This is a genomic window from Rhodoplanes tepidamans (genome assembly GCF_030813915.1).
Lineage (GTDB): Bacteria > Pseudomonadota > Alphaproteobacteria > Rhizobiales > Xanthobacteraceae > Rhodoplanes > Rhodoplanes tepidamans.
In genome coordinates this window covers 1-55,303 of sequence record NZ_JAUSUJ010000034.1, presented here as the reverse complement: position 1 = coordinate 55,303, position 55,303 = coordinate 1, and the positions used below count along the sequence as shown (strand labels likewise).

Sequence of the window (55,303 nt, the reverse complement as noted above, 5' to 3'; positions counted from 1 at the left end):
CCGGCCCGCGGACCGGCACGGCATCCCCGGCCCCGCCATTATGCACGAATCCGGGCGCCGAAAAGGCGAAACCGGCCGCTCGCGCGGCCGGTTCCTGAACAGTCCGTTGATCGGGCCGGTCGTCGGGGCGTCGCCCCGCGCGGCCCGGGGCCTCGCCCCGGGCCGGATCGGTCGCCGGTCAGTCCTTCTTCTCGTTGGCGCGCTTGAGCGCGGTGCCGAGAATGTCGCCGAGGGTGGCGCCGGAGTCGGACGAGCCGTACTGGGCGATCGCCTCCTTCTCCTCGGCCACCTCGAGCGCCTTGATCGAGACCTGCACCTTGTGCGACTTGCGGTCGAACTGGGTGACGCGGGCATCGACCTTCTGGCCGACCGCGAAGCGGTCGGGGCGCTGCTCGGAGCGGTCGCGGGCGAGCTCGGAGCGCTTGATGAAGGCGGTCAGGTCGGTGCCGACGATCTTCACGTCGATGCCGCCTTCCTTCACCTCGACCACCTCGCCCGTCACCACGGCGCCCTTGCGGACGTCGCCGGCCTCGGCGAAGGGGTCGCCCTCGAGCTGCTTGATGCCGAGCGAGATGCGCTCCTTCTCGACGTCGACGTCGAGCACCTGGGCGCGGACGTGGTCGCCCTTCTTGAACTCCTCGATCACCTGCTCGCCCGGACGCTTCCAGTCCAGGTCGGAGAGGTGGACCATGCCGTCGACGTCGCCGTCGAGGCCGAGGAACAGGCCGAACTCGGTCTTGTTCTTGACCTCGCCCTCGACCACGGCGCCGGGCGGGTACTTCTCGACGAAGACCTCCCACGGGTTCCGCATGGTCTGCTTGAGGCCGAGCGAGATGCGCCGCTTGACCGGATCGACCTCGAGCACCTGCACCTCGACCTCCTGGGAGGTGGAGACGATCTTGCCCGGATGGACGTTCTTCTTGGTCCACGACATCTCGGAGACGTGGATGAGGCCCTCGATCCCCGGCTCCAGCTCGACGAACGCGCCGTAGTCGGTGATGTTGGTGACGCGGCCGTTGAGCCGCGTGTGGACCGGATACTTGGCCTCGATGCCCTGCCACGGATCGGCCTGAAGCTGCTTCATGCCGAGCGAGATGCGGTGGGTCTCGTGGTTGATCTTGATGATCTTGACCTTGACCTGCTGGCCGATGTTCAAGACCTCGGACGGGTGGTTCACACGCCGCCAGGCGATGTCGGTCACGTGCAGCAGGCCGTCGATGCCGCCGAGGTCGACGAACGCACCGTAGTCGGTGATGTTCTTGACCACGCCGTCGATCACCTGCCCCTCTTCGAGGTTCTGGACGAGCTCCTGGCGCTGCTCGGCGCGGGTCTCTTCCAGCACGGTGCGGCGCGACACCACGATGTTGCCGCGGCGGCGATCCATCTTGAGGATCTGGAACTGCTGCGGGACGTTCATCAGCGGCGTGACGTCGCGGATCGGACGGATGTCGACCTGCGAGCGCGGCAGGAAGGCGACGGCACCGTCGAGGTCGACCGTGAAGCCGCCCTTGACCTGGTTGAAGATGACGCCCTGGACCTTCTCGTTGTTCTGGAACGCGCGCTCGAGCTTGCCCCAGCTCTCCTCGCGGCGCGCCTTGTCGCGCGACAGGACCGCCTCACCGAGCGCGTTCTCGACGCGCTCCAGGTAGACCTCGACGGTGTCGCCGACCTTGACCTCGTTCTGCCGTCCGGGACCCATGAACTCCCGGAGCGCCACCCGCCCCTCGGTCTTCAGCCCGACGTCGATGACCGCGAGGTCCTTCTCGATCGCGACGACGGTTCCCTTGATGACGGTGCCTTCGTGCAGGTTGCCCTGGGTGAAGGACTCCTCGAGCATGGCCGCGAAGTCTTCGTGAGCGGCGTGCGTGGCGTGAGCGGTCTGAGCCATGAAGTCTCCTGACGGGACAGCCGGCGGGCTGGTGTTGACGAAATGTCCGTGTTGACCGCTCGGGCCGAAGGCCCCGTAGCCTTCGGCTGCCACGCCGTCGCGCGCCTCTCCCATAAGGGACGGAGCGGGAAGGCATGGGCCGGCCCGATCTACCGAGCGGTCGGGACATGCTGGGTCCGGGTGCCGCAGCATGGAGGTGCCGCGGGAGCCGGATCGATCCCGAACCGGGACACGATCCGTTCAACGCCACCGGCCGGCCATGCCGGGAGGACGCGCGGGCGACTCCGGACAGGTCGGCAGGGGGACGTCACGCTCGGGGCGCTTCGAGGTTGTCGGCGGCCCGGACTGCCGCGTCTATATCGTATCGGGCGGGGTCGGAGCAAGGCGTCGCAATCGCGCCGGAACGCGTTAAGTTGAGGCGCCGACGTGCTGCGGCGCATGCGGCGCGGCCGCTCCGTCGCGCGCCCGGCCTGTCCGCTGCCGCAACCCTGGCGAGACTGCACGAGCCATGACCGTCCTCGAGGTGCGACATCTCACGACCTACCGGTACCGGCGGCCGGTCGGCTTCGGCGAGCACCGCATGATGTTCCGGCCGCGCGACTCCTACGACCAGCGGCTGCTCGGGGCGACGCTGCGCATCACCCCCACCCCGAGCGCGATCCGCTGGGTGCACGACCCGTTCGGCAATGCCGTGGCGACCGCCCGCTTCGACGCGGAGGCCGAAGAGCTGGTGTTCGAGAACCGCATCTCGGTCGAGCACTTCCCCGATCCGGTGGACTTCCAGAGCGAGGACTACGCCAAGACCTACCCGTTCTCCTATGCCGAGGACGAGCGGCCCGACCTCGCGCCCTACATGGCCCGCCAGTGCCCCGACCCGGGCGGCGAGCTGGAGCGCTGGGCCCGCCGCTTCCTCGGCCTCGGCCAGGAGACCCCGACCGGCCGCCTGCTGATGACGCTGACGACGGCCATCGGCGAGAGCTTCGTCTACAACCGCCGCACCGAATCCGGCACCCAGGACCCGCTCACCACGCTGCGGCTCGGCCGCGGAACCTGCCGGGACTTCGCCCTGTTCATGATGGAGGCGGTGCGGGCGCTGGGCTTCGCGGCGCGCTTCGTCTCCGGCTATCTCTACGTTCCCACCCGCGACGCGACCCGCCATCTCGGCGGCGGCTCGACCCACGCCTGGTGCCAGGTCTACCTGCCGGGCGCCGGCTGGGTGGAGTTCGACCCGACCAACGGGATCATCGGCAACCGCGACCTGATCCGGGTGGCGGTCGCTCGCCTGCCCTCCCAGGCGGTGCCGCTCACCGGCACGTTCCGCGGCAGCCCCGACGACGAGCTCGGCATGACGGTCGAGGTCCATGTGACCTCGGAGGACCCGGGAGCGGGGTGAGCCGAGCACTGCGTCGCGCCGCGGCGCTGGGCTTGGCACCTCGCTTGCATTTCGACGCTTGCATTTCGACGTCGAGACGACCGCGCCCCGCAACCGGAGACCCTGCCGCGTGAAAATCCGTGCCGGCTACGACATCGCCTTCGACTGCCCGCAGCCGACCCCGATGGTCCTTCTGCTCTCGGTGCATCCGTCCCGCCGCGGCGATCTCGTCACCCCGGAACGGATGACGTTCGATCCACCGCTCCAGCCGCGCACGTACCGCGACCAGTTCGACAATGTCTGCACCCGCCTCGTCGTCCCGGCCGGACGGGTGCGCTTCTCGGCGGACTTCGTGGTGAACGACAGCGGCGCGCCCGACGAGGTCGCGCCCGAGGCGGCGCAGATTCCCGTCCAGGACCTGCCGGACGACACGCTGATCTACCTGCTCGGCAGCCGCTACTGCGACACCGAGCACCTGGCCGAGCAGGCGTGGGCGCTGTTTTCCGGCTCGCCGCCCGGCTGGGGCCGCGTGCAGGCGATCTGCGACTACGTCCACGACCACCTCGCCTTCGGCTACTCGCACGCCCGCGCCACCCGCACGGCGGCCGAAGGCCACGCCGAGCAGCGCGGCGTGTGCCGCGACTTCGCCCATCTCGCCATCACGTTCTGCCGCTGCATGAACATCCCGGCGCGCTACTGCACCGGCTATCTGGGCGACATCGGCGTCCCCGAGGACCCGCAGCCGATGGACTTCTCGGCGTGGTTCGAGGCCTATCTGGGCGGCCGCTGGTACACGTTCGACGCCCGCCACAACGTGCCGCGCATCGGCCGGATTCTGGTCGCCCGCGGCCGCGACGCCACCGACGTGGCGATCTCCACCTCGTTCGGCCGCGCCGACCTCGCCAACTTCACGGTGATCACCGAGGAGGTGGAGTAGAGCCCCGAACCGCCGAGGTCCCCTCGCCCCGCGTGCGGGGAGAGGGAACAGGCGACGCTCGTCAGCCCCGCCGTCCCTCCACCAGCGCGATCGCCGCGGCGACGGCGGCATCCACGTCCAACGCGGTGGTGTCGAGCACATGCGCATCGGCGGCGGCGACCAGCGGCGCCACGGCGCGGCCGGAGTCGCGCTCGTCCCGGCGGCGGATGTCGGCCAGCACCTCGGCCTCGCTGGTCGGCAGGCCGCGGGCGGAGAACTCCAGCCAGCGGCGATGCGCCCGCGCCTCGGGCGAGGCGGTGACGAAGATCTTCACGTCGGCGTGCGGGCAGATCACCGTGCCGATGTCGCGGCCGTCGAGCACGGCGCCGGGCGGCGTCGCGGCGAACTCCTGCTGGAAGTTGAACAGGGCGGCGCGCACCTCCGGAAAGGCCGAGACGACCGAGGAGGCCTCGCCGACCGCCTGGCTCTTCAGCACCGCCTCGTCGAAACCGGTCGGATCGAGTGCCTGCGCGGCCGCCGCCGCCGTCTCGCGGTCGTCCGCGGCGTGGCCCGCGGCGAGCACCGCATGCGCCACGGCGCGGTACAACAGCCCGGTGTCGAGATGGCGCAGCCCGTAATGGGCGGCGAGGCGCTTGCCGAGCGTGCCCTTGCCGGAGGCCGCCGGCCCGTCGATGGCGATGATCATCGGTGTCGTTCGTTGCATGCGGACCGTGCCGGTCGGGGGCGGCCCGGCACCCCTTCGGGGCGGCAGGCTATTCCATGCCGGCCGCAGTTCTGCAATATCCCCCCGCCCGGTTGTGCCCGGGACATGCGCGGGGGACATTCATGGACGCGGCCGCACGACGCCTCGACAGCTTCAAGCAGCTCCTGGACCATGCCCGCGAGCGGCTGTCGCTCGACATCGGCTTCGTGCTGTGGGACGGCGCCCGCGTGCCGGCCGACCTTCCCGCCGACGCGCTCGCGGTGCGGATCGCCGACGAGGGCGCGGTCGCCGCGATGGTGCGGCGGCCGAACCTGGAGACCCTGGCCAACCTGTGGGCGGCCGGCCGCATCGCCCTGGTCAACGGCACGATCTTCGACCTGGTGAAGCAGCGCCCGCGGGTGCGCACCAAGGACTTCCTCAAGACGCTCGACAAGACACTGACGCTCACCACGGCGGCGCGCTTCTTCCCGGTGTCGCGCGGCGGCCCGTGGCCGCTGGAGGAGCAGCCGGGCGAGAAGCCGAGCAGCGGCGCGCCGTCCGAGAACAAGAAGAACATCGCCTATCACTACGACGTCTCGAACGCCTTCTACGCGCTCTGGCTCGATCGCGAGATGGTCTACACCTGCGGCTACTGCACCGACTGGGACAACGACGTCGACACCATCCAGCGCGACAAGCTGGAGCACATCTGCCGCAAGCTGCGCCTGAAGCCGGGCGAGCGGCTGCTCGACGTCGGCTGCGGCTGGGGGGCGCTGTCCTGCTACGCCGCCCAGCACTACGGCGTCACGGCGCACGGGGTGACGCTGTCGGAGCAGCAGGTCGCCTTCGCGCAGGAGAAGATCCGCCGGCTCGGGCTCGAGGACCGCGTCCGGATCGAGCTGCGCGACTACTCCACCGTGGACGGCCAGTACGACAAGGTCGCGGCGATCGGCATCCAGGAGCACATCGGGATCGACAACTACCCGACCTATTACGACACCGTGAACCGCGTGCTGGTGCCGGGCGGGCTGTTCCTGCACCACGCCATCACCCGGCCGGCGAAGCGCGACGACAGGACCTTCCGCAGGAAGCGTGCCGAGTTCGCGCTCCTGACCAAGTACATCTTCCCGGGCGGCGAGCTCGACCACATCGGCAACACCGTGACGATGCTGGAGCGCCACGGCTTCGAGGTGCACGACGTCGAGCAGCTGCGCGAGCACTATTGGAAGACCTGCCGGCTGTGGCACGACCGGCTGCTGGCGAACGAGGCCGCCGCCATCGCCGAGGTCGGCGAGGTCAAGACGCGGATGTGGATCGCCTATCTGGCCGCCTGCGCCATCGCGTTCGAGCGCAACACGGTCGGCCTCTACCAGACGCTCGCCTCCAAGCGCCGCCGCGGCCCCTCCGGCCTGCCGCCGACCCGGGCGGACCTCTACCGCGACGCCCCGGCCGGGCCGCCGGCGCCCGAGCCCGCGCCGTCCGCGAGCGGCGGCCGTCCGACGCCGGTGCGGTCGAGCGTCCGGCCGCGGTAGGGTCGCGCACCCCTCCACGCCGTCGTGGCCGGGCTTGTCGCGGCCATCCACGCGTTCGCGCACGACGGGCATCGGAAGACATGGATGGCCGCGACAAGCGCGGCCATGACGACCTTCCTGCCGAGACCGGGCCCTACCCGATGTCGGCGCCGAGCCCGCGCATGGTCTCGACGAAGCCGGGGAAGCTGGTGGCGATGAAGGCGGCGTCGTCGACGGCGACCGGCTTCTCGCTGGCGAGCCCCATCACCAGCGCCGACATGGCGATGCGGTGATCCATGTGGGTGGCGACGGTGCCGCCGCCCGGCGGCCGCCCCCGGCCCCCCACGCCCTCGACGATCATGTCGTCGCCCGAGATCTCCACCGGCACGCCGTTGACGCGCAGCAGATCGGCCGTGGCGGCGAGCCGGTCGGATTCCTTCACCCGCAGCTCCTTCAGGCCACGCATGACGGTGGTGCCGCGCGCGAAGGCGGCCGCGACGGCGAGCACCGGATACTCGTCGATCATGGCCGGGGCGCGCTCGGGCGGGACCTCGACGCCGACGAGATCGGAGAAGCGCACCCGCAGATCCGCCATCGCCTCGCCGCCGTCCTCGCGGCCGTCGACCGCCTCGATCGACGCGCCCATCTCGCGCAGCGTGGTGATCAGCCCGGTGCGCAACGGATTGGTCATCACGTTCTCGAGAATCACGTCCGAGCCCGGCACCAGCAGGGCCGCCACCAGCGGGAACGCCGCCGAGGACGGATCGGCCGGCACGACGACGGCCGCGCCGGCGAGCTCCGGCTGGCCCGACAGGGTGATTCGGCGCCCGTGCGGCCCGTCCGGCACGACGCTCAGGGTCGCGCCGAAATGGGCGAGCATCTTCTCCGTGTGGTCGCGGGTCGCCTCGCTCTCGATCACCACGGTCTCGCCGGGCGCCGCGAGGCCGGCGAGCAGCACGGCCGACTTCACCTGGGCCGACGGCACCGGGGTCGCGTAGACGATCGGCAGCGGGTCGCGGGCGCCGGCGAGCCACACCGGCAGGCGGTCGCCCTCGGCGGCCTGCACCACGGTGGCGCCCATCCTCACCAGCGGATCGAGGATCCGGCGCATCGGCCGGCGGCGCAGCGAGGCGTCGCCGTCGAACACGGCGGTCACCGGGCAGCCGGCGACGGCGCCCATCACCAGCCGGCAGCCGGTGCCGGAATTGCCGAAATCCAGCGTCTCGGGCGGCGGCGCGAAGCCCCCCACCCCGACGCCGTCGACGCTCCAGGCGCCCGGGCCGGTGCGCACCACGGTGGCGCCCAGCAGGCTCATCGCCTTGCCGGTCGCCAGCACGTCCTCGCCCTCGAGCAGGCCCGTCACGGTGGTGCGGCCGACCGCGAGCGCGCCGAGAATCAGCGCCCGGTGCGAGATCGACTTGTCGCCCGGCACGCGCACGCACCCGGTCAGCGGACGGGCGCCGCGGGCGGCGAGCGGCATGAGGGCGGCGGTCGAGGACATGGCGGAGGCCCCGTGAACGGCGGCGGAAACGCATCGGAAGGCGGCGATCTCTTATCCAGGATCGCCCCCGCCGCCCACTGGAATCTTGCCGCGGGGCCGGGGCCGGCCGGAACGCCGGCGCGCGGCCTTCCGCCGGCGGGGCGGCGGCCCCATATGGCGCACGGCGCGGCGTGCAGCCGGGCGGCGCGGGAGCGACGCCCGCGAATCGGCCGAAGAAACGCCGTCCGACCGTGCGCCGCCGCTATTGACACCGGACCATCGAGTCGCCAGAGGGATGGTCCGTTTTTCCGACGTCCGCTTCAAGGATTTCCGACCGTGGCAAAACCCGAGCTCGGTACGAAACGCCTCTGCGCCTCGTGCGGCGCCAAGTTCTACGATCTGTCGAAAGACCCGATCGTCTGCCCGAAATGCGGCACCGTCTACGAGGTGGCGCTGCCGGTGGCGCCGCGCGGCGGCCGCCCGGACACCGCCCGGATGGCGGCCGAGACCGAGCTGCCGGAGACCACCGAGGCCGAGTTCGTGTCGCTCGAGGAGGCCGATGCCGAGGCCTCCGGCGGCAAGAAGGTGCCGGTCGGCGAGGACATCGCCGACGTGGACGACGACGTCGACATCGACGAGAGCCTCGACGACGCCGCCTTCATCGCCGAGGACGAGGAAGAGGACACCGACGTGTCGGAAATTCTCGGCGGCGACATCGAGGACGAGGAAGAGACTTGAGGTCGGCGGCAAAGTGTGGTTCTAAGCGCGGCGCCGACGCGCCGGGCGCTCCGACGAGGGGCCTTGAACCGGACGGCGCCCGGGCCTAGAAGGCTCGGACCGAATCCCCGGCGGACGCACCGCCGATCGGCCGCAAGGCCGGCGGAGGACCGCGGGGACAGACTTTCGACACGGAGTTCCCAAGCCCGTGTCGCGCGTGGGGCCATAGCTCAGTTGGGAGAGCGCTTGAATGGCATTCAAGAGGTCAGGGGTTCGACTCCCCTTGGCTCCACCAACCTCCTGCTCCAGCAACTCTCTGCTCCAGCAACTCCCTGAAGCCTGACTTTCCGACAGCGACGGGACGCCCGGCGACGGGACGCTCGGCGCTGTGACCGATTCAGGCCCGGTGCGTCACGATTCAGGCCCGGTGCGTCGCGGGCAGCCGCCCGGCGAACCGCACCGCCGGCGCGCCGGCCGGTCGCGAATCACTCCACCAGCAGCGCCGCGAGGTCGGCCCGCGCCCGCCCGCGCTCCGGCGGCGGCGCGCGCAGCTCGTCCTGCACCACCGCGACGAATCGGCGGGCGACCGGCGAGGGAGCCGGGGCCCGCACCGCCAGCATGAGGCGGCTCTCGGCGTCGCTCGAGGCGAGCGGGCGGGCCACCACCCCGGCCATGCCGACCCGGGCGTAGCAGTCGGGCAGCACCGAGACGCCGAGCCCGGCCGCCACCAGGCCCAGCACCGTGGTGAGCTCGCGGCTCTCCTGCACGACATGCGGCAGGAAGCCGGCCGCCGCGCACAGCCGCAGGGTCTGCTCGTGCACGCCGCAGCCGATCGGCCGCGACACCATGACGAAGTCCTCGGTCCGCAGCTCGGCCATGGCGACCGGCCCGGCGGCGCCGGCGAGCGGATGCGCCTCGGGCAGGAAGGCGGCCAGCCGGTCGCGCCAGACGGGCCGCAGGACGATCCCGGCCCGCGGCTGGACGCCGTTGGCGGGGCGCAGGATTCCGGCGTCGAGCCGGTCCTCCTCGAGGGCCTCGAGCTGGTCCCTCGTCGACATGTGCAGGAGCTCGATCTCGACCCGCGGATGAGTGGCCCGGAACGACCGCATGACGCGGGCGAAGACGCTCGACAGCGGCACCGAGCTGGTGAAGCCGAGGCGCAGCACGCCGGCCTTGCCCTCGGCCGACTGGCGCACCAGGGCGGCGGCGTCGTCCATCTGGCGGACCGCCCGGCGGGCGCTGTCGAGAAACAGCCGGCCGGCCTCGGTCAGCTCCACCCGGCGGCGGGTGCGCACCAGGAGGGCGGCGCCGAGCTCCTCCTCCAGCGCCTTGATCTGCATGCTGAGCGGCGGCTGGCTGACGTTGAGCAGGCGGGCGGCGCGGCTGAAGCTGAGCTGCTCGGCCACGGCGATGAAGTAGCGCATCTGGCGGTCGTTCATCGATCCATATCCGATCCGAATAACCGGCGCCCTTAGAACATATTGGACCGTATCAGTAGCGGCCCGGTAGCGTCGCGGCAACACGGGCGATCGCGCCGCGCGCCGCCGGTCCGGGACGCGGCTCCGACCGTGCCGCGTCGCCGGCCGGCCTTCCCTGCCCGGCGCCTGCGCGCGCTCCGAATTCTCCGCGTTTCCGATTCTTCGCCTCGTCCAGCATCGGCCCACCCCGATCGCCTCCCACCGCAGGAACAGGTCGCGCCATGTCGACAGTCTTCCGGTTTCCGCTCCGCGCCCGGCGCGCGGCCCTCGCCGCCGCCCTCGTCGTCCCCGTCGCCGCCGCCCTCGCCGCCGTCTCGTCGCCCGCCGCCGCCCAGGCGGACGCGGCGAAGGACTGGCCGGCCCGCAACGTCCGGGTGATGGTGCCGTTCGCGGCCGGCGGCCCGGCCGACCTGGTGGCCCGCGAGGTCGCGGCCCGCATGGGGGAGGATCTCGGCCGCGCCTTCATCATCGAGAACCAGGGCGGCGCCGGCGGCAAGCTGGCGGTGCTCAACGTCGCCCGGGCCGAGCCGGACGGCTACACGCTGCTGTTCCCCGCCTCCGGCAACGTGGTCAGCCATCCGCTGGCCGAGCGCGACATGAGCACGGTCGAGCAGCTGGTGCCGATCGGCCTCGTCTCCACCAGCGCGCACGTGCTGGTGATCGACCCGAAGCTGCCGATCCGGACCATGGCGGACCTCGTCGCCTACGCGAAGGCCAATCCGGGCAAGCTGCATTTCGGCTCGGCCGGCACCGGCGCGGTCGCCCATCTCGGCATGGAGATGCTGAAGATGACGGCGGGAATCGACATCGTGCACGTCCCCTATCGCGGCACGTCGCAGGCGATCGTCGACGTGATGTCGGGCCAGATCCAGGCGACCTTCTCGTCGATGCCGTCGCTGCGCGGCATGATCGACCAGGGCACGCTGCGGGCGCTCGGCATGACGGCGAAGAGCCGCGGCGACGCCGGCCTGCCGCTGATCTCCGACACGGTGCCGGCCTTCGGCTACACCACCTGGTACGGCCTGTTCGCCCCCAAGGGCACGCCGCCGGCGATCATCGACAGGATCAGCGCGTCGCTGAAGAAGGCGCTGTCCGACAAGGCCCTGCAGGAGAAGCTCGCGGTGCAGGGCATGGACCTCGAATGGAGCACCCCGGCCGCGCTCGATGCGCTGATGAAGCAGGACATCGCGAAGTGGTCGAAGGTGATCGAGGCGGCCAACATCCGCCTGAAGTGATCACGTCCACGACGACCGCCCGCGAGACCGAGATGATCATCGACTGCCACGGCCACTACACCACGGCGCCCGCCGCCCACGAGGCGTGGCGGGCCGAGCAGCTCGCCGCCGCGGCGGCGGGACGCCCCGCCCCGCCCTACCCGGCCATCACGGACGACGAGATCCGCGCGAGCATCGCGGCCGGCCAGCTTGCCATCCAGCGGCAGCGCGGCATCGACCTCACGCTGTTCTCGCCCAAGGCCTCGGCGATGGGGCACCATCTCGGCGACGCCGCGACCAGCGCCGTGTGGACCCGGCACTGCAACGACCTGATCCACCGGGTGTGCCGGCTGTTTCCGGACAACTTCGTCGGCGTCGCCCAGCTGCCGCAGGCGCCCGACGCGGCGCCGGCCGACTGCGTCGCCGAGCTGGAGCGCTGCGTGACGGAGCTCGGCTTCGTCGGCTGCAACCTCAACCCCGACCCGTCCGGCGGCCACTGGCGCGGCGTGCCGATGACCGACCGCGCCTGGTATCCGCTCTACGAGGCCATGGTGGCGCTCGACGTGCCGGCGATGATCCATGTCAGCGGCTCGTGCAACTGCAACTTCCACACCACCGGCGCCCACTACATCAACGCCGACACCACGGTGGTGATGCAGCTCGTCGCCGGCGACCTGTTCAGGGACTTTCCGAAACTGAAGCTGATCGTCCCGCACGGCGGCGGCGCCGCGCCCTATCACTGGGGCCGCTATCGCGGCCTCGCCCGCCAGCTCGGCCGGCCGACGCTCGACCGGCATCTGATGAGCAACCTGTTCTTCGACACCTGCGTCTACCACCAGCCCGGCATCGACCTGCTGACCCGGGTGATCCCGGCCGACAACATCCTGTTCGCCACCGAGATGCTGGGCGCCGTCAAGGGCGCCGACCCGGAGACCGGCTTCGACTTCGACGACACCGGCCGCTACGTCACCGCCGCCCCGGCCCTGGACGCCGCGGCGCGGACGAAGATCTTCGAGACGAACGCGCTGAAGGTCTACGGCCGGCTCCCCGCGCAGATCGCGCGGCAGCGATCGTAGCCCCCGATCGCAGCCTGCGAAGCGCCGCGACGGATCGACCCCGGCCGGGTGTTCGACCTGACTCGGCCGTGCGAGCGGGTCGCCGAAGGTCGCCGCGCCGCGGCCGGTGTCACGGCGGCCGGCGTCACGGCGGGGCTTGGCGGAACGCCTCCCAGGCCGGCTTGCGGGAGCCGTCGGCGCGCAACAGGCCGAAGAAGTTCTCCTGGGTCGACGGGTCGGTGCCGGCGTCCTGGTAGGCGTAGACGATCAGCGGGCCGAGCCACGCCGCGCGCTGCTGCAGCCGGAACCCGTCGGCGATGATGGCGGCCTGCCGGGCCTCGTCGACGGCGCCGGGGCCGCCCGCCGTCGGGGCGCCGAACTCGGTCATCCAGATCGCCTTCGCGCCGTCGCCGTTCTTCACCATGATGGCGCGAAGATCGTCCATGGCGGTCCACCAGAACGCGCTGCCGTCGGTCGCCGAGGGCAGCGCCGGCGACACGTAGGGGTGATGGCCGACGTGATCGAAGAAGCCGCGCCCGCCGGCCCGGTAGACGCCGTCGAGAAAGGTCTGGGGCCGCATGTCGAGACCTTCGTCGGCGGCCGGGGCGAGCCCGGCCGTGATCACGGTGGCGCCCGGATCGGCCCGCTTGATCTCCGGATAGGCTGATTTCAGCAGGCCGGCATAGCGGGCCGGATCGGCGCCCGAGCGCCAGAACACCGAGCCGAGATTGGGCTCGTTCCAGATCTCCCAGTCGTGCACGCCGAAATGCTTGTAGCGCTGCGCCAGATAGCCGGCGAAGCGGCCGTAGTCGGCGGCGTCGACGGGCGGATGCAGCTTGGTGCCGGCGCCGCCATTCGCCCATTCGGGCGTGTAGTCGATGATGCCGAGAAGGCGCAGCCCGTGCGCCTGCACGGCGCGCGCGACGCGGTCGTGCGCCTCGACATTGTAGAAGTCGCGGCGCGGCTGCATGTGGGACCAGTCGAAATCGACCCGCACGAAGGTCACGCCGAGACGCACCATGTCGTCGAGCGTGGCGTTCAGCGCGTCGGCGCTCAGGCCGAACAGGTCGGCGGCGACGCCCTTGCGGCCGCCGGCCGGACTTGTCGCCTCCGAGCGCGGCCCGGCGGCCCGCTGCCCCGACCTGCCCTGTCCCGTCGTGGCGCTCCCCTGCCCCTGCGTGCCGGCCGCCGTCGCGACACCGGGGCGCGGCGGTTCGGACGCACCCGGCTCGTTCCAGCCGAGGCCGGCGACCAGCAGCACGGCGAGGACGAAGGCCGACAGGCGGCTGCGCTTCACGGAGGTCTCCTTGCGATGTCGCGCGCCGCCCCGCGGCGCCTCCGGCCCGGACGCCGCCCGCGCGCCCGGAGGATAGCGGGCGGACCGGACCGGTCAACCGAACGGCACGGCCGGCCGCACCGCCGCCGCGGGCGGATTTACCCTAATGCCAGGTTAAGCTGGTGGTCGCGGCGGCCCTGGCTATCGTCGGCGATACGCAGCGCATCGACCGCTGCGCCGGATCGCGGCGGCCGGTCGTGTCTCGCCACGACGGGGCCGACGACGTGAATCAGATCACCACGCACCATCGATCGTTCGAGCTCGACGCCGTCAAGGGCCTGGCGATCGTCCTCGTCGTGTTCGGCCACTGCCTGCGCGGCCTGATGGCCGCCGGGATCGTGCCCGAGACCTCGTGGCTGCACGCGCTCGACTACGTGATCTACACGTTCCATATGCCGGTGTTCTTCCTCGCCAGCGGCCTGTTCTTCCGCGCCCCTGCGCATCGGCTCGATCCCGGCTTCTGGCGCAGGAAGCTGATCACGATCGTGTATCCCTACTTCGTGTGGTCGATCCTCCAGGGCGCGGTGCTGATCCTGCTCAGCAACACCGGCGCCCTGAACAACCGGTGGGGCCCGGAGAATCTCCTGAGCATTCTCTGGATCCCGATCTCGCCGTTCTGGTTCCTCTACGCGCTGTTCGTCGGCACCGTTCTGGCCGTCGCGGTCGGCGGCACCGACCGGCGGATCGTGCTGACCCTCGCGCTGCCGGCGTTCCTGGCGTCGGCCCTGTGGGCACCGCAGCTCGTCGCCGACATCTTCTACGGCTTCTTCTGGTTCCTGGTCGGCATGATCGCGGCCGAGCGTCGCTGGCTCGACCGCATCCCCCGCTCGTTCGCCGCCGCCGCGCTCCTGTGCGCCGGCCTCGTCGCCGTCGCGCTGGCCTGCCGCGCCATGCAGGTGCCGGACCGGCTGGCCGTTCCGGCCGCGGTGCTCGGCATCGCCGCCACCGTGAGCCTGTGCGGCGCGCTCGGCCGCCACGCCGCCGCGGGGATGCCGTTCCGGGATCTGGTCCTCGCGGGACAATACTCGATGAGCGTGTTCGTGATGCACATCCTGGTGATGGGCTTCACCCGCGTCGTCCTGCTGCGCGTCCTGCATGTCGGCGACGTCGCGACGCTGCTCGGCGTCATGACGCTGGTCTCGATCGTCGTGCCGGTGCTGGTCCAGTTCGTCGCGGTCCGGCTCGGCATCGAGGCGTGGCTCGGCCTGCCGTTCTCGGCCCGCACCGACCGCCGCGCGAAGACGGCTCTCGCCCGAGGCTGACGCGGGGCGCGCCGCCTGCGCCGCCGACGCAGGTTCTTGCCGGGCGGTCCGGCGCCATGCACTATCGCCGCCTCCGACTGCCCCGGCCTCGACGCCGGCCTTCGAAAAAAGACGTCTCTGGGAGAGAAACGCATGTCACGCCGACTTCCGGCCCGCGCGCGCGGCGCGAGGCTCGCGCTCGCGACTGCCGCTGTCCTCACCATCGTTCCGGCCGGCGCGCAATCGCCGGCCCCACCCGCCCCCGCCGCGTCGCCCGCCCCGGCGGCGGGCGCGCCCGCCGCCCCCGCCGCCAGGCCGGGCGCGCTGCCCGGCGGCCGCATGGTCACCCAGGGGCAGGCCAAGGTGACGGTGGAGAACCTGTACAAGTGTCCGGTGACGGTCTCGAACCACCGGGTCAGCGCGGTCGGCACCATCACGGCGACCGACGGCACCGTGATCACCATGCCGGCCCGGGTGCAGTACGGCAAAGGCCCGATCGCCGCCGACCTCTACAACGAGTGCAATCAGGTGACGCCGGCCAAGAGTGCCGACGTCGACGCGTCCAAGGTGCCGGTGGTGGAGATCGATCCGGACGGCGAGGTGATCACGGGGTACGTCGTCGCCGACAACTACTTCGAATTCTACGTGAACGGAAAGCTGGTCGGCCTCGACCACACGCCCTATACGCCGTTCAACTCGGCCATCGTGAGGTTCAAGGCGAAGAAGCCCTACACGATGGCGTTCCTGCTGGTGGACTGGGACGAGCAGCTCGGCCTCGGCATGGAGCTGTTCATGGGCAATCCGCGCCATCCCGGCGACGGCGGCCTGATCGCCCGCTTCTCCGACGGCACCGTCACGGACTCGAGCTGGAAGGCGCAGACCTTCTACATCGCCCCGCTGAACACGCCCGACGAGGTCGTCGAGACCGGCAACGTGCACGACACCACGGCGCTCGGCCGCGTCCACCCGGTCGCCAAGAAGCCGCCCTGCGGCGACGCCTGCTATGCCGTGCATTACAGGATCCCGGACGGCTGGCAGGGCAAGGCCTTCGACGACGGCAAGTGGCCGCGCGCCTACGAGTACACCGACACGGATGTCGGCGTGCGGGCGCTGCCGGCCTACACGCGCTATCCCGAGCTGTTCGAGGGGTCGCGCTGGATCTGGTCGTCGAACCTGGTGTTCGACAACGTGGTGATCGCCCGCAAGACGGTGCGTTGACAACGGCGGCGCGGCGGGACCGGCCGCTTCGGCGGCGGTCCTGTTCAAACGAGCGACGAACCGCCTGCCCCGGTTGCCTCAAAGTATTGCATACTGTAGATTGAAATTTAGGCTCTATCAATCTAAGATGAGGCGCCCGGATGGCGAGACTCTTCATCGCAGCGGCGGCGCTCGCACTGCTTGCCTCGACGGTCCCCGTGGAGGCCCGGCGCCTGAGCGACCAGCCGAACTCCTGCTATCTGAACGGAAAGCGATATCGTGTCTGCCCGACATTGCGCGCCCCCGCGCAAGCCGGCCAACCACATGGCGGACTCCGGGCGATTCGCTCGAAGAAGCCGTGAGGACGCGGATCGCGACGTTCGGTCGCAGATTCTTGCATATGTCTGGCACGTGTTTCGCGGTGCGGCGGCCCGCGCGGCAGCCTTTTCCTTTTCCTTATTCCAGTTTGACCTAACGCAAGGCCGTGCCCCCGCCCGGAGGCGTCCACTCCCGCCGCACTAGTCCGCACCTGCAAATCATTATCGGAGTGGAGCCATGAGGACACTCTTGCTGGCCGCCACCCTGGTGGCGCTCGCCGGCATGCCGGCTTCGGCGAACGACCAGGCCCTCCTGAAGGACGCCCGGGACTACTTCAAGCCGATCCCCTCGATCGTGCCCGCCGTGAAGGACAACGCCGTCACGCGCGAGAAGGTCGAGCTCGGCAAGATGCTGTTCTTCGATCCGCGCGTCTCCGCCTCGCACCTGATCAGCTGCAACACCTGCCACAACCTGTCGATGGGCGGCGACGACAACCTCGAGACGTCGATCGGCCACGGCTGGGCCAAGGGCCCGCGCAACGCCCCGACCGTTCTCAACGCCGTGTTCAACAAGGCGCAGTTCTGGGACGGCCGCGCCGCCGACCTGAAGGCCCAGGCCAAGGGCCCGATCCAGGCCGGCGTCGAGATGAACAACACCCCCAAGGTGGTCGAGGAGACGCTGCGCAGCATCCCGGCCTACGTGACCAAGTTCAAGACCGCCTTCCCGAACCAGACGCAGCCGGTCACCTTCGACAATCTCGCGATGGCGATCGAGGCCTTCGAGGCGACCCTGATCACCCCGGCGTCGCGCTTCGACCAGTTCCTGGAGGGCAACGTCACGGCGCTCAACGCCACCGAGAAGGAGGGCCTGCGCCTGTTCATGGACAAGGGCTGCGTCGCCTGCCACCAGGGCGTCAATCTCGGCGGCGAGGAGTACTATCCGTTCGGCGTCGTCGAGAAGCCGGGCGCCACCATCCTGCCCGAGAAGGACCGCGGCCGCTTCGAGGTGACCAAGACGGCCGACGCCGACTACGTGTTCCGGGCCGGCCCGCTGCGCAACATCGCCCTGACGGCGCCCTACTTCCACTCCGGCAAGGTGTGGGACCTCAAGCAGGCGGTGGCCGTGATGGCGACCAGCCAGCTCGGCGCCAAGCTGACCGACAAGGAGATCGACGCGATCACGGCCTTCCTGGTCTCGCTCACCGGCGAGCAGCCGCGCGTCGAGCTGCCGATCCTGCCGATCAGCACCACCGAGACGCCGATGCCCAAGTGACGGTCGGAGCGGTTTCCGGTCGTGCTGAACAGGACTCGATCCCCGCTCGTCCCCGCCAAGGCGGGGACCCAGGGGCCGCAAGTCGTGGCGCCCTGGAGTCCCGCGTCCGCGGGACTGAGCGGAGCGTGGGTCGACGTCCGTGGAAACCGCTCCGGGCCGTGACGTCCCGGTCCGCGACACGACGATCGGCCGCGCCCGTGCGCGGCCGATTTCGTTTCGGCGCCGCGCTCGTGACACGCTCCCGCGGCGTTGCTACAGACGATCTTCCATCATGCCGGCCCCACGGCGTCGCCGAAGGGGCCGCGGGCGGCGCAGCGCCGCCAGGGGAGGACGTGACATGCAGACACCGCAGCGGCGGCCGGCGGCCGGCACCCGCGCGTCGTCGGGCGCGGGCGTGATCGCCATCGAGGAGCACTACTGGGACGCCGAGATGGCGGCGCTGTTCACCGGCGCCGAGGCGGCCCGCCCCGGCCCGCTCGCCGACCGGCTCGCCGATCTCGGCGCCGCCCGGATCGCCGCCATGGACGCGGCCGGCATCGACATGCAGGTGCTCTCGCACGGCGCGCCCTCCGCCCAGCGGCTCGCGGCCGAGGTCGCCGTGCCCCTGACCCGCCGGGTCAACGACCGCCTGCACGCGGCGATGGCGGCGCATCCCGGCCGCTTCGCCGGCTTCGCGGCGCTGCCGACCGCCGACCCGGCGGCGGCCGCCGACGAGCTCGAGCGCTGCGTCGAGACGCTCGGCTTCAAGGGCGCCATGCTGCACGGGATGGCGCACGGGCTGTTCCTGGACGACCGCCGGTTCCGGCCGATCTTCGAGCGCGCCGCGCAGCTTCGCGTGCCGGTCTACCTGCATCCCTCGCTGCCGCACGCGGCCGTGACGTCGGCCTATTACGACGACTACGCGGCCGACTTCCCGACCGTTGTGCGGCCCGCCTGGGGCTTTACGGTGGAGACCGCGACGACGGCGCTGCGGCTGATCCTCTCGGGCGTGTTCGACGCCCATCCGGGCCTGCAGATCGTGCTCGGCCATCTCGGCGAGACGCTGCCGTTCCTGCTGTGGCGGATCGAGAGCGCGCTCGCCCGGCCGGGCCAGAAGAGCATCGCGTTCCGCGAGATCCTGACCCACAATTTCCACGTCACCACCAGCGGCTTCTTCTCCACCCCGGCGCTGATGTGCTGCGTGATGGAGCTCGGCGTCGACCGCATCATGTTCGCGGTGGACTGGCCGTTCGTCGAGAACGCCCCGGCGGTCGACTGGATGGCCACGGTGCCGCTGTGCGAGGCCGACCGGCGCAGGATCCTCGGCGGCAACGCGAAGCGCCTGCTCGGGCTGTGAGGGAACGGACGATCGGCTCGCCGACGGTGCGGGGCGCGGGCAACGGCCCGCCCTCCGGGTCCCGGCGCGGGCCGCGGTCGGGAGTCCGGTCAGATCAGGCGCGGTGCGCGCGGCTTCACCACGCACCGACCCAGTGGCCGACGTCGTAGACGGCGGCCGCCATCACGCAGACGGCGAGGCCGCCCCAGACCAGCCCGAGGGAGAAGGTCCGGTTGGCGCGGATCAGGGTGTCTTTCTCGACCAGATGATGGGCCATGATGCTGGCCTCCGATGGTCCCCGGCGAAACGTCTCCGGCAGAAGAACCCGGCGAACGATCCTTAACGCGTGGTTTCAGTGTTCGTTCCACTCCACCGCGCGATAGCCCGCCCGGCGGCGCCCCGCAATCCGCAGTTGCACGAAGCCGCTGGCGCCGTCCGGGCACGGGCGGCGCCCGTGTCGGGCGAATTCGCCGACAGATGAGGATTCAGCGACGCGTCCGGGCGGCCGGGGCCGCGGCGGCCGGCGCCGTCTCGGTCGAGAACGGCGTGTAGGTCGGGAACACCAGCGCGGGGGCCGGCGCGACCGCCGGCGCCGGGCGGCGCGCCGCCACCCGCGGCTTCGCCGGCTTGCGCACCGCCGGCCTGGCGGCGCGCTTGGCGCGGACGACCGGCTTCGCCGCCTGCGGCGCCGCCCTGGCGGCCCGCCCGGCGGCCGCCGAGGCCGAAGCCGGCGCGACCGCTGCGACGGTGTCGGCCGGAGCCGCCTGCGGCTCGGGTGCGGCCGGTGCCGCCGCCGCTGCGGTGGCCGGCGTGTCCTGGACGTCGTCGCCGGGCAGCGGCAGGGCGATCGGCGGCGTCCGGCGGGCCGGCTCGGCGGCGAAGCCGAGCGCCGCCGGCGGCGCCTCCGCCGCGGCCGGAGCCGCAGCCGCCACCTCGGCCCCGGACAGCCCGGCGGGGCCGGCGGGGCCGGCGGGCACGGAGGGCCCGGAGGGCGCCGCGGCGACCGGCGGATCGCGCGGCGCCGGCTCGGGCGTCTCGGGAACAACGGCGCGGATCAGGTCGCCGAGCGGATCGGCGGAGGCCGGCCGCGGCGTGCGCCGGCCGCGCTCGTCGGCGGCGACCAGCGGCAGCGGCACGGCCCCGGCGGGTGCGGGCGCGACGGACTCGGTGGCGGCGGACTCGGTGGCGACGGACTCGGCTGCGGCGGATTGGGCTGCGATGGATTCGGCGGCCGCGTCGGCGACCGGCGCCGGTGCGGCGGGCGCCTCCGGCTCCGCGGCGGCGACGGCCGCGGCCGGCCCGGCCTCGGCGGCGCCCGCGGTGGCGGGCGCGGCTGCGGCCTCGGCCGCGGCGGCGATCGACGCCGGTGCGGCCGGCGCGGCGGGTGCGGCCGGCGGCGCGAGGTCGAGCGGCGGCATCGCCGCGATCATCAGCCGGCGCTGCGTCTCGTCGATCGGGATCACCGAGAGGCGCAGGAGATCGCGGCCGACCACCGGCACCTCGCCGATGCGGGTCACCGCCTCGGGATGGCCGACGAGGCCGCGCGCCGCGACCACCAGCACGAGGAAGACGGCCGCGATGGCGACCAGCATCAGCCGAAACGTCGGAAGCATGACGACCCCGCCCAGCGCCGCCGCGGCGCACCCTGTCCGCCCGAGACGGTCGCGGATCGATTCGCGGTCAGGCTAGCAGACTCGGATTCCCCCGTGAATCGTCCCCGGAGCGATCGCGCTGCGCGAAACTCCGGCCCGCCGGGCCCGGCAGCCGCAGCCGCCACTGCGCCGACGCGCCCACCGCCCGGAGCCGACTCGCCTTTTCGGCGCGCCGCTGCGGCGAACGGAGCGATGTCACAGACCGAAAGAAAAAAGACGGGTGGTGGGCCCGGCAGGACTCGAACCTGCAACCAAGCGGTTATGAGCCGCCGGCTCTGACCATTGAGCTACGGGCCCGCGTCGCCGGTGAACCGGCGCGGCCGGAGGCGGCGGGACCGTAGCAGCGCCGGCGGGAGAGAACAACGGGCGCCGAGGCTTCGGCCGGAGCGGCGCGCGGTGCCGCGCGCATCGCACTCACTCGCCCGCGGCTCCCTGACCCGCGCCCCTTTGCCTCGCCGCTCCCGTCGGTCGCCCTGCCGCGGCATCTCGGCTAGAATCGCGGGCCGCACGTCCCGGTCGGCGCCGCCGTCCGCGCCGCCGGCCCCGCCGTTGCTCCCCCCATCGCTCCCGCCCGCGAGTTTTCCGATGCTGCTGCACTGGTCGCCCCGCTCGCCCTTCGTCCGCAAGGTGATGATCGTCGCCCACGAGACCGGCCTCGCCGACCGGATCGACTGCCGGCGCACCGTGGTCGCCGCGACGCAGCCGAACGCCGCGCTGATGCGCGAGAATCCGCTCAACAAGCTGCCGACCCTGATCCGCGACGACGGCACCGCGCTCTACGACTCGGCCGTCATCTGCGAGTATCTCGACGGCCTGCACGCCGGGCCGCGCCTGATCCCGGCCGAGCGCGAGGCGTACTTCACCGCCCTGCGCCGCGCCGCGCTCGGCGACGGGCTGCTCGACCTGCTGATCCTGTGGCGCTACGAGCGGGCGCGCACGCATCCCGATCCGGCCCATCTCGCCGCCTGCGCGGTGAAGGCCGACGCCTGCCTCGCCGTGCTGGAGGACGAGGCGGAGGCGCTCGCCGCGACGCCGTTCGGCATCGGCCACGTCGCGCTCGGCTGCGCCCTCTCCTATGTCGACTTCCGCTTCCCCGAGCTGGCGTGGCGGACCGGACGGCCGCGGCTCGCCGCCTGGTACGCCGGCTTCGCCCAGCGCCCCTCCGCCCGCGCGACCGAGCTGCGCGACGGCTGATCCCGAGGGCCGCTGGCGGCAACGGCGTGGATGGCCGGGCGAGCCCGGCCATGACGGACGGAGGGGTCGCACACTGCCGCCACCGGCCTGACGGCGCGCGCTTGCGCCGCCTCCCGCTTCGTGCTCATTTGGCGGCGTCTTCGGTGCCTCGCGAGAGGTGAAACGGGAACGCGGTGCGGGACCTCTGCCGGCGGGACTCGTCCTGTCGGAATGTCCTCCATGCCGCGGCTGCCCCCGCAACTGTGGACGGATCGTCGCCGATCGAAAGCCACTGGGCGAAGCCCCGGGAAGGCGACCGGCGACAACGATCCGTGAGCCAGGAGACCGGCCGGAGACGCTGGTCCATTCCGTTCGACGGCGGGTCGAAAGGGGAGCGCTCATGATCATCAGATTCTGATTCCGAAGACGCTGAATCCGACCACTCGGAGTCCGACGGACCCCGGGTCCGGTCGTCCGCACGCGGCCGGCGGCGCAATGCCCGTGCCGCCGCGAACGGCGGGCCCGACACCGTCCTCGTCCTCCGCGGCCTGACGCGCCGGCGGGCGTGCGTCGTGCGCCCGCGCGCTGCGCCGCGCCGTCTCGCAGGGGCGACGCCGTCGCCGCTGCGATCCGTCATGCCGCACGCGCCGCACGGAGCCGGCCCCATGCAGCCCAAGGACACGACCACCAACGAAGCCTTCAAGGGCTTCACCAACACGGCCTGTCCGTTCCTGCCCTGCCACACGGGCGTGCGCGGCGCCTTCAACTGCCTGTTCTGCTACTGCCCGCTCATCGCCTACGAATGCCCGGGCCCCTACACGGTCTTCACCGACCGCAACGGGCTCCGCCGCAAGGACTGCTCGGCCTGCACGCTGCCGCACAACGGCTACCGCGGCGCCTGGACTTTCATCCAGAAATGGCTCGAGCGGCCGGTGGTCTGGGACGGGCGGGAGCAGACCCGGCGCTATCGCAAGAAGCCGCTTCGAACCAAGCCCCCTCGGACCTGATCATGACCATCGACATTGCCGCCCAGCAGATCGCCGGGCTCGTCTCCCGCATCGCCTTCACGCCCGCCCCCGCCCCTCTGCCGCGCCGCGCCCGCAGCCTGATGATCCAGGGCACCGCCTCGGACGTCGGCAAGAGCATGGTGGTGGCCGGCCTCTGCCGCGCCTTCACGCGCCGCGGCCTCGTGGTGCGGCCGTTCAAGGCGCAGAACATGAGCAACAACGCCGCCGTCGCGGCCGACAGCGACCTCCCGCCCGGGCCGGACGGCGCCATCGTGTTCGGCGAGATCGGCCGGGCCCAGCATCTGCAGGCGCGCGCCTGCAACGCGGCGCCGTCGATCCACATGAACCCGGTGCTGCTCAAGCCGCAGACCGACATCGGCTCGCAGGTGGTGCTGCGCGGGCGCGTGCTCGGCAACTGCCCGGCCCGCATCTATCACCGCATGCGCCACGGCATGATGCCGGCGATCCTCGACAGCCTCGACCGGTTGCGCGCCGAGGCCGACCTGGTGCTGGTCGAGGGCGCCGGCTCGGGCGCCGAGATCTATCTGCGCGCCTCCGACATCACCAACATGCATCTCGCCGCCTCGGCCGACCTGCCGGTCGTGATCCTCTCCGACATCGACCGCGGCGGCACCATGGCGGCGATCGTCGGCAGCCACGCGCTGCTCGATCCGGCCGACCGCGCCCGCGTGGTCGGCTACATCGTCAACAAGTTCCGCGGCGACTTCTCGCTGTTCGAGCCGGGCGTGCGGACCATCACGGAGCAGACCGGCTGGCCGTTCCTCGGCGTGCTGCGCTGGTTCCCGACCGCCGACCGGCTGCCGGCCGAGGATTCGCTGGCGCTCGAGCGCCCGGCCGAGCTCGGCGGGCGCGGCCTCGCCGTCGCGGTGCCGCGCCTCTCGCGCATCGCCAATTTCGACGACCTCGATCCGCTCGCCGCCGAGCCGGGCGTGGCGCTGCGCTTCGTCCAGCCCGGCAACCCGATCCCGGCCGACACCGACGTGATCATATTGCCGGGCTCGAAGGCGACCCGCGCGGATCTCGACGGGCTGCGCCGCGAGGGCTGGGACATCGACATTCTCGCCCATGCGCGGCGCGGCGGCCGGGTCGTCGGCCTGTGCGCCGGCTTCCAGATGCTCGGCCGCGTGGTGCGCGACCCGCAGGGCATCGAAGGCCCGCCCGGCGAGACCGAAGGCCTCGGCCTGCTCGACGTCGAGACCGAGATCGGCGGCGACAAGCGCCTCGTCGACATCGACGCGGTGGACCGCGTCAGCGGCTGCCGCGTCACCGGCTACGAGATGCACATGGGCCGCACCAGCGGGCCGGGCCTCGCGCGGCCGTGGCTGCGGCTCGACGACGGCACCGGCGAGGCGCGCCCCGAGGGCGCCGTGTCGGCCGACGGCCGCGTCGCCGGCGCCTATGTGCACGGCCTGTTCGGAGCCGATGGGTTCCGCAGCCATTGGCTCCGGTCCGTCGGCGCGCAGGCCTCCGGCCTCGACTTCGCGCAGCGGACCGAGGCGGCGATCGAGGCGCTCGCCGACCACTGCGAGCAGAACCTCGATCTCGACGCCCTGCTCGCGCTGGCGCGGTGATCCATGGGCGAGCCGCACCCGCATCCGCCGGCCCGGGGGCCGGGCGACGGGCCGCCGCGGCCCGCCGGCCCCGACGACGGGGGCGACCACGGCCGCGACGAGGGCCGCGGCGCCCCGGCGGACGCGGTGCGGCTCCGGGTCGAGCGGCTGCACTGCCGGCTCGGCGGCCGGGAGATTCTCCACGGCATCTCCTTCTCGGTGCGGGCCGGCGAGGTCGTCGGAATCCTCGGACCGAACGGCTGCGGCAAGAGCACGCTGCTGCGCTGCCTCGCCGGCCTGTGCGCGCCCTCCGCCGGCGGCGTCGCGATCGACGGCCTCGGGCTGGGGACGATCCCGCCCGCCGCGCTGGCCCGCCGGCTCGCCCTGCAGGGCCAGGACGCGACCGGCGCGCTCGGCTTCACGGTGCGCGACATCGTCGCCATGGGCCGCCTGCCGCACCGCCCCTCGATGCTGGCCGGCGCCGGTGCGGCGGACGACGCCGTGGTGACGGACAGCATCCGCCGGCTCGGCCTCGACGACCTCGCCGACCGCTCGATCGAGACGCTGTCGGGCGGCGAGCGCCAGCGCGTGACGATCGCCCGCGCCGTGGCGCAGCAGCCCGACATCCTGCTCCTCGACGAGCCGACCAATCATCTCGACGTCCGCCACCGCTTCGCCGTGCTCGGCCTGGTGCGCCGCCTCGGCATCACGGTCGTCGCGGTGCTGCACGAGATCGACCTCGCCGCCCGCTGGTGCGACCGCGTGCTGCTGATGGCGGACGGCCGCGTCGTCGCCGACGGCCCGCCCGCCGCGGTCCTCACCGCCGAGCGCCTGCAGGAGGTCTACGCGGTCGCGGCCCGGGTGACGGCGGATCCGCACACCGGCCGCCTGCGCATCGAGCTGGAGCCGCTTCAGGGATGACGAGGATGCCGCGCCGCCGACTCGCGCGATCCGCCGCGGCCGTCGCGGCCGTGGCGGCCGTGGCGGCCGTCGCGGCGGCGCTGCTCGCCGCCGCGGCCTGTCCGGCGACCGCGCAGCCGTTCCCGGTCGAGGTCGCGAGTTGCTTCGACACGGTGCGGTTCGAGGCGCCGCCGCGGCGCGCCCTGGTGAACGACGTCAACATGGTGCAGACCGTGATCGACCTGGGCCTCGCCGACCGCGTCGTCGGCGTCTCCGGCATCGCCGGGGCCGAGCGCCATCTGGTCGGCCCGCCCGCGGTGATCGCGGGCCTGCGCCAGTTCGCCCACCGGCCGACGCTCGAGACCGTGCTCGGCGAGACGCCGGACTTCGTGTTCGCCGGCTGGAGCTACGGCTTCAGCGCCGCGACCGGCCTGACGCCCGAGGCCCTCGCGACCTTCGGCATCCGCACCTACGCGTTGCGCGAGAGCTGCATCCGCATCGGCCGCCGCGAGCCGGCCGGCATCGAGATGCTCTACGCCGACATTCTCGCGCTCGGCGCGATCTTCGGGGTGCGCGAGCGGGCCGAGACGATGGTCGCCGACTTCCGACGGCGGATCGCCGCCGTGACGGCGCGCACCGCGGCCGCCGGCCGCCGGCCGCGGATGATGTACTGCTTCGATTGCGACACGCCGGCGCCGCCCGTCTCGGTCGGGGCGGAGGGAATGACCTCGGTGCTGATGACGCTCGCCGGCGGTCGCAACATCTTCGACGACATCGCGGACAGCTATGTCCGGGTGAGCTGGGAGGAGGTGGCGAAGCGCGATCCGCAATGGATCCTGATCAGCGACCATCGTATCCCGACCGCGCGGATCGTCGCCTATCTCACCTCGGTTCCCGAGCTCGCCCATGTCGAGGCGATCCGCAGGCGGCAGTTCGTGTTCGTCACCTATGCCGAGCAGACGCCCTCGACCCGCACCGTCGGCGCGGTGGAGCGGGTGGCGCGCGCCGTCCATCCGGAGCTGTTCGAATGACCACGGTCGGCCGCGAGGAGACACGGCCGGTCGCCGTCACCAGCAGCGCGGCGGCGCGCCGTCGCGCGGTCGGTCCGGTGGCCTGCGGCGTGCTCGCCGTCGCGCTGCTGGTGTCGGCGACGGTCGCGGTCGGGCTCGGCGCCGTCGCGGTGCCGGTCGATTCCGTGGTCGCGATCCTCGGGGCGGAGCTGTGGCCGGGCGGGGCGGCGGCCGTCGCGGCGTTCGGACCGGCGGAGCGCGCCATCGTGTGGGAGCTGCGCCTGCCGCGCGTGCTGCTCGGCGCCGCCGCCGGCGCCGGCCTCTCGGCGATCGGCGCGACCCTCCAGGTGCTCACCCGCAATCCGCTCGCCGATCCGTATCTGTTCGGCATCTCGGCGGGCGCCTCGGTCGGCGCCGTGCTGGTGATCCTGCACGCCGGTCCGTTCGCCGGCCCGCTGACGCTGCCGGCCGCGGCCTTCGCCGGTGCGATGGTCGCGATGGCGGTGGTGTTCGCCGCGGCGCGCGACCGGGCCGGCCGCACGAGCAGCGAGCGGCTGGTGCTCACCGGCGTCGCGGTCGCCTTCGTGCTCCACGCGATCACCAGCTTCATGATCGTCACCACGGTCAACCGCGGCGCCGAATCGGCGCTGTTCTGGATGATGGGCGGCCTCGCGAACGCGCGATGGAGCAACGTCCCGGTGCCGTGCGGCGTCACCCTCTGCGGCACGGCGTGGCTGATCCTGCGCGCCGAGCGGATCAACGCGCTGGCGCTCGGCGACGACGCGGCGCGGACGCTCGGCATCGACGTGTCGGCGCTGCGCGCCGAGATCTTCGTGGTGACGGCGCTGATGACCGGCGCGATCGTCTCGGCCGCCGGAGGCATCGGCTTCGTCGGGCTCGTGCTGCCTCACGTCGTGCGACTGGTGCTCGGCGGAAACCTGCGGGTGCTGCTTCCGGTCGCCGCGCTGCTCGGCGCCGTGTTCCTGGTGTGGGTCGACGTCGCGGCGCGCGCCGCGTTCGCGCCGCGCGAGATCCCGCTCGGCGTTATGACGTCGCTGATCGGCGGCGTCTTCTTCCTGTGGCTGGTGCGGCGCCGGGCGCCGTCGTGACTCACGTGCCGTTTTCACGTTCGGAGGTGGATCGAACGTCGCTCCGCGGCGACGGATCACGATCCGACTGTGCATCGCCGGCTCCGAGTGTCTGCTTGCTGATTGACGCTGTCTCCGCGCGATGCCTATAGTCCCCGCGACGGTTCCCCTCGGGGATCAAAAGGGAACGCGGTGAGAGCTTCGATCCGAGAGGAGACAGGCTCGAATCCGCGGCTGCCCCCGCAACTGTGAGCGGCGAGTCTTCCGTCATCCGCCACTGGGATTTCGGGTCCCGGGAAGGCGACGGAACGACGACGACCCGCGAGCCAGGAGACCTGCCGTCGCCGTGGTCACGCGCGAATGCACCGGGCGGGGTGTCCTGGTGATGATCGAACCGGCCGCCGGTCGCGGCGTCGGGGAAACATTTTTCGCGGTGACGTGCCACTCGGCGTTGCCGCGAAGGTCCCGATGTCGAACTCCTGTGCGTCCCGACCGCCTCTCGTCCGGTCTTATCTCCTCCGGTCTTCTGTCCTCCGATCCTCCACGTCCGTCGCCGCGTCCGCGGCCCTTCTGCTCGTCGCGTCCGCGGCGGGCTCGCGCACGCTGGCGCAGGAGCAGACCGGCGCCGCGATCCCGATCGACCCGATCGACGTGACCGGGCAGGCCCTGCAGCCGGGCCTCAACCTCACGGTGCCGGCATCGACCGGCAGCCGCCTGAATCTCACGCCGCTGGAGACGCCGGCGAGCGTCGACATCATCCCGCGCGAGACCATCGTCGACCGCGGCCAGACCAACGTGATCGACGCGATCACGCAGAACGCCACCGGCATCACCTCGATCGCCGCGCCCGGCAACGGCGGCAGCGCGCTCGTCAGCCGCGGCTTCGCCGGCCACGGCTCGGTCATGCAGCTCTACGACGGGACGCGGCTCTATGTCGGCGCCGGCACCGTGACGTTCCCGTTCGACACCTGGACGGTCGACCGCATCGAGGTGCTGCGCGGCCCCGCCTCGGTCCTCTACGGCGAGGGCGCGATCGGCGGCGTGATCAACGTCGTCCCGAAGAAGCCGACCTCGACCCGGCAGAACGAGGCGATGGCGAGCTGGGATTCGTTCGGCACCTGGCGGGCGGCCATCGGCAGCGGCGGCCCGATCGACGAGACGCTGTCCTATCGGCTCGACGCCGTCGGCAGCCGGTCCGACGGCTGGCTCGACGAGAACGGCGAGTTCTCCAACGCCGCCGTCTCGGGCGCGATCCGCTGGCAGCCGCGGTCCGACCTCTCCTTCACGCTGTCGAACGACTACGGATACCGCGAGCCGCTGCGCTACTTCGGCACGCCGCTGATCGGAGGCCGGCTCGACGAGAGCGTGCGGTTCAGGAACTACAATGTCGGCGATTCCGCCATCTCCTACGAGGACAACTGGACCCAGCTCAAGGCCGAGTGGGCGCTGTCGGACAGCGTCACGCTGCGCAACACGGCCTACCGGCTGACCACCCACCGGCACTGGAAGGACGTCGAGACCTACGCCTGGGACCAGGCGACGGGCTCGATCAAGCGGTCGAGCTACATCGAGATCGTCCACGACGAGGAGCAGTGGGGGAACCGCGCCGACGCGACCTTCAAGGGCCACCTGTTCGGGCTGAAGAACGAGCTGGTGGTCGGCGCCGAGGCCAACGTCATCACGTTCAAGCACACCAACAACTCGCCCTACGGCGGCACCAGCACGGTGAACCCGTGGGTGTTCGACCCCGGGCTGTTCGTCAATCTCGCCGGCACCTATCCGCGCTACGAGTCGGACACCCGCCAGTATGCCGTGTTCGCCGAGGACCGGCTCGTCCTCACCGACAGGCTGTCGATCATCGGCGGGCTGCGGCACGAGGCGCCGACGGTGCGGCGCGACGACCTCGTCGCCGGCACCAGCTTCGAGCGCGAGTTCTCGGCGACGACCTGGCGGACCGGCGCCGTCTACGAGGCGATCCCGGGGCTCGCCCTCTACGCCCAGTACGCCACCGGGGTCGATCCGATCGGCAACGTGATCAGCACGTCCGTCGCGCAGAAGGACTATCAGATGTCGACCGGCCGCCAGGTCGAGGCCGGCGTCAAGCAGTCGTTCTGGGAGGGGCGCGGCGAGTGGACGCTCGCCGCCTATCACATCGTCAAGAACAACCTGCTCACCGCCGACATCAACAACCCGACCGTCAGCGTGCAGGTCGGCGAGCAGTCGTCGCGCGGCATCGAGGCCTCGATGGCGCTGCGGCTGCCGCACGGCTGGCGCATCGAGGCGAACGGCACCGTGCTGAAGGCGCAGTACGACGACTTCAGCGAGGCTGTGTCCGGCGTCTCCGTGTCGCGGGCCGGCAACCGGCCCGTCAACGTGCCGAACAGCTCCGCCAACGCCTGGGTCACCTGGGCGTTCCTGCCCGGCTGGGAGGCGCGGGCCGGCGTCCAGTATGTCGGGGCGCGCTACGCCGACGCGGCCAACCTGTATCTGCTGCCCGAGTATCACGTCGTCAACGCCGGCATCGACTACAAGCCGCGCGACAACGTCAAGCTGAGCCTGCGGCTCTACAACCTGCTCGACGAGGTCTACGCCGTCACCGGCAAGGGGACGACCGCCTGGGTGCTCGGCAGTCCGCGCGCGGCGGAGGTCTCGCTGCGGATCACCTTCTGATCCGCGCGGGAGCGGGTCGCCCCGTCCCCGAGGCGGCCCGCGGGTCGGCGCGCCCGTTCCCCTCCGCCCCGAAGGGCGCGCCGACCCAGTGCGTCGTCATGTCGTCAGTGGAGGTCGTCTCGTGCCGTTCCATCGCAAGTCCAGCCGCCGTGTCCGGGCCGTGCGCGCCGGCCTGCTCGTGCTCGCCCTCGTGCTCGCTCCCGTGACGGCGCCGGCCGAGGAGAGGGACGCGACCGCGGCGGGCGACCGCGCCGCCGGTCCTGCCGTGCCGCCGGCCGCATCGGCACCGGGCGCGGCGGTGCAGGACGCGACCCCGGCCGCGGCGCCGACCGCGGCGCCGACACCCGTGGTGCAGGGTCCCGGGCCCGCCGACGCGACCGCACCGGCGGACGCGGCCGTACCGGGGGAGCCGGCCGTGTCGCCGCCCGCGGTCGCGGTCGAGCCCGGGACGCTGCCGCGCGACCTGTCGCCGTGGGGCATGTTCCTCGCCGCCGACATCGTGGTGAAGATCGTGATGGCCGGGCTCGCCGCCGCCTCGGTGCTGACCTGGACCGTGTTCGCCGCCAAGACGATGGAGTTCCGCGGCGAGCGCCGCCGCCTCGCGACGGCACGGGCGGCCCTTCCGGGCATCGTCACGTTCGCGGACGCCGGGGCGGCGTTCGACAGGGCCGGCGGCACCGCCGCGGCGCTGGCCGCCGCGGCCGCGACGGAGGTCGCGCTGTCGCACGGCCTCGCCGGCGACGGCATCAAGGAGCGGGTCGGGCTGGTTCTGTCGCAGAGGGTGGCCGACGCCGTGCGGCGGATGCGGCGCGGCCTCGGCGCGGTGGCGACCGTCGGGGCGACGGCGCCCTTCGTCGGCCTGTTCGGCACGGTGTGGGGCATCATGAACAGCTTCGTCGGCATCTCGCGGGCGCAGACCACCAATCTCGCGGTCGTCGCACCGGGGATCGCCGAGGCGCTGCTCGCCACCGCGCTCGGCCTGTTCGCCGCCATCCCGGCCGTGGTCATCTACAACGCGGCGAGCCGCGGCATCGCCGGCCAGCGGGCGGCACTCGACGGCCTCGCGACCGAGATCCTGCGGGTGGTCGGGCGCGATCTCGACCGGGCCGGGCAGACGCCGGGAACGGAGACGGCCGGCACCGCGGCGCGCGACCGCGGCCCGGTCCGGCCGCGCTGAGGAGACGCCCGCATGGCCGGCTTCCTGCAGCGCGACGCCGACGCGGACGACGAGGTCCTGCACGAGATCAACGTCACGCCGTTCATCGACGTGATCCTGGTGCTGCTGATCGTCTTCATGATCGCGGCGCCGCTCGCCACCGTCGACGTGCCGGTCGACCTGCCGGGCAGCAATGTCGAGCGCCAGCGGCGGCCGGACAAGCCGCTGTTCCTCACCCTGAAGACCGATCTGTCCCTGATGCTCGGCGAGACGCCGGTGGCCTCCGGCGGCCTCGCGGCGGCGCTCGACGGCGCCACCGGCGGCGATCGCGAGCAGCGCGTCTTCGTGCGCGCCGACAAGGCGGTCGCCTATGGCGACCTGATGGAGGTGATGAACGCGCTGCGCGCCGCCGGCTATCTGAAGGTGGCGCTGGTCGGGCTCGAGCTCGCGCCGGGCGGGAGCGGCAGCCCGCCATGACCGGTCTCGACGATCGCCGCGAGCTCGCCCGCTGGGGCGCCGCCTTCGTCCTGGTGCTCGCCTGTCACGCCGCGGCCGTGGTGGCGGTCGTCATGGCGCGGTCGAGCGACGCCGCCGGCGCCGCCGTTCCGGCGATCGCCATCGACCTCGCCCCGCTGGTGCAGGCGCCGACCGAGACCACGGCCGACCTCGCGCCGGGGCCCGTCGTCGAGCAGGCGGCACTCCCGGAGCCGCCGGAGCCGGTCCCGCCGGTCGAGCAGCCGCCGGAGCCCGAGCGCGAGGCGGAGGAGACCGAGGAGCCCGTGCCGCTGCCGGAGCCGCCGCCGACGCCGCCGGCCGCCGTGGTGATCCCGAGCGAGCCGCCGCCCGTCGTCGAGCCGCCCCGCCGGCCGGAGCAGACGACCGACCGGACGCGCGAGCGGAAGCCGAAGCGCCGCAAGCCGCCGCCGCGGCAGAACAGCGGCGCACCGCCCCGGCAGGCAGCGGCGGCCCGGATCGCCGCCCCGGCGCCGGGCGCCGGCAGCGGCGGCGCGAGCCTCGCGAGCTGGCAGGGCCGGGTCGCGGCGCATCTCAACCGCCACAAGACCTACCCGTCCGAGGCGCGGGCCCGCAACGAGAGCGGCATCGTCGTGCTGGTGTTCTCGATCGACCGCAGCGGCGGCGTGATCTCGGCGTCGCTCGGGCGCTCGTCCGGCTCCGCCGCCCTCGACCGCGAGGCGACGGCGCTGGCCCGCCGCGCCAGCCCGGTCCCGGCGCCGCCGCCCGGCGTCGGCGGCAGCCGCATCCGCCTGACCGTGCCGATCCGCTTCAACGTGCGGTGAGCACGGCAGGACGGCGCGGCATCGGCGGCGCGCCGCGCCGAACCGGGCTCCATTTCGGCCGGACATGCTCTAGGGTCGCGGCGGCCGCGCGGCCGGGCGGGATTCGGTCCGGCGCGGCGCCATCGTCACGGCCCCGAGGACCTCGATGCGGACCCTGCGATTCGTCTCACCGCTGATGATCGGCGTGCTCCTGCTCGGCGCGGCCGGGCTGCCGGCCGGCCGCGGCCTCGCCGCCGACCTGCCGGGGCCGGCCGATCTCGACGCGCTGCAGCCGGGGCCCCCGGCCCCTGCCCCGGCGCCCGGGGCGGCACCGGGACCCGGGGTGGCACCGGGACCCGGGGCGGCACCGGAGCCCGGCGCGGCGCCGGCGCCCGGCGCGGACGCACCCCCGGCGGATGCCGGGGCGGCCGACGCCGCCGAGGCGGAGCGCCTCGCCGTGCAGGCGTTCGGGGATCGCAATCCGGCCTGCCTCGCCTGGGGCGACGGCTGCGTCACCTGTGCGAAGGGGGACGGCGGAGCGCCGGTCTGCTCCAACCCCGGGCCCGCCTGCCTGCCGCGCGAGACCGCCTGCACGCGCATGCGCGACGTGCCGCCGGAACCGGGGAAGTAGCGGGATCGGAGAGGCGCCGGGATCAGGCCCGGATCACTTGCCGCAGTTCCACACCGGGCCGATCGGCGTGTCGGTCCAGCACGGGCCGAAGCCGCCGCCGTTCCAGCGGCCCTGGTAGAAGCGGGCGCCGCCCCAGCCGTAGACCCACTGCCAGCCACCCGGGGTGAGATAGCGGCGGCCCGGCCCGTAAGGGCGCGCCACCCAGGAATCCGGCCCGCGATAGGCGCTGCGCTGCTGCGGCGGCTCGTAGCCGGGCAGGAAGCCGTAGCCGCGCGAGCGCCGCACCGTGACGCTGGTCCGCTTGCGGGCCGGGCTCTTGGCGGCGGCCCTGGGGCTCCCCGCCGCGGGAGCGGAGGCCTGCGGCCCGGCCGCGGCCGGATCGGCGGCCGGCGCCGCCGCGGCGGGCGGCAGGCCGAGCAGGACGGCGGCGAGCGGGGCGACGAGAATCGGAGAGAGACGGCGCATGGCGATCCTTCTGCCGCCGGCGTGCGGCGCAACTGCGGCGACCGTCACCCTAACGCCGGGGCGGCGCCGTCGAAAAGGCCCGGGCGGCGGCGGGCAACATCGCGAAACCAACCGGATGCGAACGGGGTGAAGGAACCGCTGCGCCGGCGCGCCGCGGCGGCGGACCGCGGCCCCTCAGTAGCCGGCACCGATCGTGATCATGCGGGAGGAGGCCGCCGGACGCGGCGCCGTGCCGCGGACCGCGGCCGTGCGGACCGCGACCGTGCGAGCCGCCGGCGTGCCGGTGCGCGCGGCCGACACGGCGCGCGGCGCCGTCGCCGAGATCCCCGCCGACGACCCCGCCGTGGTGCAGCCCGCCGCCCCCAGGGCGACCCCGGCCATCAGCGCGGCTCCGCACAGGCGTCCCCGCAGTCCGCACGATCGCCGCATGTCGCCCCTCCCCGACCGGTCCCCCAGGGTGCAGGCGACATGGTTAACGAAAGCTTTCCGGTTGCAGACCCCGGCCGGCGCGCGCCGGCGGAGCGCCACCGGCCGCGCCGGGGGACCCGCGCCGCCCGTCACGCGTCGGCGGTGCGGAAATGATGGTCGTGCAGGAAGATGGCGAGCGATTCGCGCAGGCCCTCGTCGGGCTCGCCGGCCCGGCGCTCGCTGCGGTGGCCGGCCAGTACCGCCTCCTCGAACAGGTCGTGCTGGACGTCCTGCGGCAGGCGGCCCCACACTGCGACCACGGCGGAGCCGAGGATCCTCTCCAGGCGATCGGGGCTGGCGTGGGCGGAACGGCGATCGGTCTCCATGCGCGTCTCCTCGGATCGGGAAGCGGCGGCGCGATGCGGGCCGCGACGGATCTCCAAAGAGCCGCCCCGGGCGATTGTTCCGCCGGGGGACCGGACGCCCGGCCGGGCGCCGCTACCAGCGCAGCAGCCGGCGGCCGGCGAGCGCGCCCGCCGCCACCACCAGGACCGTGGCGAGCGAGTACCAGGTGGCGACGAACAGCGGCGAGTCGTCGCCGCAGTGCAGAGCGTAGAGGGCGGCCGCCACGCTGGCGCTGAACAGCCCCGCCGCCGCCCCGGCGCCGGCCGGATGCACCGGCGCGCCGCGCCGCAGCGCCCACAGGCTCGCCACCAGCACGGGGGCGGCGAGCAGCGGGATGCTGACCAGGCAGACCCGGGCATTGGTGCCGACCAGCCGGCGGCCCCACTCGGCCGACGGCACGGTGGCGAGCTCGGCCGTGACCGCGACGCCGAGCAGGCCGGCCGGCGCCGCGAGGCCGGCGACCAGCCGGCGCACCGGCGCCCCCGGCTCGGCCAGCCGGACCGCCAGCACGACGGCGACGATGGCGAACAGCCCCATCTCGACCGGCTTGAGGACGAAGCGCAGGGTCTGCGCCGCGGTGGCGATGTCGGGGCGCGGCCCGAGCGCCACGGCGAACAGCGCGAGGGCGACGGCGAGGCCCGCCGCCGCCGCCACCGGCAGGGCGACCGCGAGCGGCCGCTCGCGGACCGCGGCATCCGCCGCCAGGGCTCTCACCAGATCGTCGGTCTTCATCGGGTCGGGTCTCTCTCGGTCGTCTCTCGCGTGCCAAGTCTCTCTCGGGTGTGTCTCTCAGGTGCGTTCGTGGGCGGTGCGGCCGAGCCGCGCCAGGCCGCGATGCAGCGCCACCCGCAGCGCCCCTTCGCTGGTGCCGAGCTTTCGCGCGGCATCCGAAAAGCTGGCGCCGTCGACCGCGATCGCGGTGACGGCGGCACGCTCGCCGGCCGGCAGGCGCTCCAGCGCACGGACCAGCTCGGTCTCGCGGATCGCCGGCTCCTCGGACGGCGCCGGCAGCGTGTCGACCACGTCGTCGAGCGGCACCCCGGCGCGGCCGCCGCGGCGGCGGATCGCGTCGATGGTCTTGTGCCGGGCGATCGCCGCCAGCCAGGGCCCGATCGGCCGGGCCGCGTCCCAGGTGTGGCGCTTGAGATGGACGGCGAGCAGGATCTCCTGCACGACGTCCTCGGCGTCGCTCGCGGCGAGCCCGGCCCGCATGATCGCCCGGCGCACGCCGCCGCGCAGCCGCACGGCCATGCCGCGCAGGCAGCGGTCGTAGGCCGCTCCGTCGCCCGCCATCGCCAGCCGCATCAGACGGCTCCAGTCGTCGTCGTCCCTGCTCACCCGTGACGGTCCTTCGGGCGCCGCCCCCGCGCCGTTACATGCCGTGCCGTTCTTTACACGACACCGTGACCGCAGTCGCGTCGCGAACACAGGCGCGTGAGGACGTAACGGGCGACCGCCGTCCGCGTAAGAGCCGATACGGCCGGCCGCTCAGGCCCGCCTGCGGCGCGCCCGGGAGGCCGCCGCGACGGACCCACCTTCTCACGGGAGACCTCCGATGACCACCAAGCCCGCCCTCGCCGCCGTGCTCGCGACCTCGTTCGCCGCCGCGCTGTCGCTCGCCGCCGCCCCCGCCGCGGCGCAGGGCTCCGACAAGGAGAAGTGCTACGGCGTCGCCCTCAAGGGCCAGAACGACTGCGCCGCCGGGCCGGGCACCACCTGCGCCGGCACGTCGAAGGTCGACTACCAGGGCAACGCCTGGAAGTACGTCGCCAAGGGCACCTGCACGACGATGAAGACCCCGAAGGGCATGGGCTCGCTCTCCGCCAAGGCCGGCTGATCAGGCCGAGCCGATCGGACCGGCGCGGCGGGGCCGCCCCCCGCCGCGCCGGGCATCACGGCTCCGAGCCGGACCGTTTCCAGTGGCGACGAATCAGCAGCGCCCGCTCGTCCCCGCGCAGGCGGGGATCCAGAGGCCGCACGACGTGCGGCTCTGGAGTCCCGCTTTCGCGGGAATGAGCGGAGGGTGGACCGACCTCAGTGGAAACAACATCAATCACGAGATTCGCATGACCTTCGCCCGTTCCACCCTGCCGGCCGATGCCGGCGTCGGCTTCAAGCCGCAGCATCTCGACGGCCTCCTCGCCGACGCCGCGCCGCTCGGCTTCGTCGAGATCCACGCCGAGAACTACATGGGCGCCGGCGGCCCGCCGCACGCCATGCTGGCGGCGCTGCGCGACAGATACGCGCTGTCGATCCACGGCGTCGGCCTGTCGATCGGCGGGCTGCGGCCGCTCGACCCGGAGCATCTCGGCCGGCTGAAGACGCTGTGCGACCGGCATCCGCCGGCGAGCTTCTCAGAGCATCTCGCCTGGTCGTCGCACGACGAGGTCTTCTACAACGATCTCCTGCCCCTGCCCTACACGGCCGCGACGCTGGCGCGGGTGTGCGAGCATGTCGATGCCGTGCAGACCGCGCTCGGCCGCGAGATGCTGCTGGAGAATCCGTCGACCTACGTGCTGTTCGCCACCAGCACGATCGCCGAGACGGACTTCCTGCGCGAGGTGGCGCGGCGCACCGGCTGCGGGCTGCTGCTCGACGTCAACAACGTGTTCGTCTCGGCGACCAATCACGGCACCTCGGCGGAGGACTATCTGAACGCGTTTCCGCTCGCGCAGGTGAAGGAGATCCATCTCGGCGGCCATGCCGAGACGCGCGACGACGCCGGCGCGGCCCTGCTGATCGACGCCCACGGCACCCCGGTCGCCGACCCGGTGTGGACGCTGTACGAGAAGACCATCGCCCGCACCGGGCCGCTGCCGACCCTGATCGAATGGGACAACGACGTGCCCGACTGGCCGGTGCTGCGCGCCGAGGCCGAGCGGGCGCGGGCGGTGCTGCGGGCGGACGTCGCGGCTCGAAAGGACGCGGCATGAGCGGCGCGCCCTTCGCCGCCGCGCTGCTCGATCCCGGCCGGCCGCTGCCGGTCGAGATCACGTCGCACACGGCACGGCATCCCGAAAGGCGCTTCGCGGTCTACCGCAACAACGTCACGGCGTCGCTGATCGAGGCGCTGCGGGCGCGGTTTCCGGCGACCGAACAGATCGTCGGCGAGGACTTCTTCGCCGCGACGGCGCGCGACTTCGTGCGCGCCCATCCGCCGCGCTCGCCGCTGCTGATGCGCTACGGCGACGGCTTTCCGGCGTTCCTGGAGCACTTCCCGCCGGCGGCCGGGATGCCGTGGCTCGCCGACGTGGCGCGGCTCGAGGCGGCGCGCACCCGCGCGTATCACGCCGCCGACGCGGTGCCGCTCGGCCCGAGCGATTTCGCCGCGATCGATCCCGCCACGCTCGGCACGCTGCGCGTCGCCCTGCATCCGTCGGCCGCGATCGTGCGCTCGCCCTTCCCGGTCGTGACCATCTGGGCGATGAACAGCGGCACCGCCGCGCTCGGCCCGGTCGACTTCGACACGCCCGAGGACGCGCTGGTGCTGCGCCCGCATCTCGACGTCACGGTGACGCGGCTGCCGCCCGGCGCCGCCGCCTTCCTCGCCGCCTTGCGCGCCGACGCCGCGATCGCCGACGCGGCCGTGGCGGCGCTCGCCGACGACGCCGGCTTCGATCCCACCGCCGCGCTCGCCCTGCTGATCGGCAGCGGGCTCGCCACCGCCGTCACGCCCGCCCCGGAGGCCTCGCCATGACCGACGTCACCATCCACCGTCCCGCCGCCTCGCCGGCCGTCGCCCTGATGCGCGGCGTCACGGCCGCGCTGGAGCGCATCCCCTACGGGCTGGTCGCCCTGGTGGCGCGGCTGTCGATCGCCGGCGTGTTCTGGCGCTCCGGCCAGACCAAGGTGGACGGCTTCGCCCTGTCGGAGACGGCCGTCGACCTGTTCCGCGACGAGTACCGGCTGCCGCTGGTCGATCCGACGGTCACGGCGTATGCGGCGGCGATCGCCGAGCATCTGTTCCCGGTGCTGCTGGTGCTCGGCCTCGCCACGCGGCTCTCGGCGCTGGCGCTGCTGATCATGACGCTGGTGATCGAGATCCTCGTCTATCCCGACGCCTGGCCGACCCACGGCACCTGGGCCGCCTGCCTGCTGATCCTGATGACCCGCGGCGCCGGCGCGGTGTCGCTGGATCATGTGCTGGCGCGGCGGTTCGGGGGGTAGTGCCCGGAAGACCTGTCGGCTCCTTTCCCTCTCCCCTCGCGGGTCGCGCTCTCGCGCGACAAGAGGGTGGCTCGCCGCGCAGCGGCGAGACGGGTGAGGGGGCTCTCCTCTTGCTCGGAGCTCGCGGCACGCCCCCTCACCCGCCCTCGCTCCGCGAGGGCACCCTCTCCCACGAGGGGAGAGGGAAGTGGCGCCGCGGGCGGCACGGACCGCGCGCGCAGGCGACGACCTGATCAGTTCAGCTCGATCTTCGCGGCGGCGACGGCGCGCTTCATGCGGGCGAGGTCGCGGCGGATCTCGGCGGCGAACTCCTGCGGCCCGTTGCCGACCAGCACGGCCTGCTGGGCGACGAGGCGGGTCTTCACCTCCTCGTGGCCGAGCGCCTTGACGGTGGCGGCGTGCAGCTTCGACACGATGGCGGGCGGCGTCCTGTCGGGCACCACGATGCCGAAGAACGCCATCCAGCCGAGATCGTCGAGACCGAGCTCCGTGAAGGTCGGCACGTCGGGCAGCGCCGCGACCCGCTTCGGCCCCGACACGGCGAGCGCCCGCAGCTTGCCGGCCTGCACCATCGGCAGGGTCGAGGGCAGATTGTCGAACAGCACCTGCACCTGGCCGGCGACCGTGTCGTTGAGGGCCGGGCCGATGCCGCGATACGGCACGTGCACGATGTCGGTGCCGGTGGCGAGCTTGAGCTGCTCGCCCATCAGGTGGCTGACCGAGCCGATGCCGGCCGACGCGTAGGCGAGCTTGCCGGGCTGCGCCTTGGCGAGCGCGACGAAGGCCGCCATGTCGGCCGCCTTCACGTCGGCATTGATCGACATGATGTTGGGCACCGCGGCGATGTTGCTGACCGGGATCAGGCCGGTGAGCACGTCGTAGCCGAGAGTCTTGTAGGCCGCCGGATTGATGGCCAGCGTCGAGGCCGTGCCCATGCCGATCGTGTAGCCGTCGGGCTGGGCCTTGACGATCGCCGCCGTGCCGATGGTGCCGCCGGCACCGCCACGGTTGTCGACCAGCACGGGCTGGCCGAGCTCCTGGCGCAGCCCTTCGGCGACGACGCGGGCGATCACGTCGGTCGAGCCGCCGGCCGCGAAGGGCACGATCAGGGTGACGGGACGGGTGGGCCACTGGTCCTCGGCCCGCAGGGCCGAGGCGGGCAGGAGCGCGGCGGCGAGCCCCGAAACGACGAGGCGGCGCGAGACGGGCAGGGTCGGCATGGGAGATCCTTCACTGGATTGCGGACGCGGCCGGCCCGGTTCCGGCCCCGTCCCGCCGCGGGTGCGGCCGGGCTTTTCGGCATCAAAGCGCCTTTTCGGGCGCGAGGCCATCCCCGCCGCCGACGGGCCGGCTGCCGATTGCGTCCGGCCCCGGCTCCGCGCTAGGTGGGACGATCAAGAGGTCGTCCCATGCCGCTCGTGTCGCCGCCCCCGGGCCGGGGTCCCGTCCGTCCGCTCCGTCTCCTCGTGGCGGTGGCCGTGCCGCTGTGGCTCGCCGCCGCCGCGGCGGCCGTGGCCGCGCCGGCCGCCGCCGAGATGCCGGCGCTCGCCCCGGCGAAGAAGACCTGGTCGGTCGACGGCGACTTCGCCCGGAAGGCGGCCGGCGAGACGGCGCGCACCCGCGCCCGCATGAACCTCTCGGGCGCCGCCTGCGCGCCGGCGCGGCCGCGCCTCGCCTCCTGCCTGATCGTCAACGACGAGAAGAAGTACGCCCAGTTCTTCGCGGTGAAGGACCGCACGCTCGAGCCCGGCACGGTGATCCGTCTCACGGCCAAGGACGTGCGGGGCGATCCCGACGCCGAGGGCGTCGCCTTCGCCGACGGGTTCTTCTGGGTGGTCGGCTCGCACGGCCGGCCGCGCCACGGCGACGGCGCCGGCAGCGCCCGCTTCGTGGTGATGCGCTTCCCGGTCGACGCCCGCGGCCGGCCGACGTTCCCGGTCTCCGAGGAGGAGCCGACCGGGGTCGAGCGCTCGACCCGGCTCGGCGAGGCGATGCGCGCCGCCGACGGCATCGGGGCGTTCTACGACCAGCCGCTCGACCGCAACGGCGTCAACGTCGAGGGGATCGCCGTGAAGGACGGCCGCATGCATCTCGGCTTTCGCGGGCCGTCGGTGGACGGCCAGGCCTTCATCCTGAGCGTCGACGCCGAGGCGGTGTTCTCCTCGGACAAGCCGCTCGCCCCGACGGTGACCCGCCTCGCGCTGGGACCGACCACCGGCATCCGCGACCTCGCGGCGGTGCGCGACGGCCTGATCGTCCTGTCCGGCCCGGTCAACGACCAGGCCGTGCCGCCCGCCCTGTGGCACTGGAACGAGACGACCGGCGCGCTCGCCCCGCTCGGCACCCTCACCCCGCCGAAGGGCCTGCCCGAGGACGCCAAGGCCGAGACCGTGCTGGTGCTGCGCGACGCGCCCGACAAGCCGCTGCACCTGCTGATCCTCTACGACGGCGCCGAGAACGGGTTTCCGACGGAGTACCGGGTGCGGCGGTGAGGGTGGCAGCCATTCAGGGCCAGCGGGCCCCGAGACTCGGGCCGTCGCCCTTCGAGGCTCGCCTTCGGCGAGCACCTCAGGGTGACGGTGAGAGGCAGTGCTGCAATATGCCGGTGCAGCGGCCCAAAGCTTCGCCCCGTCACCCTGAGGTGCCCGGCGCAGCCGGGCCTCGAAGGGCGACGGCCCTTACGGCGATGGATCGCGACCGCCGCGCCGTTTCGCTGCACGGACGACTCCGGGCCAATCGCCGCGGACGAGCGCGTGCTTCTTCGCACGACTCCACCCCTTGAGCTGCCGTTCGACTGCTATCGCATCCGTGATGCGGTCGAACTGCTCGCTCCAGACGACGGCCACGGGCCGACGCGACCATGTATACGCGTCGGGATGAACTCCGGCGTTGTGCTCCGCCACACGGCGTTCGAGCCCATCGTCCGTGGTGCTCCCGACGTAGTAGGACCCATCGGCACAAAGCAACATGTAGACGACCGCGCCCATCGCAAGCTCCATTGCGATTTCGCGCCGCTCCGGGCCGTCGCCCTTCGAGGCTCGCCTTCGGCGAGCACCTCAGGGTGACGGATCGATTCTGGTGTGGCGAGTGGCGGCGCGCCGCCGCCCCCCTACCCCAGGTTCAGCTCCTTGAAGAAGTCGTTGCCCTTGTCGTCGACGACGATGAAGGCGGGGAAGTCTTCGACCTCGATGCGCCAGATCGCTTCCATGCCGAGCTCGGGATATTCCAGCACCTCGACCTTCTTGATGCAGTACTCGGCGAGGTTCGCCGCGGCGCCGCCGATCGAGGCGAGATAGAAGCCGCCGTATTTCTGGCAGGCCTCGCGCACCGCCGGCGAGCGGTTGCCCTTGGCGACCGTGACCAGCGAGCCGCCGGCGGCCTGGAAGTCGGCGACGTAGGAGTCCATGCGGCCGGCCGTGGTGGGGCCGAAGGCGCCCGAGGCGTAGCCCTCCGGCGTCTTGGCGGGACCGGCGTAATAGATCGGGTGGTTCTTGACGTAGTCGGGCAGGCCCTGGCCGCTCTCCAGCCGCTCGCGCAGCTTGGCGTGGGCGAGGTCGCGCGCGACGATCATGGGTCCGGACAGCTTGCACAGCGTCTTGATCGGATGCTTCGTCAGCTCGGCGAGGATCTCCGGCATCGGCTTCCTCAGGTCGATGTGCACGACCTTGCCGCCGAGCTTGTGGAGGTCGATCTCCGGCATGTACTGGGCCGGGTTGTGCTCCAGCTCCTCCAGGAACACGCCCTCGGGCGTGATCTTGCCGACCGCCTGGCGGTCGGCCGAGCACGACACACCGATGCCGATCGGCAGCGAGGCGCCGTGGCGCGGCAGCCGGATCACCCGCACGTCGTGGCAGAAATACTTGCCGCCGAACTGCGCGCCGACGCCGAGATCCTGGGTGAGCTTCAGGATCTCCGCCTCCATGTTGAGATCCCGGAAGGCGTGGCCGTCCTCGGAGCCCTCGGTCGGCAGGCCGTCCAGATACTTCACCGACGCGAGCTTGACCGTCTTCATGGTGAGCTCGGCCGACGTGCCGCCGATCACGATGGCGAGGTGATAGGGCGGGCACGCCGCCGTGCCGAGCGACAGAATCTTGTCCTTCAGGAAGGCGACCATGCGGTCGTGGGTGAGGATCGAGGGCGTGCCCTGGTAGAGGTAGGACTTGTTGGCCGAGCCGCCGCCCTTGGCGATGAACAGGAACTTGTAGGCGAGCTCGTCGCCGTGGGTGTCGGCCGCGATCTCGATCTGGGCCGGCAGGTTGTTGCGGGTGTTCTTCTCCTCGAACATCGAGATCGGCGCGAGCTGCGAGTAGCGCAGGTTCTTCTTGAGATAGGCGTCGCGGGCGCCCTCGGCGAGCGCCGCCTCGTCGTCGCCCTCGGTCCACACCCGCCGGCCCTTCTTGCCGCTGATGATGACCGTGCCGGTGTCCTGGCACATCGGCAGCACGCCGCCGGCCGCGATGTTGGCGTTCTTGAGGAAGTCGAAGGCGACGAACTTGTCGTTCGCGGACGCCTCCGGGTCCTCGATGATGGCGCGCAGCTGCTTGAGATGCGCCGGACGCAGCAGGTGGCTGATGTCGACATAGGCGGCCTCGGCCAGCGCCTTCAGGGCGCCCGGCTCGACCACCAGGAAGTCACGCCCGAAGGCCTTCTCGACCCGCACCCCCTCCGACGTGATCTTGCGGTAGGGCGTCGTGTCCTTGCCGGTCGGGAACAGGCTCGTGTGCTTGAAGGGCGGAAGGATGTTGGCAGGCGCGTTCATGGCATCAATCCTGGCTCGTTCCGCGGGGGACCGCCGCTTATAGAACGATTACAGGGTTTCGGGGAGAGGACCGGCGGGATGGGCCCCATGCCGGGCGTGGAGCGGGGTGGCACGCCGGCGGGGCCGCGGGCACGGAGCCCGTTTCGGCTTCTCCCCGCAGGCGGGGAGAAGGCGTCTCGCCGCAGAGCGGCGAGACGGATGAGGGGGCGCCGCCACAGAGCAGAGACGTCGAGAGTCGCCGCGAGGCCCCTTACCCGCCGCGCTTCGCGCGCCGACCTCTCCCCGCTTGCGGGGAGAGGTTAGGTGCCCCCGTCACTCCACGGCGAAGCAGTACAGGAGCCCGTCGCCGCCGGTGGAGCGGAGGTCGGCCTGGGTGCAGCCGCCGCCGGGGCCGCGCGAGGGATGCGAGGCGTTCCACGAGCGCGACGGCTCGTCGTCGCGCAGGCCGATGCGGTCGTGGTGGCCGACCATGGCGCTGCCGGTCGTGCCGCTGGTCCAGTTGCGGCAGGTGCGGTCCTCGCCGGGCGGGAAGGCGCGGCCGTCCGGCTGCGAGCCGGTGAGGACGTCGTGGCGGTTCGGCGTGTCGCCGCGGCCGTTGATCACCTCGCCCTTCTCGCTCAGCGCCGTCTGCTTGGTGAGGTTGTTGCGTCCGCCGTGCAGGTCGTCGACGTCCCTGGCGATCACCTCGCCCTTGGCGTTGGTCCACGGGCCGCGGCCGATGCGGTCGCGGGCGTTCACCGCCTCCGCGCCGTCGACCGCCTGGGTCGAGAGGTAGGCGCGCCAGGTCTTGCCGCCGGCCCCGACCGCGACGGCGAGCATCTGGCAGTGGCGGTCGGCGCCGGCGAGGCCGCCGAGATCGCCGCCCTTGCCGGGTCCCTGGCTGGTGACGAAGAAGCTCATGCCGGCCTGCTGGGCCGCCGCCGGGGCGGCGAGCCCGAGGCCGCCGGCGAGCGCGAGAGACGCCGCGGTCGCGGCGAACGGGCACCTCGTCCTTGTCATGGCAGTCCTCCCTGATGGTTTCTCGTTCCGGCGGGGCGGGTGCGGCCGGGCGGACGGAGCCGCCCGGCCGCCGAGCGATCATGCGCCGAGCGGCGCCCCGTAGTCCGCGTCGGTGACCTTCTCCATCCAGTCGACGTGCTTTCCCTCGGCATTGGCCTCGTGCATGGCGAGGTGCTCCATGGCGACGTCGAGGGCGGCGCCGTGCCAGTGCTTCTCGCCCGGCGGGATCCACACCACGTCGCCGGCCCGCACCTCGCGCACCGGGCCGCCCCAGGTCTGCACCCGGCCCTTGCCGGAGACGATCACCAGGGTCTGGCCGAGCGGATGGGTGTGCCAGTTGGTGCGGGCGGACGGCTCGAAGCGCACCCAGGCGGAGCGGATGCGGGCCGGCGCCGGCGCCTCGACCACCGGGTCCTGCCACACCGTCCCGGAAAACCAGTCCGGGTTCGCCCGCCGCGACGGCACGCTGCCGCAGGTCTGAATGTCCATGTCTGTCCTTCTCCGAACCGTTTCGTTCCCTGCGCCGGTCCGAGGGCGACGCGCCGCCGGACCGACCGGGCCGACTATAGAGCCCGGCGACGCCCGCGACAGGGGGCGCGCGACAGGGAGCGACCGGCCCCGGCGGCACGCGCCGACGCCGAGGGCGGGGAACCGGCCGCACGGCCTCCGGTTGAGCCACGGGGAGAGACGACAGCCGGCGGAGCCGCGCCCATGCCCCTGCACCGCCGCAAGACCCCTGTCGGCCCTGCCCGCCTGTTCGCGGCACCGGCCGTGACCGGGGTGACGCTCGCGGCGCTGACGGTCGCGGGTCTCGCCGTCGCCACCGACACGCGGGCCGACGGCGTGCTGCTGGCCGCCGAATACGGGCTCGGCGCCGGGCTCTTGATGCTGGCGCTGGCAGGCCTGTTCACCTGCGCGGCGTTCGCGACGAGCTTTTCGGGGGAGGCGGAGGAGCCGCGCGGCGGCAGTGCCCGGCCGCTGCGGGCGCACCCGATCCCGGTGCGGATCGCGGCGCGGGCGGACCACCGGTCACGCGACTGAGCGTCCGGACGGGCGAGGGGCGGCGGCACGGACCGCCGGGACGACGCGCGACGCGCCACCCCGATCCGGATCACTTCACCCGGGACGGGTCGAGCGAGGCCTGGGGCTGGGTCGCCGCCTGCCACTTGGTCTTGTAGAGGCCGCGCAGGGTCAGCGGACCCCACTTGATCTCCGACACCCGCCAGGCGGTGCCGACCTTGAGGAGCTCGACCGTCACGGATTCGGGCTTGCCGAAGTTGGAGAACGTCACGGTGCCGATCGCCTTGGCCGGCCCGGCGTCCTTCACGTCGATCTTGAGGTCGGCGATGTCCCAGGACTCGCGGCCGACGAAGGGATCGCTGCCGATCACCAGGCCGCCGCCCGCCGGGCGGACGTCGACGCCGTCCTCCAGGATCACCGAGGCGAGCCCGTGCGAGAAGTAGCGCTTCACCGCCTCGGGCGAATCGAGCGCCACGCCCTTCGCGGTGCCGGCGGAGTTGCCGACATAGGTCTGGTAGATGCCGGACAGGAAGGTCTTGGCCGAGGTGTCGGTCTCGCGCGCCCCGGCCGGGCCGCCGAGGGTCGCGAGCGCCGCCGCGGCGAGAAGACCGGTCAGGACGGCGCAGCGCCGCACGAGCGTTCGGACGGACATGACGGTGACTCCCGAGGACGAGGTGTTCGACGCCTGTTGTGTCGCGTGTTCTGGAATCGCGTGTTCCGAGGTCGCGCGTTCCGATCGTGCCGCGCGTTTCGACGTGTTGGTCGGCCGCACCGCGCGGGCGGTTCGGTCGACGTGCGCTAACAAACCCGCAAAATGCTAAAAAGTTGCCCCACCGGGCCCTGGCGACGATCACGTTTTTGGGAGCATCGGCGCGTCCGGCGGACGGGGCCCCGGGGGTGCCCGGCGCGCGGGCGCGGCCCCCTCCCCCGGCTGTGGCCGGCGGGCGACAGGGCGGCGAAATCCGCCCCGGCCCGGTTGCCCGGGAGGCGGCCGGCGTGGGATCGTGCCGGCGGATCCACGCGCGCGGCGACGGCCGCGCCACCCCGAGGTCAGCGATGCGCAAAGGCCTGCTCGCCGCCCTGCTGCTGGTGCCGTTCGCGGCCGCCCCGGCAGCCGCCGGCTTTCTCGACGTCCGCCCGTTCGAGGGCAACGACACCGGCGGCATCATCGCCTGGTCGCCGGCGATCGCCCATGTCTACCGCGACATCGCCGCCGCGCACTGCGCCCAGTGGAACAAGGCCGCCCAGATCACCTCGGTGCACCGCCGCTACGGCGACTACGTGTCGTTCAAGTGCCACTTCCCCAAGGGCTACGACCCGCGCAAGTGGATGGTCTACGGCCCGCCGGTGCGCACCCTGTACTGACCGCCCTCCTGACCGCCCGGGGCGGCTCCCGCCCGCCCGTCCGGGGCCCCGTCGGGGCCTCGCGCGGCCCGGCCGGCGCCGCCGGCCCGGCCATACTCCTCCCATAATTCCTGCGCTTTGTGACTTGCGCGCCATTGGCCCGCCCGGGCGCATCGGATAAACGGAACTGTTCCGCGTCGCGTGTCGGTTCCGCCGGGTTCGCCCGACCCGGGCGGTGCCGGCTGGCGCGTGCGCCGCCGGCCCGTGCGGCGGCGGGGATCGAGGGTCCGGCGAGAGGGAAGCGGCTTTGAACCAGGACAACCCCGACCGCCACCGGCACGTGTCCCTGTGGGAGCGCTTCCGGCGCTTCCTGCTCGACCTCGATTCGCGCCTCGACTTCGGGATCTTCAAGGGCTTCCGCTGGACCCGCGACGCCTTCGAGCGGTTCGTGGTGTTCATGGACCGCTTCTATGTCGGCGGCTGGCGGCGCTGGCTGCTGGTCGAGCCGACCTCGGAGGCGCTCACCCTCGGCCTGGTCGGCCTCGTCCTGATGCTGGCGCTGGCGATTCCCGCCTTCCAGGAGACCTCCGACGAGGACTGGCTGAAGAAGTCCGAGCTGGCCGTGGTCTTCCTCGACCGCTACGGCAACGAGGTCGGCTCGCGCGGCATCAAGCACAACGACTCGATCCCGCTCGAGGACTTCCCGGACCACCTGATCAAGGCCGTGCTGGCCACCGAGGACCGGCGCTTCTACGAGCATTTCGGCATCGACATCGCCGGCACGATGCGGGCCCTGGTCACCAATGCGCGGGCCGGCGGCGTCGTCCAGGGCGGCTCGTCGCTCTCCCAGCAGCTCGCCAAGAACCTGTTCCTGTCGAACGAGCGCACCATCGAGCGCAAGGTCAAGGAGGCGTTCCTGGCGCTGTGGCTGGAGACCCGGCTGACCAAGAACGAGATCCTCAAGCTCTATCTCGACCGCGCCTACATGGGCGGCGGCACCTACGGGGTCGACGCCGCGGCCCAGTACTATTTCGGCAAGTCGGCCCGCGACGTGACGCTGCCGGAGGCGGCCATGCTGGCCGGCCTGTTCAAGGCGCCGACCAAGTTCGCCCCGCACATCAACCTGCCGGCCGCCCGCGCCCGCGCCAACGTGGTGCTCGACAACCTGGTCGAGGCCGGGTTCATGACCGAGGGCCAGGTGTTCGGCGCCCGCCGCAACCCGGCCAAGACCATCGACCGGCGCGACGAGAGCGCCCCCAACTACTATCTCGACTACGCCTTCGACGAGATGCGCAAGCTCGTCGACACGCTGCCCAAGTCGATCGTCGAGCGCGCCTTCGTGGTGCGCACCGCCCTCGACGTCGGCCTGCAGCAGACCGCCGACAACGCCATCCAGAACGCCATCAAGCAGTACGGCCGCGACTACCGGGCCCGCCAGGCGGCGACCGTGGTGGCCGACAACGAGGGCGCCGTGCGGGCGATCGTCGGCGGCGTCGACTACGGCGAGAGCCAATTCAACCGCGCCACCGACGCGCTGCGCCAGCCCGGCTCCTCGTTCAAGCCCTATGTCTACGCCGCCGCCCTGATCGAGGGCATGACGCCGAAGTCGATCGTGGTCGACGGCCCGGTCTGCGTCGGCAACTGGTGCCCGAAGAACTATTCGGGCGGCTATTCGGGCTCGATGCAGCTGACCGACGCGCTGAAGCGCTCGATCAACACGATCGCGGTCAAGCTCGCCAACTTCGTCGGCAAGGGCAGCCCGCGGGCCGGCCGCAACAAGATCGTCGCGCTCGCCCGCAGCATGGGCCTGCGCACGCCGCTCACCGACACGCCGTCGCTGCCGATCGGCGCCGCCGAGGTGACGGTGCTCGACCACACGGTCGCCTACGCGACCTTCCCGAACGCCGGCAGGGCGGTGCGGGCACACGCCATCCTCGAGGTGCGCACCGGCATGGGCGAGACCATCTGGCGCTTCGACCGCGACGGCCCGCAGCCGCGCCAAGTGATGCCGGAGCGGGTCGCCGCCGACATGGCCTTCATGATGAACAAGGTGGTCGAGGAGGGCACGGCGCGGCGCGCCATGCTCAACGGCATCAAGGCGGCCGGCAAGACCGGCACCACCAACGCCTACCGGGACGCCTGGTTCGTCGGCTACACGGGCAACTTCGTCTGCGGCGTGTGGTTCGGCAACGACGACTACACGCCGCTCAACCGCATGACCGGCGGCTCGATGCCGGCCATGGTGTGGCACACCATCATGGAATACGCCCACCAGGGCATCGAGCTGAAGAACATCCCCGGCCTGCCGCCGAACCCGGCCCAGATCGGCCCGCGCATCGCCGAGACGAGCGACGTGCCGCGACCGGCGATGCTGTCCAGCAAGGGCGCCCAGTCGCTGGTGCGGATCGAGCGGCTGATGGACGAGGCGGCGCGCGCCGCCGCGGTCGCCACCACGCCGAAGCTCGGGCCCCAGACCTCCGCCCCGCCCGCGATCCCCGGCGCAACCGCGGCCGCCGACAAGGTCCTGCCGGCGGTGCGGCGGGACTAGAACGCGCATCGATCGCGATGACTCAGTCCCTGTTTCCGCTCGTCCCCGCGCAGGCGGGGACCCAGGGGCCGCACGGCGTGCGGCTCTGGAGTCCCGCTTGCCCGGGACCGGGCGGAGAGTGGGGCCAGGCCGGCGCCGACCGCTCCGACCGCGCCCGCGGACGCCCCGGCTCCCGGGTCGTCGATTTGCTGTTTGACCCGGGGCGCCGTGCGGCGATACCACGCGGGTCGCGCTTCCTTTCACGTCCCTCTGGGCGCGAACGTGAATCCCAGACGCGGAGGCGGCCGTGCGGCTGCTGATCGGTGCTCTCCTGTCCCTGATGGTCGCGGCGGCGATCGGCCTCGGCTCGACCTGGCTGGCGCTGACCCGCGGGGTGGCGTTCGGGGCCGTGACGCTCGGCGCCTGGACGGCCTATCCGCGCGCCGGCAGCGCCGAGATCGACCCCTATGCGCGCGCCGCGGTGTCGCGCGGCGGGCTGCTGCCGGTCGGGCTCGGCGACGGCGTCGCCTTCACGGCGCGCGGCGACGACAAGGGCCGGCCGCTCGACGGCCGCTGCGACGTCCGGGTCACCGGCACCACGCCGCAGGCGCGCTTCTTCACCCTGACGCTCTACCGGCCGGACGGCTCGCTGGTCGCCAACTCGCTCGGCCGCTACGGCTTCACCAGCCAGGAGCTGGTGCGGCGCAGCGACGGCTCGTTCGAGATCGTGATCGCGCCGCGCGCCCGCCCCGGCAACTGGCTGCCCACCGGCGGCGTCGAGCGCTACCTCCTGGTCCTGCGCATCTACGACACGCCGGTCGGGATCGCCACGCGGGCCGAGCGCGAGGCGCCGATGCCGTCGATCGTGGCGGCGGAGGCCTGCCCGTGAGCACGCGATCCGCGAGGCCCCGATGCTGATCCGCTGGCTCCTGTGGCTGCTCGCCGGGGTGATCCTCGGCGGCATCGTCCACTTCACCACGGTGCTGTGGCTGCCCCGGGCGGCGACCCGCGACGCCTATGCCCGGCTCGAGCCGGTGACGCCGGTGAACAGCTTCACCCTGCTGCCCGAGCCGACCCCCGAGAAGGCGGCGGTGCCGTTCATGGACCCGGCCTTCGCGGCGGCGGTGTGCCGCTACGACCTCGGCTCCGGCGCCATCAAGCTGACCGCCCCGGTGAGCCAGGCCTACACCTCGGTGACCTTCTACAACCGCACCGGCGTCGCCTATTACGCCATCAACGACCGCGCCGCCGGCCGCCGGGTGATCGAGCTCGACCTGATGACCACGGCGCAGCGCGAGGCGCTGCCGACCGAGGAGGACGTCACGGCGGCCGACCGGCTGATCGTCGAATCGCCGACCCCAACCGGCCTGATCGTGGTGCGGGCGCTGTCGCCGGAGCCCGGCCTGCGCGCCATGGCCGCCGCCGCCGTCTCGGCGGCGAAGTGCACGCCGCAGCCGTAGCGCATTCTCGGCGGCGACGACTCGGCCGTTTCCGTTCGTCCCCGCGACGGCGGGGGCCCGGAAGCCTCACGACATGCCGTCCCTGGATGCCCGCCGGCGCGGGCACGAGCGGGGTGCGGGCGAAGTCAGCGAGAAAGCCCTGGTCGGCAGGGCGAAGCACCGGACGAGCAGAACGGCCGGGGTCTTTCGACCCCGGCCGTCGTCAGCCGCATCTCCTGACGAAGGACGTCGTTACTGCGCGTACCAGCCGCCGTCCATGTTGATGGCGGCGCCGCGCAGCTGCGAGGCGGCGTCCGAGCACATGAACACGGCGAGCTCGCCGAGCTGCGCCGGCGTGACGAACTGCTTGGACGGCTGCTTCTCGGTGAGCAGGCGGCGGCCCGCCTCCTCGTTGCTGATGCTCTCGCGCTCGGCCCAGGCGTCGATCTGCTTCTGCACCAGGGGCGTGAGCACCCAGCCCGGGCAGATGGCGTTGCAGGTGACGCCGGTCTCGGCGTTCTCCAGCGCCACCACCTTGGTGAGGCCGACGAGGCCGTGCTTGGCCGACACGTAGGCGGCCTTGTTGACCGAGGCGACGAGGCCGTGCACCGAGGCGATGTTGATGATGCGGCCCCAGTTGCGCGCCTGCATCTGCGGCACCACCGCCTTGATGGCGTAGAAGGCGGCCGACAGGTTGATCGAGAGGACGAGCTCCCACTTGTCGTCCGGGAAGTCCTGCACCGGCGACACCACCTGGATGCCGGCATTGTTGACCAGGATGTCGACCTTGCCGAGCTCGCTGGTGGCGGCCTCGATCAGGCCCTTGGTCTCGGCCGGCTTGGACAGGTCGGCGCCGCTGTAGGCGGTCCTGACGCCGAATTCGCTCGCGATGCCGGTCTTGATCTTCTCGATCTCGGCGGGGTCGCCGAAGCCGTTGAGCATGATGTCGGCGCCCTTGGCGGCCAGCGCCCGGGCGACGCCCAGGCCGATGCCGCTGGTCGAGCCGGTCACGACGGCGACTTTACCCTTCAACATGGAACTCTCCTTGGTCCTGTGCGCACGGGGGCGGGGCGCGCCGCTCCGTGGTCGTCCCGGCCGCCGCCCGCCGAGGGGCGCCGCGGCACCGGAACCGGGAAGAGAGCCGTGCGGCCTGGGCCGCACGGCGGTTCGCGGCTCAGACGAGGCCGGTCAGATAGTACAACCCGATGACCACGAAGACACTGCTCGTCTTGATGCAGGTGATCGCGAAAATGTCCTTGTAGGACTGCCGGTGGGTCAGGCCGGTGACGTTGAGCAGCGTGATCACGGCGCCGTTGTGGGGCAGCGTGTCCATGCCGCCGGACGCCATCGAGGCGACCCGGTGCAGCACCTCCAGCGGGATGTGGGCCGCGTTGGCCATGGCGACGAACTGGTCCGCCATGGCGGCCAGCGCGATCGACATGCCGCCCGACGCCGAGCCCGTGATGCCGGCCAGCACCGTCACCGAGATGGCGATGTTGACGAGCGGGTTGGGGATCGCGGTCAGGGCGTCGCGGATGAAGATGAAGCCCGGCAGCGCCGCGATGACGGCACCGAAGCCGTACTCGGAGGCGGTGTTGAGCGAGGCGAGCAGCGAGCCGGCGACCGCCTGCTGGCTGCCGGCGGCGAAGCGCGACGCGATCGCCTTCCAGCCGAAGATCACGACGAACACGATGCCGATGATCAGGGCCCCCTCGACCGCCCAGATGGCGGCGACCGACGAGGTCTGCTGGATGACCTTGGAGCCGCCGGGGATCAGCGCGACCTCGACGGTGGCCGGGTAGAAGCGCTTGATCAGGTCGGTGAAGATGAAGTTCATCACCAGCACCAGAAGCAGCGGCGCCATCGCGATGACCGGGTTCGGCAGCTTGTCGGAGCCGATCGGCTCCGGCTCGTTGATGTGGCCGGTGCCGTAGCCCTCGCCCGCCTTCTGGGCGGCGCGCCGGCGCCACTCGAGATACAGGAGGCCGACGGCCAGGATGAACAGGCCGCCGAAGGTGCCGAGGATGGGGGCGGCCCAGGTGGTGGTCTTGAAGAAGGTGGTCGGGATGATGTTCTGGATCTGCGGCGTGCCCGGGAACGAATCCATGGTCGCCGTGAAGGCGCCGAGCGCGATGGTGCCGGGAATCAGCCGTTTCGGGATGTCGCTCTGGCGGAACATCTCGGCGGCGAACGGATAGACCGCGAACACCACGACGAACAGCGAGACGCCGCCATAGGTGAGCAGGCAGCACACCGCCACGATCGAGACCATCGCCCGCTCGCGGCCGATCAGGCCGATGACCGAGGTGACGATCGAGCGCGAGAAGCCGGACAGCTCGATGACCTTGCCGAACACGGCGCCGAGCAGGAACACCGGGAAGTACAGCTTCACGAAGACGACCATGCGCTCCATGAAGAGGCCGGTGAAGATCGGCGGGACGGCGGCGGGATCGGTCAGCAGCACGGCGCCCATCGCGGCGACGGGCGCGAACAGAATCACGCTGTAGCCGCGATAGGCGACGAACATCAGGAAGCCGAGCGCAGCAAGACAGATCAGAAAACTCATGGGCAGGCACTCCCAAGGTATTGGGGACGTTCTGGCGCTCTCGGAGGATTTACTGAATCTTGGCGCGCCTCGACTGTCGTTGGCGGGACTTTTACTTAGCGCGCAGCGTCCTGTTTTGTATTGTTCCAAGGACGGTAGGACTAGCTGCACGGAACCGCCTCTAGGCGCGACCATGTGTAGCAGCGTTGACTTTTGTCAAACCGCCCGACCCGCTAGGTATTAGGCCTATTACGCACGACTACGACTTGGTTTTTTCCAGCAGTCCTCTGCCCCGGGACACGCTGGTTGCGGACAGCGAAATCGTCCCGTGCAGATCGGCCCGCAAGAAATGTCGTTGCGAGCATGGCGACTGGGCGAGCAATTTTTCTACTTTGTGACAAAGATGACATTTTTTCTCCGGCGCCGGAGGCCGTCCCGACCGTCCGCGGCGCGAGCGAGGAGCGTCTCCTCGCTCGACTCCCAAGAGAATCCCGGCGCGTCGCCGCCGCGACGTAAGTCTACGACATAGGTGTATTACCGATGCGGCAGTCGAGGCGGGGCCGCATAAGACGCGCGTCTGCTTCCGAACCGGTCCTGCGTGTCGCGCGCCACGCCGACAGCCGACCGAACCACGAGTGTCCTCATGAAACCTCACCTGAAACCGGAAGACGCGGCCAAGCTCGTACCCGACGGCGCGCGCCTCATGATCGGCGGCTTCATGGGCGTGGGTTCTCCCCACCGCCTGCTCGACGCGCTGGCCCAGTCCGGAAAGCGCAACCTCACCGTGATCGCCAACGACACGGCGCGGCCGGGCGTCGACATCGGCAAGCTGATCCGCGCCGGCGCCGTCTCCAAGCTGATCGCCTCGCACATCGGTCTCAATCCGGAGACCCAGAAGGCGATGATCGCCGGCGACATCGAGGTCGAGCTGGTGCCGCAGGGCACGCTGGTGGAGCGCATCCGGGCCGGCGGCTACGGGCTCGGCGGCGTGCTGACCAAGACCGGGCTCGGCACCATCGCGGCCGAGGGCCAGCAGACGGTCGAGATCGACGGCGAGACGTGGCTGCTCGCCAAGCCGCTGAAGGCCGACTTCGCCCTGATCGCCGCCGACCAGGCCGACTATTCGGGCAACCTCCAGTATCAGCTGACCGCGACGAACTTCAATCCGATCATGGCGCTGGCCGCCCAGACGGTGATCTGCGAGCCGCGCGAGATCCTGCCCGTCGGCATGATCTCGCCCGACGTCGTCAAGACGCCGGGCGTCGTGGTCGACTATCTGATCGAGAGGGCCGCCTGATGAAACCCGAAGAGATCATCCAGCGCCGGGTCGCCCGCGAGCTGAAGCCGAACAGCCTGGTCAATCTCGGCATCGGCCTGCCCACCGGCGTCGCCAGGTACATCGACGAGCACGCCAACGTGCTGTTCGAGTCGGAGAACGGCATCGTCGGGCTGGCCGCCAAGCCGCCGGAAGGGATGGACGATCCCGATCTCACCGACGCCGGCGGCGGCACCGTCTCGGCCGTGCCGGGCGCGGCGACCATCGACAGCGCCTACTCGTTCGGCCTGATCCGCGGCGGCCATCTCGACGCCACCGTGCTGGGCGCGCTCGAGGTCGACGAGAACGGCCTGCTCGCCAACTGGGTGGTGCCGGGCAAGATGGTGCCGGGCATGGGCGGCGCCATGGACCTCGTCACCGGCGCCCGCCGGGTGATCGTCGCCATGAACCACACCGCCAAGGGTGCGCCCAAGATCGTGCCGAAATGCACGCTGCCGCTCACCTCGATCCGCCGCATCAGCCTGATCGTGACCGACCTCGCCGTGATCGAGCCGACCGACGAGGGCCTGGTGCTGCGCGAGCGCGCCCCGGGCGTCACGGTCGAGCAGATCGTCGCCGCGACCTCGGCCAAGCTGGTGATCAAGGGCGACGTGCCGGAGATGGATCTCGGCGTCGCCGCGGCCGCCGCCTGATACTGCTTCCGGGAGATCCGTTCGCCGTCATTCCGGGGCGCGGCGAAGCCGCGAACCCGGAATCCAGCGACAATCTCGGAGTTCTCGGCTGGATTCCGGGTTCGGCGCT

53 protein-coding genes, 2 tRNA genes and 2 riboswitches are annotated in these 55,303 nt (G+C 72.2%); of the genes, 34 read left to right on the top strand and 21 right to left on the bottom strand.

Translation table 11 applies throughout. The features are described from left to right. Window positions 1-178 precede the first annotated feature (178 nt). A complete protein-coding gene (gene rpsA / locus J2S22_RS28180) occupies window positions 179-1,888 on the bottom strand; it encodes a 30S ribosomal protein S1 (RefSeq protein ID WP_272777965.1) in 1,710 nt (569 codons plus the stop codon). 508 nt (window positions 1,889-2,396) lie between these two features. On the opposite strand from rpsA, the gene J2S22_RS28175 reads away from it, so the two are divergent. After that, window positions 2,397-3,281 carry a transglutaminase family protein gene (locus J2S22_RS28175; protein WP_272777964.1) on the top strand — a complete coding sequence of 295 codons (885 nt, stop codon included), beginning with the start codon at window positions 2,397-2,399 and terminating at the stop codon, window positions 3,279-3,281. Window positions 3,282-3,390: 109 nt separating this feature from the next. Continuing rightward, a complete protein-coding gene (locus J2S22_RS28170; RefSeq protein ID WP_272777963.1) occupies window positions 3,391-4,197 on the top strand; it encodes a transglutaminase-like domain-containing protein in 807 nt (268 codons plus the stop codon). A 61-nt stretch (window positions 4,198-4,258) separates the two neighbouring features. Here the strand turns inward: J2S22_RS28170 and cmk are convergent, their stop codons facing one another. Beyond that, window positions 4,259-4,882 carry a (d)CMP kinase gene (gene cmk, locus J2S22_RS28165; RefSeq protein ID WP_272777962.1) on the bottom strand — a complete coding sequence of 208 codons (624 nt, stop codon included), beginning with the start codon at window positions 4,880-4,882 and terminating at the stop codon, window positions 4,259-4,261. Between the two features lie 140 nt (window positions 4,883-5,022). Here cmk and J2S22_RS28160 point away from each other — a divergent pair, with 140 nt between their 5' ends. Beyond that, window positions 5,023-6,411 (top strand): class I SAM-dependent methyltransferase, encoded by a 1,389-nt coding sequence (locus J2S22_RS28160; protein ID WP_272777961.1) that lies wholly within the window; start codon window positions 5,023-5,025, stop codon window positions 6,409-6,411. Window positions 6,412-6,544: 133 nt separating this feature from the next. Here the strand turns inward: J2S22_RS28160 and aroA are convergent, their stop codons facing one another. Next, on the bottom strand, window positions 6,545-7,891 hold the full coding sequence (gene aroA / locus J2S22_RS28155; protein ID WP_272777960.1) for a 3-phosphoshikimate 1-carboxyvinyltransferase: 1,347 nt from the start codon (window positions 7,889-7,891) through the stop codon (window positions 6,545-6,547). Between the two features lie 315 nt (window positions 7,892-8,206). On the opposite strand from aroA, the gene J2S22_RS28150 reads away from it, so the two are divergent. After that, window positions 8,207-8,608: a TIGR02300 family protein gene (locus J2S22_RS28150; RefSeq protein ID WP_272777959.1), complete on the top strand. Its 402-nt coding sequence runs from the start codon at window positions 8,207-8,209 to the stop codon at window positions 8,606-8,608. Window positions 8,609-8,806: 198 nt separating this feature from the next. After that, window positions 8,807-8,882 (top strand) — tRNA-Ala (locus J2S22_RS28145). 190 nt (window positions 8,883-9,072) lie between these two features. On the opposite strand, the gene J2S22_RS28140 is transcribed toward J2S22_RS28145, so the two are convergent. Continuing rightward, window positions 9,073-10,026 carry a LysR substrate-binding domain-containing protein gene (locus J2S22_RS28140; RefSeq protein ID WP_272777958.1) on the bottom strand — a complete coding sequence of 318 codons (954 nt, stop codon included), beginning with the start codon at window positions 10,024-10,026 and terminating at the stop codon, window positions 9,073-9,075. Between the two features lie 260 nt (window positions 10,027-10,286). On the opposite strand from J2S22_RS28140, the gene J2S22_RS28135 reads away from it, so the two are divergent. Continuing rightward, window positions 10,287-11,300: a Bug family tripartite tricarboxylate transporter substrate binding protein gene (locus tag J2S22_RS28135; RefSeq protein WP_272777957.1), complete on the top strand. Its 1,014-nt coding sequence runs from the start codon at window positions 10,287-10,289 to the stop codon at window positions 11,298-11,300. A 32-nt stretch (window positions 11,301-11,332) separates the two neighbouring features. Continuing rightward, complete coding sequence (locus J2S22_RS28130; protein WP_272777956.1) at window positions 11,333-12,355, top strand: amidohydrolase family protein; 1,023 nt, start codon at window positions 11,333-11,335, stop codon at window positions 12,353-12,355. 124 nt (window positions 12,356-12,479) lie between these two features. On the opposite strand, the gene J2S22_RS28125 is transcribed toward J2S22_RS28130, so the two are convergent. After that, entirely contained in the window at window positions 12,480-13,631 is a 1,152-nt protein-coding gene (locus J2S22_RS28125; RefSeq protein ID WP_272777955.1) for a glycoside hydrolase 5 family protein, read from the bottom strand. 263 nt (window positions 13,632-13,894) lie between these two features. Between J2S22_RS28125 and J2S22_RS28120 the strand changes: the two genes are divergently transcribed. From J2S22_RS28120 to J2S22_RS28105, 4 genes are all read left to right on the top strand, one after another. Continuing rightward, window positions 13,895-14,932 (top strand): acyltransferase family protein, encoded by a 1,038-nt coding sequence (locus tag J2S22_RS28120; RefSeq protein WP_272777954.1) that lies wholly within the window; start codon window positions 13,895-13,897, stop codon window positions 14,930-14,932. A gap of 132 nt (window positions 14,933-15,064) precedes the next feature. Further along, the gene (locus tag J2S22_RS28115) at window positions 15,065-16,129 is read left to right on the top strand and encodes a hypothetical protein (protein WP_272777953.1); all 1,065 of its coding nucleotides are present in this window, start codon (window positions 15,065-15,067) and stop codon (window positions 16,127-16,129) included. Window positions 16,130-16,663: 534 nt separating this feature from the next. Next, complete coding sequence (locus tag J2S22_RS28110) at window positions 16,664-17,698, top strand: cytochrome-c peroxidase (RefSeq protein WP_272777952.1); 1,035 nt, start codon at window positions 16,664-16,666, stop codon at window positions 17,696-17,698. 337 nt (window positions 17,699-18,035) lie between these two features. Next, window positions 18,036-19,034 (top strand): amidohydrolase family protein, encoded by a 999-nt coding sequence (locus J2S22_RS28105; RefSeq protein ID WP_272777951.1) that lies wholly within the window; start codon window positions 18,036-18,038, stop codon window positions 19,032-19,034. Between the two features lie 115 nt (window positions 19,035-19,149). On the opposite strand, the gene J2S22_RS28100 is transcribed toward J2S22_RS28105, so the two are convergent. From J2S22_RS28100 to J2S22_RS28090, 3 genes are all read right to left on the bottom strand, one after another. After that, the gene (locus tag J2S22_RS28100) at window positions 19,150-19,290 is read right to left on the bottom strand and encodes a hypothetical protein (protein WP_272777950.1); all 141 of its coding nucleotides are present in this window, start codon (window positions 19,288-19,290) and stop codon (window positions 19,150-19,152) included. Between the two features lie 208 nt (window positions 19,291-19,498). Next, complete coding sequence (locus J2S22_RS28095; protein WP_307155901.1) at window positions 19,499-20,626, bottom strand: hypothetical protein; 1,128 nt, start codon at window positions 20,624-20,626, stop codon at window positions 19,499-19,501. A gap of 260 nt (window positions 20,627-20,886) precedes the next feature. Beyond that, a tRNA-Ile gene (locus tag J2S22_RS28090) sits at window positions 20,887-20,962 on the bottom strand. Window positions 20,963-21,250: 288 nt separating this feature from the next. Between J2S22_RS28090 and J2S22_RS28085 the strand changes: the two genes are divergently transcribed. The 11 genes from J2S22_RS28085 (at window position 21,251) to J2S22_RS28035 (ending at window position 33,148) form a co-directional block, all read left to right on the top strand. Then, complete coding sequence (locus J2S22_RS28085) at window positions 21,251-21,859, top strand: glutathione S-transferase family protein (RefSeq protein ID WP_272777948.1); 609 nt, start codon at window positions 21,251-21,253, stop codon at window positions 21,857-21,859. Between the two features lie 124 nt (window positions 21,860-21,983). Continuing rightward, window positions 21,984-22,206, top strand: a riboswitch (cobalamin riboswitch). A 297-nt stretch (window positions 22,207-22,503) separates the two neighbouring features. Next, window positions 22,504-22,845, top strand: coding sequence for a cysteine-rich small domain-containing protein (locus J2S22_RS28080; protein WP_272777947.1), 342 nt, complete (start codon window positions 22,504-22,506; stop codon window positions 22,843-22,845). A 2-nt stretch (window positions 22,846-22,847) separates the two neighbouring features. After that, window positions 22,848-24,437: a cobyric acid synthase gene (locus tag J2S22_RS28075; protein WP_272777946.1), complete on the top strand. Its 1,590-nt coding sequence runs from the start codon at window positions 22,848-22,850 to the stop codon at window positions 24,435-24,437. A gap of 3 nt (window positions 24,438-24,440) precedes the next feature. Beyond that, window positions 24,441-25,337, top strand: coding sequence for an ABC transporter ATP-binding protein (locus J2S22_RS28070; RefSeq protein WP_272777945.1), 897 nt, complete (start codon window positions 24,441-24,443; stop codon window positions 25,335-25,337). A 5-nt stretch (window positions 25,338-25,342) separates the two neighbouring features. Beyond that, the gene (locus J2S22_RS28065) at window positions 25,343-26,347 is read left to right on the top strand and encodes an ABC transporter substrate-binding protein (protein WP_272777944.1); all 1,005 of its coding nucleotides are present in this window, start codon (window positions 25,343-25,345) and stop codon (window positions 26,345-26,347) included. Continuing rightward, complete coding sequence (locus tag J2S22_RS28060; protein WP_272777943.1) at window positions 26,344-27,435, top strand: FecCD family ABC transporter permease; 1,092 nt, start codon at window positions 26,344-26,346, stop codon at window positions 27,433-27,435. Before J2S22_RS28065 ends, J2S22_RS28060 begins: the two co-directional genes overlap by 4 nt. A gap of 123 nt (window positions 27,436-27,558) precedes the next feature. Beyond that, window positions 27,559-27,771, top strand: a riboswitch (cobalamin riboswitch). Window positions 27,772-28,065: 294 nt separating this feature from the next. Continuing rightward, complete coding sequence (locus tag J2S22_RS28055; RefSeq protein ID WP_272777942.1) at window positions 28,066-30,084, top strand: TonB-dependent receptor; 2,019 nt, start codon at window positions 28,066-28,068, stop codon at window positions 30,082-30,084. A gap of 121 nt (window positions 30,085-30,205) precedes the next feature. Further along, the gene (exbB, locus tag J2S22_RS28050) at window positions 30,206-31,261 is read left to right on the top strand and encodes a tonB-system energizer ExbB (protein ID WP_272777941.1); all 1,056 of its coding nucleotides are present in this window, start codon (window positions 30,206-30,208) and stop codon (window positions 31,259-31,261) included. A gap of 12 nt (window positions 31,262-31,273) precedes the next feature. Then, on the top strand, window positions 31,274-31,717 hold the full coding sequence (gene exbD / locus J2S22_RS28045) for a TonB system transport protein ExbD (RefSeq protein ID WP_272777940.1): 444 nt from the start codon (window positions 31,274-31,276) through the stop codon (window positions 31,715-31,717). Next, window positions 31,714-32,538, top strand: coding sequence for an energy transducer TonB (locus J2S22_RS28040; RefSeq protein WP_272777939.1), 825 nt, complete (start codon window positions 31,714-31,716; stop codon window positions 32,536-32,538). The genes exbD and J2S22_RS28040 overlap by 4 nt, the downstream gene beginning before the upstream one ends. 145 nt (window positions 32,539-32,683) lie before the next feature. Further along, complete coding sequence (locus tag J2S22_RS28035; RefSeq protein WP_272777938.1) at window positions 32,684-33,148, top strand: hypothetical protein; 465 nt, start codon at window positions 32,684-32,686, stop codon at window positions 33,146-33,148. A gap of 33 nt (window positions 33,149-33,181) precedes the next feature. On the opposite strand, the gene J2S22_RS28030 is transcribed toward J2S22_RS28035, so the two are convergent. The 5 genes from J2S22_RS28030 to J2S22_RS28010 all read right to left on the bottom strand — a co-directional run bounded on the left by J2S22_RS28030 (window position 33,182) and on the right by J2S22_RS28010 (window position 35,764). Beyond that, a complete protein-coding gene (locus J2S22_RS28030) occupies window positions 33,182-33,613 on the bottom strand; it encodes a hypothetical protein (protein ID WP_272777937.1) in 432 nt (143 codons plus the stop codon). A 174-nt stretch (window positions 33,614-33,787) separates the two neighbouring features. Beyond that, window positions 33,788-33,994: a hypothetical protein gene (locus tag J2S22_RS28025; protein WP_272777936.1), complete on the bottom strand. Its 207-nt coding sequence runs from the start codon at window positions 33,992-33,994 to the stop codon at window positions 33,788-33,790. 176 nt (window positions 33,995-34,170) lie between these two features. Further along, on the bottom strand, window positions 34,171-34,407 hold the full coding sequence (locus J2S22_RS28020) for a hypothetical protein (RefSeq protein ID WP_272777935.1): 237 nt from the start codon (window positions 34,405-34,407) through the stop codon (window positions 34,171-34,173). A 112-nt stretch (window positions 34,408-34,519) separates the two neighbouring features. Then, window positions 34,520-35,158 (bottom strand): NrsF family protein, encoded by a 639-nt coding sequence (locus tag J2S22_RS28015; RefSeq protein ID WP_272777934.1) that lies wholly within the window; start codon window positions 35,156-35,158, stop codon window positions 34,520-34,522. 57 nt (window positions 35,159-35,215) lie between these two features. Further along, complete coding sequence (locus tag J2S22_RS28010) at window positions 35,216-35,764, bottom strand: sigma-70 family RNA polymerase sigma factor (protein ID WP_272777933.1); 549 nt, start codon at window positions 35,762-35,764, stop codon at window positions 35,216-35,218. A gap of 217 nt (window positions 35,765-35,981) precedes the next feature. Between J2S22_RS28010 and J2S22_RS28005 the strand changes: the two genes are divergently transcribed. From J2S22_RS28005 to J2S22_RS27990, 4 genes are all read left to right on the top strand, one after another. Beyond that, the gene (locus tag J2S22_RS28005) at window positions 35,982-36,263 is read left to right on the top strand and encodes a BufA1 family periplasmic bufferin-type metallophore (protein WP_272777932.1); all 282 of its coding nucleotides are present in this window, start codon (window positions 35,982-35,984) and stop codon (window positions 36,261-36,263) included. Window positions 36,264-36,492: 229 nt separating this feature from the next. Further along, window positions 36,493-37,359 carry an MNIO family bufferin maturase gene (gene bufB / locus J2S22_RS28000; protein WP_272777931.1) on the top strand — a complete coding sequence of 289 codons (867 nt, stop codon included), beginning with the start codon at window positions 36,493-36,495 and terminating at the stop codon, window positions 37,357-37,359. Next, complete coding sequence (locus tag J2S22_RS27995) at window positions 37,356-38,123, top strand: HvfC/BufC N-terminal domain-containing protein (protein WP_272777930.1); 768 nt, start codon at window positions 37,356-37,358, stop codon at window positions 38,121-38,123. Before bufB ends, J2S22_RS27995 begins: the two co-directional genes overlap by 4 nt. Window positions 38,124-38,170: 47 nt before the next feature. Then, the gene (locus J2S22_RS27990; protein ID WP_272777977.1) at window positions 38,171-38,593 is read left to right on the top strand and encodes a DoxX family protein; all 423 of its coding nucleotides are present in this window, start codon (window positions 38,171-38,173) and stop codon (window positions 38,591-38,593) included. A 233-nt stretch (window positions 38,594-38,826) separates the two neighbouring features. Here the strand turns inward: J2S22_RS27990 and J2S22_RS27985 are convergent, their stop codons facing one another. Beyond that, window positions 38,827-39,813, bottom strand: a complete 987-nt coding sequence (locus J2S22_RS27985; RefSeq protein ID WP_272777929.1) for a Bug family tripartite tricarboxylate transporter substrate binding protein — start codon at window positions 39,811-39,813, stop codon at window positions 38,827-38,829. A 189-nt stretch (window positions 39,814-40,002) separates the two neighbouring features. Here J2S22_RS27985 and J2S22_RS27980 point away from each other — a divergent pair, with 189 nt between their 5' ends. Continuing rightward, window positions 40,003-41,085, top strand: coding sequence for a DUF3616 domain-containing protein (locus J2S22_RS27980; RefSeq protein WP_272777928.1), 1,083 nt, complete (start codon window positions 40,003-40,005; stop codon window positions 41,083-41,085). 186 nt (window positions 41,086-41,271) lie between these two features. Here the strand turns inward: J2S22_RS27980 and J2S22_RS27975 are convergent, their stop codons facing one another. The 4 genes from J2S22_RS27975 to J2S22_RS27960 all read right to left on the bottom strand — a co-directional run bounded on the left by J2S22_RS27975 (window position 41,272) and on the right by J2S22_RS27960 (window position 44,840). After that, window positions 41,272-41,580, bottom strand: a complete 309-nt coding sequence (locus tag J2S22_RS27975) for a GIY-YIG nuclease family protein (protein ID WP_272777976.1) — start codon at window positions 41,578-41,580, stop codon at window positions 41,272-41,274. A 122-nt stretch (window positions 41,581-41,702) separates the two neighbouring features. Further along, complete coding sequence (locus tag J2S22_RS27970; protein ID WP_272777927.1) at window positions 41,703-43,352, bottom strand: fumarate hydratase; 1,650 nt, start codon at window positions 43,350-43,352, stop codon at window positions 41,703-41,705. Between the two features lie 312 nt (window positions 43,353-43,664). Next, on the bottom strand, window positions 43,665-44,351 hold the full coding sequence (locus J2S22_RS27965; RefSeq protein WP_272777926.1) for a lectin: 687 nt from the start codon (window positions 44,349-44,351) through the stop codon (window positions 43,665-43,667). 78 nt (window positions 44,352-44,429) lie between these two features. Continuing rightward, window positions 44,430-44,840: a (R)-mandelonitrile lyase gene (locus J2S22_RS27960; RefSeq protein WP_272777925.1), complete on the bottom strand. Its 411-nt coding sequence runs from the start codon at window positions 44,838-44,840 to the stop codon at window positions 44,430-44,432. A 222-nt stretch (window positions 44,841-45,062) separates the two neighbouring features. On the opposite strand from J2S22_RS27960, the gene J2S22_RS27955 reads away from it, so the two are divergent. Beyond that, window positions 45,063-45,392 carry a hypothetical protein gene (locus J2S22_RS27955; protein WP_272777924.1) on the top strand — a complete coding sequence of 110 codons (330 nt, stop codon included), beginning with the start codon at window positions 45,063-45,065 and terminating at the stop codon, window positions 45,390-45,392. A gap of 70 nt (window positions 45,393-45,462) precedes the next feature. Here the strand turns inward: J2S22_RS27955 and J2S22_RS27950 are convergent, their stop codons facing one another. Further along, window positions 45,463-46,023, bottom strand: coding sequence for a hypothetical protein (locus tag J2S22_RS27950; protein ID WP_272777923.1), 561 nt, complete (start codon window positions 46,021-46,023; stop codon window positions 45,463-45,465). Window positions 46,024-46,427: 404 nt separating this feature from the next. Between J2S22_RS27950 and J2S22_RS27945 the strand changes: the two genes are divergently transcribed. The 4 genes from J2S22_RS27945 (at window position 46,428) to J2S22_RS27930 (ending at window position 50,702) form a co-directional block, all read left to right on the top strand. Beyond that, window positions 46,428-46,736, top strand: a complete 309-nt coding sequence (locus J2S22_RS27945; protein WP_272777922.1) for a hypothetical protein — start codon at window positions 46,428-46,430, stop codon at window positions 46,734-46,736. Window positions 46,737-47,022: 286 nt separating this feature from the next. After that, window positions 47,023-49,263, top strand: coding sequence for a transglycosylase domain-containing protein (locus J2S22_RS27940; protein ID WP_272777921.1), 2,241 nt, complete (start codon window positions 47,023-47,025; stop codon window positions 49,261-49,263). 286 nt (window positions 49,264-49,549) lie between these two features. Then, on the top strand, window positions 49,550-50,131 hold the full coding sequence (locus J2S22_RS27935) for a DUF1214 domain-containing protein (RefSeq protein ID WP_272777920.1): 582 nt from the start codon (window positions 49,550-49,552) through the stop codon (window positions 50,129-50,131). 25 nt (window positions 50,132-50,156) lie between these two features. Next, window positions 50,157-50,702, top strand: a complete 546-nt coding sequence (locus J2S22_RS27930; protein ID WP_272777975.1) for a DUF1254 domain-containing protein — start codon at window positions 50,157-50,159, stop codon at window positions 50,700-50,702. Between the two features lie 231 nt (window positions 50,703-50,933). Here the strand turns inward: J2S22_RS27930 and J2S22_RS27925 are convergent, their stop codons facing one another. Together J2S22_RS27925 and J2S22_RS27920 are read right to left on the bottom strand one after the other, a co-directional pair. Further along, complete coding sequence (locus J2S22_RS27925) at window positions 50,934-51,716, bottom strand: 3-hydroxybutyrate dehydrogenase (protein WP_272777919.1); 783 nt, start codon at window positions 51,714-51,716, stop codon at window positions 50,934-50,936. A 139-nt stretch (window positions 51,717-51,855) separates the two neighbouring features. Then, the gene (locus J2S22_RS27920; RefSeq protein WP_272777918.1) at window positions 51,856-53,247 is read right to left on the bottom strand and encodes a GntP family permease; all 1,392 of its coding nucleotides are present in this window, start codon (window positions 53,245-53,247) and stop codon (window positions 51,856-51,858) included. Between the two features lie 622 nt (window positions 53,248-53,869). Between J2S22_RS27920 and J2S22_RS27915 the strand changes: the two genes are divergently transcribed. After that, window positions 53,870-54,523, top strand: coding sequence for a CoA transferase subunit A (locus J2S22_RS27915; protein ID WP_272777917.1), 654 nt, complete (start codon window positions 53,870-53,872; stop codon window positions 54,521-54,523). Continuing rightward, on the top strand, window positions 54,523-55,194 hold the full coding sequence (locus J2S22_RS27910) for a 3-oxoacid CoA-transferase subunit B (RefSeq protein ID WP_272777916.1): 672 nt from the start codon (window positions 54,523-54,525) through the stop codon (window positions 55,192-55,194). The genes J2S22_RS27915 and J2S22_RS27910 overlap by 1 nt, the downstream gene beginning before the upstream one ends. The last annotated feature ends 109 nt before the right edge of the window (window positions 55,195-55,303 follow it).

Bases quoted from the DNA above. Each gene is read 5' to 3' on its own strand.
- J2S22_RS28005 (WP_272777932.1), top strand. From the start codon at position 35,982: ATGACCACCAAGCCCGCCCTCGCCGCCGTGCTCGCGACCTCGTTCGCC.
- J2S22_RS28075 (WP_272777946.1), top strand. From the start codon at position 22,848: ATGACCATCGACATTGCCGCCCAGCAGATCGCCGGGCTCGTCTCCCGC.
- J2S22_RS27965 (WP_272777926.1), bottom strand. From the start codon at position 44,351: ATGACAAGGACGAGGTGCCCGTTCGCCGCGACCGCGGCGTCTCTCGCG.
- J2S22_RS28035 (WP_272777938.1), top strand. From the start codon at position 32,684: ATGCGGACCCTGCGATTCGTCTCACCGCTGATGATCGGCGTGCTCCTG.
- J2S22_RS28030 (WP_272777937.1), bottom strand. From the start codon at position 33,613: ATGCGCCGTCTCTCTCCGATTCTCGTCGCCCCGCTCGCCGCCGTCCTG.
- J2S22_RS28070 (WP_272777945.1), top strand. From the start codon at position 24,441: ATGGGCGAGCCGCACCCGCATCCGCCGGCCCGGGGGCCGGGCGACGGG.
- aroA (WP_272777960.1), bottom strand. From the start codon at position 7,891: ATGTCCTCGACCGCCGCCCTCATGCCGCTCGCCGCCCGCGGCGCCCGT.
- J2S22_RS27970 (WP_272777927.1), bottom strand. From the start codon at position 43,352: ATGAACGCGCCTGCCAACATCCTTCCGCCCTTCAAGCACACGAGCCTG.
- J2S22_RS28140 (WP_272777958.1), bottom strand. From the start codon at position 10,026: ATGAACGACCGCCAGATGCGCTACTTCATCGCCGTGGCCGAGCAGCTC.
- J2S22_RS27950 (WP_272777923.1), bottom strand. From the start codon at position 46,023: ATGTCCGTCCGAACGCTCGTGCGGCGCTGCGCCGTCCTGACCGGTCTT.
- J2S22_RS28020 (WP_272777935.1), bottom strand. From the start codon at position 34,407: ATGGAGACCGATCGCCGTTCCGCCCACGCCAGCCCCGATCGCCTGGAG.
- J2S22_RS27910 (WP_272777916.1), top strand. From the start codon at position 54,523: ATGAAACCCGAAGAGATCATCCAGCGCCGGGTCGCCCGCGAGCTGAAG.
- J2S22_RS27980 (WP_272777928.1), top strand. From the start codon at position 40,003: ATGCCGCTCGTGTCGCCGCCCCCGGGCCGGGGTCCCGTCCGTCCGCTC.
- J2S22_RS28175 (WP_272777964.1), top strand. From the start codon at position 2,397: ATGACCGTCCTCGAGGTGCGACATCTCACGACCTACCGGTACCGGCGG.
- rpsA (WP_272777965.1), bottom strand. From the start codon at position 1,888: ATGGCTCAGACCGCTCACGCCACGCACGCCGCTCACGAAGACTTCGCG.
- J2S22_RS27955 (WP_272777924.1), top strand. From the start codon at position 45,063: ATGCCCCTGCACCGCCGCAAGACCCCTGTCGGCCCTGCCCGCCTGTTC.
- J2S22_RS28080 (WP_272777947.1), top strand. From the start codon at position 22,504: ATGCAGCCCAAGGACACGACCACCAACGAAGCCTTCAAGGGCTTCACC.
- J2S22_RS27995 (WP_272777930.1), top strand. From the start codon at position 37,356: ATGAGCGGCGCGCCCTTCGCCGCCGCGCTGCTCGATCCCGGCCGGCCG.
- J2S22_RS27975 (WP_272777976.1), bottom strand. From the start codon at position 41,580: ATGGGCGCGGTCGTCTACATGTTGCTTTGTGCCGATGGGTCCTACTAC.
- J2S22_RS28110 (WP_272777952.1), top strand. From the start codon at position 16,664: ATGAGGACACTCTTGCTGGCCGCCACCCTGGTGGCGCTCGCCGGCATG.
- J2S22_RS28025 (WP_272777936.1), bottom strand. From the start codon at position 33,994: ATGGCCGGGGTCGCCCTGGGGGCGGCGGGCTGCACCACGGCGGGGTCG.
- exbD (WP_272777940.1), top strand. From the start codon at position 31,274: ATGGCCGGCTTCCTGCAGCGCGACGCCGACGCGGACGACGAGGTCCTG.
- J2S22_RS28130 (WP_272777956.1), top strand. From the start codon at position 11,333: ATGATCATCGACTGCCACGGCCACTACACCACGGCGCCCGCCGCCCAC.
- J2S22_RS27945 (WP_272777922.1), top strand. From the start codon at position 46,428: ATGCGCAAAGGCCTGCTCGCCGCCCTGCTGCTGGTGCCGTTCGCGGCC.
- J2S22_RS27985 (WP_272777929.1), bottom strand. From the start codon at position 39,813: ATGCCGACCCTGCCCGTCTCGCGCCGCCTCGTCGTTTCGGGGCTCGCC.
- J2S22_RS28100 (WP_272777950.1), bottom strand. From the start codon at position 19,290: ATGGCCCATCATCTGGTCGAGAAAGACACCCTGATCCGCGCCAACCGG.
- J2S22_RS28160 (WP_272777961.1), top strand. From the start codon at position 5,023: ATGGACGCGGCCGCACGACGCCTCGACAGCTTCAAGCAGCTCCTGGAC.
- cmk (WP_272777962.1), bottom strand. From the start codon at position 4,882: ATGATCATCGCCATCGACGGGCCGGCGGCCTCCGGCAAGGGCACGCTC.
- J2S22_RS27920 (WP_272777918.1), bottom strand. From the start codon at position 53,247: ATGAGTTTTCTGATCTGTCTTGCTGCGCTCGGCTTCCTGATGTTCGTC.
- J2S22_RS28095 (WP_307155901.1), bottom strand. From the start codon at position 20,626: ATGCTTCCGACGTTTCGGCTGATGCTGGTCGCCATCGCGGCCGTCTTC.
- J2S22_RS27915 (WP_272777917.1), top strand. From the start codon at position 53,870: ATGAAACCTCACCTGAAACCGGAAGACGCGGCCAAGCTCGTACCCGAC.
- J2S22_RS28040 (WP_272777939.1), top strand. From the start codon at position 31,714: ATGACCGGTCTCGACGATCGCCGCGAGCTCGCCCGCTGGGGCGCCGCC.
- J2S22_RS27925 (WP_272777919.1), bottom strand. From the start codon at position 51,716: ATGTTGAAGGGTAAAGTCGCCGTCGTGACCGGCTCGACCAGCGGCATC.
- J2S22_RS27960 (WP_272777925.1), bottom strand. From the start codon at position 44,840: ATGGACATTCAGACCTGCGGCAGCGTGCCGTCGCGGCGGGCGAACCCG.
- bufB (WP_272777931.1), top strand. From the start codon at position 36,493: ATGACCTTCGCCCGTTCCACCCTGCCGGCCGATGCCGGCGTCGGCTTC.
- J2S22_RS28105 (WP_272777951.1), top strand. From the start codon at position 18,036: ATGCAGACACCGCAGCGGCGGCCGGCGGCCGGCACCCGCGCGTCGTCG.
- J2S22_RS27990 (WP_272777977.1), top strand. From the start codon at position 38,171: ATGCGCGGCGTCACGGCCGCGCTGGAGCGCATCCCCTACGGGCTGGTC.
- J2S22_RS28085 (WP_272777948.1), top strand. From the start codon at position 21,251: ATGCTGCTGCACTGGTCGCCCCGCTCGCCCTTCGTCCGCAAGGTGATG.
- J2S22_RS28065 (WP_272777944.1), top strand. From the start codon at position 25,343: ATGCCGCGCCGCCGACTCGCGCGATCCGCCGCGGCCGTCGCGGCCGTG.
- J2S22_RS28015 (WP_272777934.1), bottom strand. From the start codon at position 35,158: ATGAAGACCGACGATCTGGTGAGAGCCCTGGCGGCGGATGCCGCGGTC.
- J2S22_RS28115 (WP_272777953.1), top strand. From the start codon at position 15,065: ATGTCACGCCGACTTCCGGCCCGCGCGCGCGGCGCGAGGCTCGCGCTC.
- J2S22_RS28060 (WP_272777943.1), top strand. From the start codon at position 26,344: ATGACCACGGTCGGCCGCGAGGAGACACGGCCGGTCGCCGTCACCAGC.
- J2S22_RS28135 (WP_272777957.1), top strand. From the start codon at position 10,287: ATGTCGACAGTCTTCCGGTTTCCGCTCCGCGCCCGGCGCGCGGCCCTC.